Below are 57,671 nucleotides of genomic sequence, written 5' to 3'. Positions count from 1 at the left end.
TTTACCATTTTATTGGGTAATTCTTGGTATTGGTTTTACGGCGCGACTTATTTAACTCAAATTCCTCAAATGACTCAGCAAAATCTGCACGCCAATGAAAATGTGGTCAGCCTCCTCCTTACCTTTTTTTCTGTGGGTATTGGTGTAGGTTCATTGCTATGCCGAAAAATTGGTGGCTCAGAGGTCAATATTAAAATGGTGCCTATTGGTGCAGTAGGCTTAACCGTTTTCGCCTTCTATTTAGCAGGAAGTTTAGCCTTTGTTCCTGAAAGGACTGGCGATTTTATTGGCATATCAGACATGTTTAATTCTGGTATGATTTATTATCATGTGATGATTGCAGTTACTTTATTGGGGATCAGTGGTGGTTTTTATATTGTTCCGCTGTATGCCATGATGCAAGCCTATTCACCGTGTTCACATCGTGCTCGCGTAGTGGCTGCTAATAACATTATGAATGCAGTATTCATGGTGTCTTCTGCTATATTCTCCATTATTATTTTAAGTATCTTAAGTATTGATATTAAGATTCTATTCAGTATTACAGCAATATTGAGTGCTCTGTACACGATTTGGTTATTAACACGCTTAAAACCAATGTTAAAAAATGCTCAAATTGATTTAGAGGATTAAGGTTATGCGTCACTACACAGGTCTAGATAAATTTATCCATTCATTTGATCAAGCACTGCGTAGTTTGGTTCCAGGCACCACCACCTCTCAACGTGAAAATCCAGCAAGTCAAGCAGAGACTCATCTCGCAGTGAGTGAAGCAAGGCATGTTGCTGGACTCATGCGTGTTAATCACAGTGGTGAAGTCTGTGCTCAAGCGCTTTATCACGGTCAAGCATTGACAGCTAAGTTGCCTAATGTTCGTCGTGAAATGGAGCATGCCGCGATTGAAGAACAAGATCATTTAGCATGGTGTGAAGATCGTTTAAAAGAGTTAGATAGTCATACAAGTCTACTTAATCCTGTATGGTATGGTCTTTCTTTTGGTATGGGTGCGATTGCAGGTATTGCTGGTGACAAATACAGTTTAGGCTTCGTTGCAGAAACTGAACGTCAAGTGAGTCTGCATCTGCAACACCATCTCGATCAACTCCCACCACATGATGCCCGCTCTCGTCAAATTTTGACACAGATGAATCATGATGAACTTCAGCATCGAGATACTGCACTAAATGCAGGTGGTGTGGAATTACCAGCTGCGGTCAAAATCGCAATGACGGGTATATCCAAACTCATGACCAAAACAAGTTATTATATTTAAAAAAACGCGGCTCATGGGCCGCATTTTTTATAGATGATGGAATCGTCTAAACTTATTTAATTCACGCTCAGCATGATTAAAATTCAAATCTAACCGCAATTTATCCTGCTTTAAGGACTTTATTTTCTTAAGATACTCTTCCCGCTTTTCTTTGGTGATTTTGTCATCCAGCAAGTAGTCTCGATATGTTTCAATTTTTTTATCTTTAGCATCTTTGTCTTTCTTAGAACGATAGTACTGATCGGCCACATTATAAAAGGGTGCTAATTGGGCATGTAACTCTGATGGACAAACCCTATACCCACCTCTTCCATCCAAAGCTCCATCGAAAATAACTTCGGGTTGACAATATGAACGAAGCCCAATTTGGTAACCTTGTTCATATAACTTGTGATCAGGTTCAATATTCACTTTTGAACAGGCTTTTTGATGTTTAACAATGCGATTCGAATAACCACTGCTTCCATCTTTTTCACCTATTTCCGACCATTGAGCAGTTCGACACTCTTGAGGGGAAAGCGTTGAACAACCTGAGAGCAACGCCAAAATTGCGCTTAACACAATAATTTTATACATCTTCTTGATATGGAGCTTATTTATTTTGAAGTGCCGTATTATAAAAATTAGTCCATTCAAAAGAAGCCGATTATTGTTAAATCAGAGCCTATTTGCGTATCAAAGACATATTTGATCAATACTACCGATGGACTATTCGGCGAAACTCATCCTATTTTAGAAAATGAACCATCTAGTGACACTTGAGAAAAATGATGCGCTTCATGCTCAAATAATGGATTTTCCCAAATATCAAACATTGGAATTTTAACATCTAAGGCTAGTGGCATTTTTTTTGGATTAAATTGCATATTTTGGAGCGTATTTCCCCATGCAATGAGATCTACATCCAAAGAGATATCATGTGACGGACGGACTCGACCAGAAGCTTTTTCCAGCGCTTTTAAAAGATTGGTAATTTCATTGACTTGCTGCTTTGATTCTAATAAACATGCAGCATTCCAATAATCTTGTCCAACACCATCTCGACAAGGTATGACATAGATGGGAGAACGCGTAATACATCCCAATGACGCAATTTGTTTTAATGCATTCACCAGATGATTGTGCGGTTGGCTATTACTCGCCAATGCTAGCGCGTAAATCATTACGGTGTCTTTCAAGACGAATTCCTACTGAATTGGCTTGTGGAATAATGGCAGGCTTACGCACAGTAATTTGAATAGACTCAATTGCTGGATATTGATCAAACAAAGCTTCGAGAACAATTTTTGCAGCAAATTCAATTAATTCAGGTTGAGCTTTTTGAATTGTCTGAGTCGCGATTTCACAAATTTCAGCATAATTTAAAGTATCAGCGAGAAGATCTGAATTTGATGCCTGCTCTAAATCTGTCTCAATATGAAGATCAAGCAATAATGGTTGAATGATTTGCCGTTCCCAGTCAAAACATCCAATGACTGTTTCAACTTTCAATCCTTCAATTAATATGGAATCCATCTTCAATCATGACCTTTTCGTAAACTATCGAACAGTGATAGTACACTTGACGGGAGGCGATAAAAGCAAATCCTCTTCTATTGAGGATTTGCTTTTATATTTTAACACTTGTTTAAGATTTAATGTTTCAACAAAAGATTAGGATCGATTGTTTGTACCATTTGTAAGCGCTGATCTGCATAAATATCAGTGTACGGCGCAAGAATTCTCATAAAACGATCAAAATAAAGCATTTGTTTAAACAGCAATGCGAAATCCCGTGGGAAACGGATGCCATGACGCTCACCTACAGCCACCATATCCATCATGATGTCATTTAAGTCGGCTGGATTAGACGACAGAATTTGCTGAGGATCAGCGGTGAGCACGCCACTGAATAATCGTTCTAAATCGTTTGCCAAAACTGTTGTATCAATTTGCGTATTGGTCATGCCCATTTTCAGCATATTTTCTGCCATCAATGGATAATTGGTATTTTGCAATGCATCCATGAAAGCAATACATGCCGTCCATACTTCAGGCTTTAATTGTCCCACAATACCAAAATCAATGAATCCAATGCGACCATCATCCAAAAGCATGAGGTTGCCAGCATGTAAATCTGCGTGGAAACTTTCACACATCATCAAACTACCAAACCATGTGTTCATGGCAGTAATCAAAACCTGTGATGGGTCTTTAGAAACTTGACGAACCACATCGAAATCCGTCAACGGCACGCCATACAGACGCTGCATTGTCAGGACACGGCGTGTGGAATATTGATGATATACCTTTGGTGCAGTCGCTTTGGTATTTTGAGTAATGTGCAGATAATTAACAAAATCATCAATATTTTTTGCTTCTTCAATAAAATCAACTTCACGAACCATACGTGTTTTGATTTCTTCAACAATATCCGCAAGTGAAGCAAATTTTACTTTAGGAACTGCCTTCTCTAGAATCTTGGTCGCCCAATGTAGGACATTTAAATCCGTATAAAGAATGGTTTCAACACCAGGTTTTTGCACTTTGATCACGACATCTTCGCCGCTCACCAATTTAGCAGCATGAACTTGTGCGATCGAAGCAGAAGCTAATGGCGTTTCATCAATAGATGCGAAAATTTCACCTAAATTGCGACCTTCAAACTCAGCATTCAAGACACTTTCAATATAGCTAAATGGGAGTTTAGGTGTCTGATCTAAACACCCTTGAAATTCCTCAACATATTCACGTGGAAATAATGAAGGCGTGCTGGCAATAAACTGTCCCAACTTAATATACGTTGAACCAAGTGACTCGAAAGTTTCGCGCATTAATTTCGCATTACTCGGTTTTTCTGTCGCGTATTTAATCCCTGCTCGCGCAGCAATGACCGCAGTTTCACCTACACGGGCCACTGAGCGTAAACCATCTAACCAAATATTATTTTTCATAATGTCGATATTAAATTTCGATATGTTGAGTGTAGCAAATTAAATTGTCTTTGCGGATTGACTGCTGTGACAGATTTGACATTCTTTATCCTTGTCAAAATTCAAAATTCGCTGTTGCATGTTCAATCCATTCCATAGAAGGATCTTCTGTTTTAATGGTGTTAAATTTAACCCCAGATATAATAGCGCATGATGTGCTTGCATACTTGCCATCACGTTAGGAGTTGTTGATAAAACTCCTGAATCTGCACACCTCAAACTCTCATCTGCATGATCTTGTTTTGGAAAAAGACATTCATAACACGCTGATTCACCATCCACCATAAATAACTGACCCTGCAAACCAATCGCAGATGCACTAATGAGTGGAACATTTGCATCCTTACAGATTTGATTGACCAAATAACGGGTTTCAAAATTATCACAACCATCTAACACAAGATCTTGATGTGTAATCAGTGCGGCAGCATTATTAAAATCAATTTTTGAAGTGATGTATTCAATCTTAATATAAGGATTAATTTGAGAAATTTTCTTTGCTAACACTTCAGCTTTGTAAAAACCCACATCATGATGATCAAAGGCAATTTGTCGCTGTAAATTACTGATTTCTACAGTATCAGCATCGATGAGTGTCAATTTACCTACGCCTGCTCTCGCCAATAACTCTGCAGTCAAACACCCTATTCCACCACAACCAATAATAAGCACATTGGACAGCTTTAATCTTTCTTGTGCATCAATATCCCAATCCTCTAGTAATATTTGTCTTGCGTACAACTGTAGCTCAACATCACTCAGTTCAATGCTATCACTCACCTAAACACCCTGATTTCATGCTTGTATAAGCCTATGATACCGAATAAATAACCAGTCTATTCATATAATTCTGAAGATAATTTTTACCTTAGAAGATCCATACCTTATTGTTACAATTCGATTAGATATTTAATTTTTCTTATTTTATTTTTAATTATTTATAAACATAATCTCAATAATTGCTTCACTAGCAATTGATTTTAAAAATATCTAAATCCAATAAATGACAGTTATACTTATGAATAAAAAAATTTTAGCACTCGCTACATTATTAATGTCGAGTTTATTCCTGACGGCATGTAAAGATGAAAAGATCACCAACATTACATACGTCAATCAAGGTTCGGATACCCAACCAGAATATATAGAAAGCACGCTTTATGATCTGGACGAAGAGAACACTTCACCGAATCAAGACAATCGGCAAATGTTCTTGATTCTGCACTACACAGCAGTATCTAAAGACGAAACTCTAGCTTTGTTTAAAGATCCTAATTTCCCTGCCAGTAGTCACTATTTTGTACCCGAATTACCAACCAATGGTAAATTTACTGTGTACCGTCTTGTGCCTGATGATAAAAGAGCTTGGCATGCTGGCGCGAGTTCTTGGCAGACCAACAGTAGTTTGAATGCCTCAAGTATCGGCATTGAAATTGAAAATCTCGGTTTCCCTGCAGACGATGAACAACTCCCTTTGATGCAACGTCGATGGTATCCATTTTCATCAAAACAACAAATCGAAGTCCTTGCAGATATTATTTTAAAAATTACTAAAAAATACGAGATCAGACCCGACCGAATTTTGGGGCACAGTGATATTTCTCCAGGTCGTAAATTTGATCCAGGTCCGCTATTTCCTTGGAAACGTTTATATGAAGACTATAACATCGGTGCTTGGTACGATAACGACACTGTAAATTATTATCGTACCTATCATCCTTGGAAGAATGATATTGCTTCGTTACAAAGCAAATTGGCATTATACGGATATAACATTCCTGTCACTGGTCAATATGATCAAGTCACTCAAAATGTTGTATCCGCATTCCAAATGCATTTTTATCCTGAAAAATATGATGGTATGGCGGATATTGAAACCGTAGCCCGCCTTGATGCATTACTTGAGAAGTATCGAAATGTAGCTCGTCCGGCGATTTCACCATAAAACATCTGAGATCAGTTTAGTCGTCTATTTAAGTGAAGACTAAACTGATTTTCATATATTATTTTGGCGCCATACGAATTGCGCCATCCAATCGAATCACTTCACCATTTAAATATGAATTTTCAAAGATATGTCCAACCAGTTTCGCAAATTCTTCAGGTTTAGCTAAACGTGGTGGGAATGGAACCATCTTTCCCAATGCATCCTGCACATTTTGCGGAAGACCTTTGAGCATTGGGGTTTCCATGATTCCTGGCGCAATAGTCATAACACGGATCTTTTCACGTGCTAACTCACGCGCCAATGGTAAAGTCATACCAACAACAGCGCCCTTGGATGCAGAATATGCAGCCTGACCAATTTGACCGTCAAAAGCAGCAACTGAAGCCGCGTTCACAATGACACCGCGTTCTTCCTCTTCCCCCGAAAGCGTATACTGTGACATTAATTGCGCAGCATAGCGCAACATATTAAAGGTTCCACTGACGTTGATATTCAGCACTGTTTGGAACATATCTAAGGCATGCAGACCATCGCGACCAAGCACTTTAGCTGATGGTGCAATACCAGCACAGTTGATTAAACCATTTAATTGTCCATATTTTCCTTGTATGTGTGCAAAGAATAATTCAACTGCTTTTTCATCAGTTACATCTAGTTGAATAAACTCTGCACCAATTTCTTGACCCGTCTGCTCGCCCAAAGATGCATTCATATCAACAATTACCACACGAGCACCCTGCTGTTGGAGATAAGCTGCTGTCGCCGCACCTAACCCAGAAGCGCCACCTGTAATAACAATCACTTTTCCTTGAATATTCATAAATCTCATTATCCTTTTTTTAGTTTTAAGTTGGCTTTAGGGTAATCCTCCTCTAATACAGATTCAATTTATTCAGTGACCAATTGGTATAAAAATTCAAAATAGTTATAATTTAATATTTATTTTATATAAAAAAAATTAATCACACATTACAGTTAAGTTTGCTTTAGCGACATGATTTAAAAACCATACAGTCATCGTTATTCTTTTGAATTCGGCTAATATTTAGACTATTTTAATCTTATTCATTTCGGCAGTTTGCCATATCTCCTAAAGGTTCAATCATGTTTAAAATGATCGATGTCTTAGAGCAAAATTTTGCTCAAACTTTCCCCCATTCACTTAACCAAGATGCAGATCGAATTTCAGAGCAGCTTCAAATGAGCATTCTGAATGCATCTGAAATAGATTTAAAAAATGCAATCAATCATTTCCTAGACACTCAAGATGCAAGTGAAACTGCACTTGCGTTAGATATTTCAACTGAACGTCTTAATGAACTGAAATCTGGCATTGCGTTAAAAGATGCTTCGAAAATTTCGGACACTCTAAAAGTAGTGGCGCTATGCTTGGCTTTGGAGTCAGACTCATTAGACCTTCTTGAAGTGAGCGATATTTCAACTGAGTATTTTGTATAATTTGAGTGTTGAGATCAAACTCATAGGGTTTGGTCTCATTTTCTCTCTTAGTCTTATTATATTAAATTATGTGACCTTCATCTCATTGCACTAATTCATATAAAGTTCTGATAAATCACTATATTTTCACAAAACCACAATATTTATAAAATATTGATTTGATTTCAATGTGTTAACTCATAATTTTAACTTTATCAAAATTTATTCTTTTAATATCTCATTTTCTTTTTTGTCACAAATCATCTGAAAGGCTATTTATATCGAAAATTTAGCGAATTAAATCAGGTACTTTAGTGAAAAAATCAATATCTCTATTGAAATTAGGACTGTTGGGTTTAGTAATTAGTGTTGTTCATAGTGGAGCTATTGCTGCCCTCCCTAAGGAAATCAAACTGGATTATGCCTATTATGCTCCTACGAGCTTAGTGGTTAAAAATCAAAAGTTATTAGAAAAGGCTTTACCCAATACCAAAATCAAATGGGTATTTAGTCAAGGCAGTAATCGCTCCTTAGAATATCTCAATAGCGGCAGTGTTGATTTTGCTTCAACAGCTGGTCTTGCCGCTGTATTAAGTCGTGCCAATGGTAGCCCTGTTAAAACGATTTATATCCAAAGCCAACCTGAGTGGACAGCTTTGGTCGTGCCAAAAGATTCCCCGATTAAATCCCTAAAAGATCTAAAAGGTAAAAAAATTGCCGCGACAAAAGGAACTGACCCATTTTTATTTACGCTACAGGCTTTAGATACCGTTGAATTGAATAAAAAAGATGTACAGCTTGTTCATTTACAGCATCCAGATGGCAAAACGGCGTTAGAGCGTAAACAAGTGGATGCTTGGGCTGGCTTAGACCCTTTGATGGCATCAACTCAAGTCCAGTCAGGTGCAAAACTGCTTTATCGTAATGTAGGCTTTAATAGTTATAGCGTGCTAAGCGTCAAAGAGCCATTTACTCGATCTAGCCCAGAAGCAATTGAAGCCGTAATTAAAGCGTATGAGCAAGCACGTAAATGGGCAAAAGCCAATCCAGATAAACTGGCGCAGTTACTCGCCACTGAAGCTAAACTACCTTTAGAGGTTGCAAAACTTCAGCTTCAGCGTACTAACTTTAATCAAAATATTCCTAAAGCCCAACACATTAATGCACTACAAAAATCCGGCAAAATCTTGACTGAAGAAGACTTAGTTCGTAAAGGAACAAATGTAAATCAAGTTATTCAACAGTTATTTAATGCCTCATTCGCTCAAAAAGTGGTGACAAAATAATGGCGATCAGTGAAAAAGCGATTGAGCATCGGAATATCAATGTCCAATCACAACTGTCGACAAAAGGAAATAAATGGTTGAAAGGTATTTTCCTCCCTGTATTACTGGTACTGCTGTGTGAAATTTTGGTTCGAGGTGGTGTAGTTGAACCTTATCTGCTACCTGCACCAAGTAGCTTATTTGTTTCCCTGCAAGAATTTGCTCAGAATGATTTAGGTCAACATATTTGGGCAAGTACATGGCGAGTGTTTTTAGGGTTTGCTATTGGTAGTGGTTTAGCACTATTTTTTGCAGTTTTGGTTGGGCTCAATCGCCATGTAGAAGAGTTTATTGAACCGACCTTTTCTGCAATTAAGTCAATTCCTAGTCTTGCGTGGATTCCCCTCCTTTTGTTATGGCTTGGTATTGATGAATCCTCAAAAATCACCCTCATTGCGATTGGTGCTTTTTTTCCAACCTATACCAATACTGTGGCTGGTATTCATGGTGTCGACCGAAAATTGATTGAGTTGGCTCAAGTGTATAGACTGAATCGCTGGCAACAAATCTACCAAATCGTTTTACCCGCAGCTTCTCCATCTATCCTTACAGGCTTGCGCAATAGTTTGAGTTTAGCTTGGATGTTCATGATTGCCGCTGAACTCATTGCAGCAACGCAAGGTATTGGATATTTATTAAGCGATGGACGTGAAACATCGCGTCCAGATATTGTGATCATTGCTATTATTTTATTGGCAATATTGGGAAAAATCACGGATACCATAATGAAAGTATTTGAATCAAAATTATTGTTATGGCGTGATGTCATCAAAAGATGAATCAATAAAAAAGCGACCTAAAGTCGCTTTTTTATTTCTAATGAGGCCATTGTGCTAAAGTCACGCGATCGTTACCACCATAATCTTTAACGGTTCTCACTTTCTTATAACCTGCTTGACGAAATAGATGCTGAACAGCGTCTGCTTGATCATATCCATGTTCAAGTACCACCCAACCTTCAACAGTCAGATGCTTCTTGGCTTGTAAAATAATTTGCTCAAGATCCGCTAAACCTTTTTTATCAGAGATTAATGCACGTTGAGGCTCGGTCGCCAAATTGTGCATATGTTCATCTGCTGGATCAATATAAGGCGGATTAGACACAATGACATCAAAAAATTGACGCCCAAACGGTTTTAACCAACTGCCTAATACAAATTGAACCTGATCTAAGTCATGTTGCTCAGCATTAAATTTAGCGACTTCCAATGTAGGCTCATAAATATCGGTTGCTGTTAAAGACCAATTAGGACGTTCGGAAGCGAGTGACAATGCAATGGCGCCTGTTCCAGTTCCTAAATCTACAACGCGCGCATCCTCAGGCAACTCTAACTTTAAAACTGTCTCTACCAAAACTTCGGTGTCTGGTCTAGGCACCAAAGTATCGGACGTCACTTTTAAGTCCAATGTCCAAAAAGGTTGCAAACCTGTGACATAAGCTAAAGGCTCACCTGCTTCAATCCGAGCAATCGCCTCTCGATACGCCTGCTCTTGTTCTGCAGTGAGCTCTTTATCCTTCTTCATCACCAAATCGAATGAATCGATTTTAGTGATATGTTCGAGCAACCAAGCATTTTCTTGACGCTCATAACTTTCAGGCTCACCACGCAGTGCAAGCGCTTGTTGAATGTTCATTAACCACCATTCTGCTGTGCAAGCATTGCCAATTGATCCGCTTGATATTCACGATGTAAGCTATCTAAAAGCTCAGTTAAATCTCCCTCCATCACTGCATCCAACTTATATAAAGTTAAGTTAATACGATGATCAGTCATACGACCCTGAGGATAATTATAGGTACGAATACGTTCTGAACGATCACCTGAACCCACCAAATCACGGCGCATTTCAGATGTCGCAGCATCAGCTGCTGCACGTTTAGCATTCTCAAGACGAGATGCCAATAATGCCATTGCCTTTGCTTTGTTCTTATGTTGTGAACGCTCTTCCTGACATTCAACAACAGTACCTGTCGGAATATGGGTGATTCGCACAGCAGAATCCGTTTTATTAACGTGCTGACCACCCGCCCCAGATGCACGATAAGTATCAATACGCAAGTCTGAAGGGTTAATATCTACAGTCGTATCAACATCAATTTCAGGAAGAATTGCAACGGTACAAGCTGAAGTATGAACTCGCCCCTGTGATTCAGTTGCAGGAACGCGCTGAACTCGATGAGCACCGCTTTCAAATTTTAAGCGTCCGTAAACACCTTCACCATTAATTAAACAAATAATTTCTTTGTAACCGCCATGTTCACCTTCATTTTCAGAAAGGATTTCGACACGCCAACCCTGTGATTCAGCATATTTACTGTACATACGGAATAAATCACCAGAGAAAATCGCAGCTTCATCGCCACCTGTCCCTGCACGTACTTCCAGATATGCAGAGTTCGCATCATTTGGATCTTTCGGAATCATCAGAATATTCAATTCTGCCTCTAAAGATTCAATTAATGCTTTATTCTCTTTAATTTCTTCTTGTGCCATTTCCTTAAAGTCAGGATCTGACAACATTGCTTCAGCCGTTACAATATCTTCTTCCGCTTGGGTATATTTTTTCCAAACAGTGGTGATTTCTGTCAAATCATTGTGTTCACGTGACAAATTACGGAAACGCTTATTGTCGGAAATGACTTCAACATCAGCCAATAGCGCTTCTAATTCTTCATGACGATCACAAAGTTGGTCTAATCGTAAACGTAACGATTCTTTCATGTTAAATAAAATCTCTAATACTGGATTAACTTAAGGACTGCCTTAAATTAATATTTCTAAAATTGCGAGTAGTTTAACGACTCTGACATTCAATTAACATATTTATATAGAATGACTTTGCAAAACCATTTTTCGATCCTTGTCACACCCAATTAATGGATAATCAAAAATTAGCTCCATAACTGCCAAGTTTAAAAAATGTTTACTGAATCAACTCTCCATAGTTTCTTCTTAATCAGCCCAATAATGCATATTGAATGATCAGCTGTAATATAAAAACAACATTGTGCAACCAAAACGTAAAACTCTAGGTTAACTTCTACATATTTAGCGCTTCAATTCTTGTTACATTGTGCTCAACGAATTATTACTCGTCCACGAACAAGGACATGGAGTCACACATGAAATTGAATACCCTATTAATGTCAGCCACCTTAGCCACTGCATCAATGTTCACGGTATCTGCACATGCAGACAGTACAGCGCGTGTCGCTGCTGCGAGTGCTTTAGGTAGTGTAGCAGGTACAGCAATTGGTAAAAACATGGGTGGTACAACAGGTGCAACTTTAGGTGCAGCACTTGGTGGTGCTGGTGGTGCTGCTGTTGCTAGTAATAAACGTAACCGTACTGAATCTGCTATTGGTGGTGCATTAGGTGGCGGTGCGGGTTATACCGTAGGTAATAGTATGGGTGGAACCAATGGCGGTTATATCGGCTCTGCTTTAGGTGCTGCTGGTGGTGCTGCTCTTGGTAACAAAATTGCGAAAGACAAAGCATATGATTCACGTCAAGATCGTAAATGGAAAAAGAAAAAACATAGTCGTCGTTAATATAATCTGATCGATAGTTTCCCCTTTGAATACTCTGTATTCACCTCGATGCGCCTTAGGGCGCATTTTTTTATTAACAAATTAATTATGGATAAATTAGGGAGAGAAAAATACAAACCAGCAACTTGCTCTCCCAAATGATTACAGAAATTTGGATTAAATTAAAACCATCAAATATAAGACTTCGACAAGGAGTTCACCATGAAATTTAATTCAAAATTATTTGCTGCTGTGATCGCAACTGCGGCCTTGAGTACAACAACTGCTTATGCTGATAGTTCGTCTAGAGTTGCCCTCACATCTGCTTTAGGTGGAGTCGTTGGTGCTGCGATTGGTCAACAAATGGGTGGCTCGACTGGAGCAATGATCGGATCAGCGATTGGTGGTGCTGGTGGCGCAGCTGCATCAGCGAACAAAAAAGATCGTAATGCTGCTGCAATTGGTGCTGCATTAGGTGGTGCTGGTGGTTACACCGTTGGTAATAATATGGGCGGAACAAATGCTGGTTATGCTGGGGCTGCATTAGGTTCAGCTGGTGGTTCAGTTTTGGGAAAAAAAGTGGCTGAAGACCGTCGCGAAGATGACTATAGAGATCGTTATGATCGCCGTGAAAGCGGTTATCGCAATTCAAACTATCGTTATAATGACCGTAATTACAGAAGTGACAATGGTCGTCATTTAGGCTGGTATAAAAACGGTAAACGCTAATCCCAAACTCTTAGAATTCAAGCGCTCAACTTAGAGCGCTTTTTTATTTACACTTATATCGTTTTTTTTCAATATACAAATACTCAAGTTCGTATTAACATCTTTATGAGTGTTCAAAAGAGTAGAAAGTTATGCGAAGCTTAAAAGATATCGAGTTTTCAGTATTGGAACTCGCTCCTGTACGTGATGATAAAACGATTGCTTTTTCACTACAGCATGCTTTGGAGTTAGCACAAAAAATCGAACAATTGGGTTTTAAACGACTGTGGCTTGCAGAGCACCATAATATGGATGGTATCGCTAGCTCAGCTACAGCTGTGTTATTAGGCTATATCCTTGCTAACACCTCCTCTTTAAAAGTAGGTTCTGGCGGAATCATGTTGCCTAATCATGCACCACTTGTTGTAGCAGAACAATTTGGAACACTAGCAACGCTTTATCCTGATCGAGTTGAGCTCGGACTAGGACGCGCACCAGGTACAGATCAATTGACCATGCGTGCCTTACGCCGAGGTCGTCAAGAGACTGAAGATCAATTTCCACAAGACGTGCTCGAAATTTTGAGCTATTTGGGGGAACCATCGCCACATCAGAGAATCAAAGCGACACCAGGTCAAGGAACACATGTTCCCGTATGGCTGTTAGGTTCTAGCTTATTTAGCGCACAATTGGCAGCTAAACTTGGCTTACCTTATTCTTTTGCTTCTCACTTTGCCCCTCGTATGCTGGGTCAAGCGATTCAACTTTACAGAGAAAACTTCGAACCTTCTGAATATTTGGATCGTCCTTATGTATCTATGGGCGTTCCAACTGTTGTAGCTGATACTGATGAAGAAGCTGAATACTTGGCTACTAGCGCTTATCAACGTGTATTAGGCTTAATGCGTGGGCAAAGCTTAAAACTCAAACCTCCAGTTAAATCAATGGATGGAATTTGGTCTGCTCCAGAAAAGATGTCAGTTGACAATTTTTACGCAATGGCTCAAATCGGATCACCAGAAACAGTGAAACAAGGTCTTGAACAACTACTGGTGCCTTATGATGTAGATGAGTTTATTTTTACCTGTGATATCTACGATACAGACAAACGCATTCAAAACTTTGAGTATTTAATGCAAATTAAGCAAAATGCTTAGATCAAAAAAATCCTGAAATGATTGAGTAATGGTTTTGATTTCAAATCTATAATTAATTACTCTTTCATTTCTTGAGTTTGTCAAACAACTATTGGCAATAAATGACATCAAATGTCCCTAAAAGACTATTCCAATGAAACAATTCTTTTAACCAATAATATTAATTATTCACAATCAAATACTTAAAATTTGGCATTTTATATCAAACTAAAATAAGCACTTCTGCAAAACACATCACATTTTTAAGCGATAAAATTTCATGATTAAAAAATAAATACGGATGTATAACATGGCCTCTATCGACTTAGAAAAAATGTTGGATAAAGTAAAACATACTCAATGGACACTCTCGGATATTGACTGGGATGCTCCTGGCAAAGAATTAGTCACCGCAGAACAGTGGCCCAAGCTTAAAGATTTTATGGCTGATCTAATGTGGATCGAACATGTAGGTGCTCGTGCATTTTCTGCGATGTCAAAAAAAGCACCGACAGATACGCTTCGCGAAATGTATGCCATTTTCCACGCTGAGGAACAGCGTCACGCCAATGCCGAAATGGCACTGATGAAAAGATGGGGTATGCTTGAAGGCGATATTCCTAAACCCAATAAAAATTTAAGACTGATTATCGAATGGCTCGACACTTATGCTGATGAAATGCCCTTCTATATTCTAGGTGCTGTCATTCCGATGCTGGAAGTCGCTCTTGATGGTGCACTTTGTACATTCCTATTGGATACTGTAGAAGACCCAGTTTGCCATCAAGCTTTTAAACTGATTAATGGCGATGAAGCTCGTCATTTAGGTGTTGGATTTAGTGTCATGGAGGATCAAGGCTACAATAAAACCTTTATTGAGCTTTCTAAAATGGCTGCGCGAGTTGTAGATCCACGTTTATTACTTGGTATTCTTGCCTACTTACCACTCATTAATAAAATGCGTGATAATGTGATTAAACTAGGTCTGCCAGAAGAAAAGCTCTATGCAGCGATGCACAAATTTGCTCGAATAGGTGGACGTACTGCAGAAGGTCGTCGTAATCCTTGGTATCAAATTATTAACTTCCATGCACGAAGTGCCATGAACCGACGTAATAAATGGTTTCATATCCCTGTCGACACCATGGTAAAAATGACTGATAAGATTCCAGAAAAATCTTTACCTAAAATCCCTTCTTGGATATATGAATTAACTGCAGAACCAAAAGCAACCCACTAAAACAATAATTAGGTACAGAAATGAAAAAAAGGAATAAAGCCCACACGGATTCGTTCTTTCATAATGAAGCTGAGTATTTTTCCAACTTTAAAGGAAAAATTATCTCAGCTGAGGACCTCAAACAAACCGATTTTTCAGGATTAAAGGTCGCGATTATTGGTGCCAATCAAATGTCAGTTTCACATTTAGATGTGGTTTGTCAAAATGCGCTATTCGTCAAAGTATTTCAAATGACACCTCATTTCGTTTTGCCACACACTGAAAAAGGGATTCAAAAAATTATTGCTCATCCCCTCATCGCTAAAAATAAACGATTATTTAATCAGCGAATTAAGACGACTTTGGCAATACGATATTTAGATTCTCAGATTTCAGATACTTGGTTAAAAAGACAATTGATGCCAAATCCAGCTTCGTCGCAAAAAATATTTTTTAAATCCGATCATTATTACAACGCCTTACAGCGAGAAAACTGTAAATTGATCACATGGCCAGTCGTGAAAATTACTGAAAATGCCGTTCAAAGTATGGAAGGAATCGAACACTTAGTAGATATTATTATTACAACGTACGAATAGTGATCATCATTTTGTAGATAAATGCGAATCTAAATGACATTTTATGATGAAATTATAGACACTTGAATTATATAATTTTTGAATTTTATGAGTATTTATGACGATTAATCTCTTAATAAAAAAGAAGCACAGCTAGTGCTTCTTTTTTATTAAATTAGATTTACCAATTTAACCAATCCGGCGTTTCAAGCCTGTCATTTGCAATACTCGTGTTGAGATTTCTTCAATCGACATTTCTGAAACATTTAGATATTTAATCCCTTCAGAAATATAAATACCTTCGATTGCACGCAATTCCATCTGACATTGGCTAAAACTTGCATAACGACTGTTGGCTTTGCGTTCAGATCGAATTGCCACCAAACGATCAGCATCAATCATTAATCCAAACAATTTATGCTTATGTGGACGTAAAACTGCTGGCAAACGGTTGTCATCCAAATCTTCTTCAGTTAACGGATAGTTCGCAACTCGAATACCAAATTGTAATGACAAATAAATTGAGGTCGGTGTTTTACCAGAACGCGAAACTCCAATCAAAATTAAGTCTGCTTTATCATAGTGTCTTGTACGTGCACCATCATCATTATCCAGCGCGAAATGTACAGCATCAATACGTGCCTTATAAGACTCAGAATCAGTCACAGCATGCGTTTGTCCGACTAAAGTTGTAGGGGCTGTTCCAAGCACCTCAGATAGCTTACTAATTAACCCTTCAAACACATCTAAATTAACCGCATTTGCCGTATTGATGATATCCCGAACATAGGGATCCACAAGAGTATCAAAGACAAGAGGTTGTTGGCCATCAGACTCTGCGCGCGCGTTAATCTCTGCAACGACGTTCATTGCGGCTTCTTCTGTAGTGATATACGGAATGATATGAATATCAAAATCGACATGAGGAAATTGAGCCAATAAAGAATGCCCGAGTGTTTCAGCCGTAATGGCAGTACCATCGGAAATAAAAAAAACACTTCGTTTAATATCTTTACTTTCTGCCATTAAATTAATCCTCAAATATTTGTCTAAGTACTATATAATCTTTATAGTAAACCGATCTTACATGACTGTCGCTTAGTAATGAAAGTTTGCTAAGTTTTCACAGAAAAATATCATGCCAAGATAGTGATTAATACTGCAAAAGTGGAGTAACAACTTTGGAAGCACGCGTAATCGGTCTGGAAAAATTAGGTAAACACGACGTAGAAATCGTGGGCGGTAAAAACTCATCTCTAGGCGAAATGATCAGCCATTTAGCAAATGCTGGTGTATCAGTTCCAGGTGGTTTTGCAACAACTGCTGCAGCTTACCGTGAATTCCTTGAGCAAAGTGGTCTAAATGCCAAAATTTCAGCCGAGCTCAAACAACTCAATGTTGACGACGTAAATGCACTTGCTGAAACTGGTGCTAAAATCCGTCAATGGATCGTTGATACTCCGCTTACTCCAGCACTTGAAAAAGAAGTTCGTGATGCATTCGCAACTCTTTCTAACGGCAACCCTGAGATCGCGGTTGCCGTTCGTTCATCTGCGACTGCAGAAGATTTACCAGACGCATCTTTTGCAGGACAACAAGAGACTTTCCTAAACATCCGCGGGATTGATAACGTCTTAATCGCGATTAAAGAAGTTTTTGCTTCACTTTATAACGACCGCGCAATTGCTTACCGTGTACACCAAAACTTCGATCATGACATCGTTGCTCTTTCTGCTGGTGTGCAACGTATGGTTCGTTCAGAGACTGGTGCTGCTGGTGTAATGTTTACACTGGACACTGAATCTGGTTTCCGTGACGTTGTCTTCATTACTGCATCTTACGGTTTAGGCGAAATGGTCGTTCAAGGCGCTGTAAACCCTGATGAATTCTATTTATCTAAGCCACTTTTAAATGCCGGTAAACACGCAGTATTGCGTCGTAACCTCGGCTCTAAGCACCAAAAAATGATCTACGGTGAAGAAGGCTCTGCAGGTAAATCAGTTGTTGTTGTGGATGTTGAAAAAACTGAACGCCAACAATTTGCTTTAAATGATCAAGAATTACAAGAACTTGCTAAGCAAGCGTTAATCATTGAGCAACACTATGGTGCGCCAATGGATATCGAATGGGCGAAAGACGGTGATGACGGTCAAATTTACATCGTTCAAGCACGTCCTGAAACTGTGAAAAGCCGTGAGAATGTCGGCACAATGGAACGCTACCTATTAAAACAAAAAGGTACAGTTCTTTGTGAAGGTCGCTCAATCGGTCAACGTATCGGTTCTGGTAAAGTCCGTATTGTTAATTCAATCAAAGAGATGGACAAAGTCCAAGATGGCGACGTTCTTGTTTCTGACATGACCGATCCTGATTGGGAACCAGTTATGAAACGTGCTGCTGCGATCGTTACAAACCGTGGTGGTCGTACTTGTCATGCCGCGATTATTGCACGTGAACTCGGTGTTCCAGCGATTGTTGGATGTGGTAACGCAACAGAAGTACTTGTTGATGGTCAAGAAGTAACTGTTTCATGTGCTGAAGGCGATACAGGTTTCATTTACGAAGGCGCTTTAGATTTCGAAGTTCAACGTAACTCGATTGAATCTATGCCAACACTTCCGTTCAAAATCATGATGAACGTTGGTAACCCTGATCGTGCATTTGACTTCGCTCAAATTCCAAACGAAGGTATTGGTCTCGCACGTCTAGAGTTCATCATCAACCGTATGATTGGTGTTCACCCTAAAGCATTACTCAATATTGACAGCTTACCTCGCGAAACACGTGCAGCTGTGATGACCCGTACTGCAGGTTACTCTTCACCGATTGAATTCTACGTTGAAAAACTCGTTGAAGGTATTTCTACACTTGCTGCTGCATTTGCTGATAAACCTGTCATCGTACGTATGTCAGACTTCAAATCAAATGAATATGCGAACTTAATCGGTGGTAAGTTATACGAACCTGAAGAAGAAAACCCGATGTTGGGCTTCCGTGGTGCAAGCCGTTATGTTTCTGACAACTTCCGTGACTGCTTCGAATTAGAATGCCGTGCATTGAAGAAAGTTCGTGATGAAATGGGTCTAACTAACATTCAAATCATGATCCCATTCGTCCGCACAGTCGCTGAAGCAAAACGTGTTATTGAACTTCTTGCTGCAAATGGCTTAAAACGTGGCGAAAATGGTCTTAAAGTGATCATGATGTGTGAATTACCAACTAATGCTCTACTTGCTGAACAATTCTTAGAGCATTTTGATGGCTTCTCAATCGGTTCAAATGACTTAACTCAGTTAACGCTTGGTCTTGACCGTGACTCAGGCATCGTTTCTCATTTATTTGATGAACGCGATCCAGCAGTAAAAGCACTTCTTTCAATGGCGATTCATGCATGTCGTAAAGCAGGCAAATATGTGGGTATTTGTGGTCAAGGACCATCAGACCACCCAGATCTTGCTCGTTGGTTAATGGAACAAGGTATCGAATCTGTTTCACTCAACCCAGACTCAGTTTTAGATACATGGTTCTTCTTATCTGAAGAAAAGACTAAACAAGCTTAATAAACTATGTTAAAAAAAGACCCACTCATGGGTCTTTTTTTTACCCCATTATTTTTAGTAATTTTTGAGAAATTAGGTTTATGCAAATTTACTTGGCGAGAAATAATCAACAAGCTGGACCGTATACGGTAGAGCAGTTAAATCAAATGCTCTCGAGCCAACAAGTTTTACTCACAGACTTGGTCTGGCATCAAGGTATGACTGAATGGAAAGCTTTAGGTGAACTCACTCAAGGAAAATTATATTACCAACCTGAAGGCTATCAACCCACTCCACCAGCACAACAAAGCTATTCAAATCCTTCAATTTCGAGTGTCAATGTTCAAAAAAATACTGCACAGCAAGAACTTGCCTCAATTGGATCACGATTTTTAGCTAAACTCGTTGATCTGGCGCTGTGGTTGCCTGCCATGGTGATTCCATCATTCTTTATGCAGGAAGAACAAGTTGCTCAATTGACTGAACTTCAGCAAAAAATGCAGAATGCTAGCTCATCAGATCAAGCAATCAAATTACAGGAACAGTTATTTACATTGATTCCAATGGAAGCTTGGCAAGCAATGTTGGTTTACATTGTATTAATGCTAGCTGCTCAAGCATTTTTAATTGCGAAAAGTGGTCAGAGTTTAGGAAAAAAAGTAGCAAAAATTCAAATTGTTGATGCTGAAAATGGACAGCAAGTAAACTTAATGCGCGCATTCACATTGCGTAGTGTGATTTTTATTGTATTGAATTTACTCTTTATGCCATTCATTACCATCATTGATCATGCCTTCGGTCTAAGTCAAAAAAGACAAACTTTGCACGATAAATTAGCAAAAACTAAAGTCATAAAACGATAATTTTTATCTTAGGGGAGCAAATGCTCCCCTTTGTTTTGCCTCTGTTTTCATACCAAAAGTAATTAATTCTTCAACCAATTCCGACCAAACAAATTGGGTTTAATCCTTATATTTAAAGGCACTTTACATATAGCTTAGTTGGTCGTTATAGGGCATAATGCCCTACAACGTAGCGGTGTCATATGACTGAAATTCAGTAAATGTCATTTTCTGTTTTTCAATCATGTGACACTATAATCGCTATCCCATAATTTTATTAGGGAATGGGACTCTTCACCGAGGTTGTAAAATGAGACAAACAATTTTAGCTGTATTGTCTTTATCAACGCTTGCCGTGCTCTTAACAGGGTGTGGCGGTGATATGGTACTTCTAAACTCAAAAGGTCCAGTAGCACAAGGTCAATCTGATCTTATGATGACTGCGATCTACCTCATGCTATTGGTAGTAATTCCATCAGCATTGATGGCTTTATGGTTTAGTTGGAAATATCGTGCGTCAAATAAAGATGCAGACTATAAACCTACATGGGCACACTCTACTATTATTGAAATCGTAGTGTGGGGTATCCCGTGTATTATTATTGGTATTTTAGCGTATTTAACATGGTGGGGCTCACACAAGTATGACCCTTATCGTCCGCTAGAATCAGAGAAATCACATTTAACTATTCAAGTTATTGCTGAACAGTTTAAATGGGTTTTTGTTTACCCTGAACAAGAAATTGCAACAGTTAACGAAGTTCGTTTCCCAGAAAAAACTCCGATTAATTTCAATATCACCTCTAACTTCACAATGAACTCTTTCTTCATTCCTCAGTTAGCTGGTCAGATTTATGCAATGGCGGGTATGCAAACTCAACTTCACGTCCTTGCGGATAATGAAGGTGTATACCGTGGTTTCTCTTCGAACTATTCAGGCTATGGTTTCACACAAATGCGCTTCCAGGCTCATTCTGTTTCAGAAGCTAAGTTCGCTGAATGGGTGTCTGCAGTAAAAGCTGGTAACGGTACTTCAATTAACCCTGAAGCTGTTCAAAAAACAGTTTTAGACCAAGCTGAATTTGCAACCTTGCGTGATGGTAACCGTTCAGAGAAACAAATCGCTGCGATGGTTCGTAACGCTAAAACCGATCTAGAGAAGCAACAAGCTGAAATTGCTCAAAAAGAAGGTCCATATAAGGCACATCCTCATCCTGTGACTTACTACTCTTCTGTTGAAAAAGGCTTGTTTGAATCAATTATCAACAAATACATGGCAAACTACCACGGTGCAGATCACTCAGCTAAAGCTGAAAGTCATGCTGTAGTTGCTGATGTAAATGCTGAACCTGCTTCTTCAGTTGTAGGGGAATAAGACATGAGCTTCTTAGGTAAGTTAAGTGTAGATGCTATCCCGTACGATCCAATCGTACAGGTAACAGTGTTAATGATGATTTTAGGTGGTATTGCAGTATTTGCCGGTATCACTTATTTCAAAAAATGGGGCTACTTGTGGAACGAATGGTTCACATCTGTAGACCATAAAAAAATTGGTATTATGTACCTTATCGTTTCTGTGATCATGTTATTACGTGGTTTCGCGGATGCGATTATGATGCGTCTTCAATTGTTCCTTGCAAAAGGCGGCGGCGAAGGCTATCTACACCCTGAACACTACGACCAGATTTTCACCGCACACGGTGTAATCATGATTTTCTTCGTAGCGATGGGTCTTGTAGTGGGTATGATGAACATTTCTGTTCCACTACAAATTGGTGCGCGTGACGTAGCATTCCCATTATTAAACTCTTTAAGCTTCTGGTTATTCGCTGGTGCTGCAGGTTTGATGATGGTTTCTCTTGCGCTTGGTGAGTTTGCGGCAACTGGTTGGATGGCTTACCCTCCTCTTTCAGGTATCGAATACTCTCCTGGTGTTGGTGTTGACTACTATATCTGGGCACTTCAGATCTCTGGTCTTGGTACACTTCTTACTGGTGTTAACTTCTTCGTTACCATCATTAAAATGCGTGCTCCTGGCATGGGTCTTATGGATATGCCGATCTTTACGTGGACATCTTTATGTACTTCAGTATTGATCATCGCATCATTCCCAGTGTTAACTGCAACAATTGCAATGTTAACGCTTGACCGTTATTTCGGTTTCCACTTCTTTACAAATGACATGGGTGGTAGCCCAATGTTGTATGTAAACTTGATTTGGACATGGGGTCACCCAGAAGTTTATATCTTGATCCTACCTGCATTCGGTCTATTCTCTGAGATTACTTCTGTATTCTCTCGTAAGACATTGTTTGGTTACAAATCAATGGTATATGCAACGATCGCGATTACAGTTCTTGCATTCGTAGTATGGTTACACCACTTCTTTACAATGGGTTCAGGTGCCAACGTTAATGCGTTCTTCGGTATCATGACCATGATTATTGCGATTCCTACAGGTGTGAAAATCTTCTCTTGGTTATTCACAATGTATAAGGGTCGTATTACCTTCACATCACCAATGTACTGGACAGTTGGCTTCTTAGTGACTTTCGGTATCGGTGGTTTGACTGGTGTACTTATGGCGGTTCCACCTGCGGACTTCCTTGTACACAACTCACTATTCTTAATCGCTCACTTCCATAACGTAATTATTGGTGGTGTTGTATTTGGTATGTTTGCTGGTATTACTTTCTACTGGCCGAAAATGTTCGGTTGGCAGTTAAGTGAATTCTGGGGCAAAGCATGCTTCTGGTTCTGGTTCTTCGGTTTCTACTTCGCGTTCATGCCATTGTATATCCTAGGTTTCATGGGTATGACTCGTCGTCTAAACTCGTATGACAACCCAGACTGGGATCCATATGTTGGTATCGCATTATTCGGCGCTGTATTAATCGCAATTGGTATTGCTTGTTTCATCATGCAAATCATTGTTGGTTTCTTACAACGTGAACAAACTCGTGACGTTACAGGCGATCCATGGGATGCACGTACGCTTGAATGGGCGACTTCATCTCCAGCTCCATTCTATAACTTTGCAGTACTGCCTCAAGCGAACGGTATCGACCGCTTCTGGACTGACAAAGAAAATGGTGTAGCTTACGCACGTCCTGCTAAATATGAAGATGTTCATATGCCAACTAACCGTGCTGCGGGTGTACTTATTGCACTGATCATCACTGTTATGGGCTTTGCACTTATCTGGCACATTTGGTGGTTAGCGATTGTTTCTTTCGTTTCTGCAATCATTGGCTTTATCTGGAGCTCATTCACGAAGAAAGTGGATTACTATGTTCCAGCTGCTGAAGTAGAACGTATTGAAAACGAACGTTATGCGTTACTCGAAAAACACTTGAAGAAGGACTAAGGATATGGCTGAAGTACTTCATCACGAAAACCACGAGCATGATGAACATCATCACGATGATACAGACATCACGGTCTTTGGTTTTTGGACTTACTTGATGAGTGACTTGATTTTATTCGGTACACTCTTCATCGCGTTCGCTGTATTAAGCAGTCATATTCCACCTGGCACTCCAAGTGCAAAGGATCTTTTTGCAGATTCTTTAGGTTTCGTTTTAACTGAAACTTTCGCACTTTTGATTTCATCAGTGACATTTGGTTTTGCGGTACTTGCTTCTTACAAGAAAAATGTTGGTCAAGTTCTAACTTGGTTAGCAGTTACATTTGTATTCGGTGCAATCTTCATCGGCATGGAACTTTATGAATTTAATCATTTAGTTCATGCTGGTCATGGACCAAGCGTGAGTGCGTTCTTATCTGCGTTCTTTACTTTAGTTGGTACGCACGGTATTCACGTAACTTCTGGTTTGGTATGGATGATCGTGTTGATGATTCAAATCAAAAAATATGGTTTGACTACAATCAATACTCGTCGTCTTGCTTGCCTAAGCTTGTTCTGGCACTTCCTTGACATCGTATGGATCTGCGTATTCAGCGTAGTGTACTTAATGGGAGTATTATAATGAGTCATGATCATAATGCTGCTGGTGCATCACACGGTAACGTAAAGCAATACACAATCGGGTTTGTACTTTCTGTTTTATTGACTGTAGTTCCATTCTACATGGCAATGAATACTGATAGCTTCAGCCGTGGTGCAATTATTGCTGTTATCGGTATTACAGCTGTTGCTCAGGTACTTGTACAATTAGTTTACTTCTTGCACATGAACTCATCTTCAGAGCAACGTTGGAACGTGATTGCATTTATCTATACAATTCTAACTATTGCTGTTCTTTTAGTTGGTTCTGTATGGATCATGAACTACTTACATTCAAACATGATGATCTAAACTGATTGTCATGTTTAAAAAGTACTTATTCCTGACTAAGCCAGGAATTCTCTTTGGTAACTTTGTTACCACTTTGGGTGGCTACTTTGTAGCCACCCAAGGTTCAGTAGATTTCCTTCTCCTGCTTCTTACCCTCATTGGCACTACCCTCGTAGTTGCATCTGGATGTGTGGTCAATAACGTTATTGATCAAGACATCGACCAAAAAATGCAGCGCACACAAAATCGTGCGTTAGTTAAGAAAACCATTTCTGTTCAAATTGCATTAGCTTTTGCTTTGCTGTTAGGCATACTCGGTTTTGGCATTTTATGGTTTTGGGTAAATGCGTACGCTTTTTTATTCGCAGTTATTGGTTTTGTCGTATATGTTGGTTTTTACAGCTTATGGACAAAACGAACAACGATCCACCAAACTGTGGTCGGTAGTATTTCTGGTGCAGCTCCCCCTGTCATTGGATATACAGCGGTCGCGAATCAATTCGATTTAGGTGCGCTACTCATTTTCTTGGGTTATGCATTTTGGCAAATGCCTCACTCATGGGGAATTGCAATTTATCGTTTTGATGATTACAAAAATGCGGGTATTCCGATTCTTCCTGTTGCGCGCTCGATTGTTCGCACCAAGATCGAATCGCTGATTTACATTGTGCTATTTGCAATCTCAATGAACGCTTTATTTGTATTTGGCTATGCAAATTGGCTTTATTGTATAATTCTCAATGTATTGACTGTTTATTGGCTATATTTAAATATCATTGGATTTAAAGCTGAAAATGATCAATTATGGGCAAAGAAATATTTTTTATTCTCTGTTCTCCTAATTACGATTATTAGTATTTGCTTTAGTTTTACTGCTACTGCATCAATAAACAATCTTGTCATTTTTTAAAAGATAGAGAAGCCTCTATCTTTTTTTTATCTTCGCTTTAAGCAGTCTATAAATATCTATACTCAACACTACCTTCAAATACTTTCTAAAAGTAAGTTAATTTTCAAAATTAAATATTCCAATTTATTTTCTTCGTCGTTATATTTTGCTTTATTTTTCTTGTAATCCCCTGCCGACATCCTTACAATACAGCTTCGCATTTTTTGCGACACATTAAGTTTTTTTGAAACCAATAAAATTTATTTGTGACTCCTTGCTTCTAACAAATGCGTTAGGGGCTGCATAAAACCGTAAGGAGCTGACAATGCGTCACTACGAAATCGTAATTCTGGTACATCCAGACCAAAGCGATCAAGTGGTAGGTATGGTAGAACGCTATATCTCTCACATTAAAGATGCTGAAGGTCAAATTCACCGTCTTGAAGATTGGGGCCGTCGCCAATTGGCTTACCCAATTAACAAAATTCACAAAGCGCACTACATTTTAATGAACGTTGAATGTAACCAAACTACGCTTAATGAATTAGAAGAATTATTCCGTTACAACGATGCTATTCTTCGTAACGTTATTATTCGTCGTGAAAACGCAATCACTGAAGAGTCTTTATTGGCTAAGAGTGCTGAAGAAAAACGTGCGCGTAAAGCTCAACGTGAAGAAGCACAACAAGCTCAAGACTCTGCTGAAGCATAAGGAGAACATCAATGGCACGTTTCTACCGTCGTCGTAAGTTCTGCCGCTTTACAGCTGAGAACGTTACATATATCGACTATAAAGATATCGATACTTTAAAACAGTACATCACTGAAAACGGCAAGATTGTTCCTAGCCGTATTACAGGTACTAAAGCTCGTTACCAACGTCAATTAGCTCTTGCTATCAAACAAGCTCGCTACTTAGCGTTGATTCCTTACACTGACAATCATAAGTGAGGTTGAGCTGTGGATATTATCTTATTACAACGCATTAAGAACCTTGGCAAATTAGGTGATAAAGTTTCAGTTAAAGCTGGTTACGGCCGCAACTACTTAATCCCTCAAGGTAAAGCAGTTGCTGCTACTGAAGCTAACACTGCTGCATTTGAAGCTCGTCGTGCTGAACTTGAGAAGCAAGAAGCTGAAGTACTAGCTGCTGCTCAAGCACGTGCTGACCAATTGAACGAAGTAAATATCGTAATCACTGCGAAAGCTGGTGACGAAGGTAAACTATTTGGTTCTATCGGTACTCGTGACATCGCTGACGCGTTGACAAATGCTGGTCTTGAAGTTGACCGTGCTGAAGTTCGTTTACCGAACGGTGCACTTCGTCACACTGGCGAATTCAACATCGCAATCCAATTGCACCATGATGTTGTTGCTGAAGTTCTCGTTACTATCGTATCTGAGTAATTTTATGCAAAGAAAAAGAGCATGCATCTGCATGCTCTTTTTTTATCCCTAATAATTATAAAATTTTATTTAGCAAGCTGAAATTTGGACTTAGTTTTTCATTTGTTATCGATATTATTTGTTGCACTGTCTTGATTGTGCATTTTGCATTAAGATAAGTCTCCCCTATTCATTTTCGTAATTATTGTAAATCAAGGTTTTATATGTCTCAGGCGACTGCCAAAAAAAATACGAATAACACTGAGTTAGATTTGCTAAAGAGCGAATCTTCAGCACTCAAAGAGTTTCGTACGCCTCCGCACAATCTTGCTATTGAACAGGCTGTTCTTGCCGCACTCATGACAGTAGCTGAGTCATTCGAACAGGTCAGCGATATATTAACCGAGAATGATTTTTACGCGACTCGACATAAATATATTTTTAGAGCAATTGAAAAACTTTCTAAAGAAAGTTCACCTTATGATGCCGTATTGGTCAATGATTGGTTAATCAAACAGAACCTGCTTGATGCGATTGGTGGTGAAGAATATTTAATGCAATTGATGGCGGATTCTCCATCAAGCTTTTATAACCTTGAAACTTATGCCAATAAAATACGTGAATTTGCAACTTTGAGAAATATGATCAAAGTTGGTAATGAAATTCTACAAAATGCTTATGACACGAAAGGCCGAGAAGTCAGTGAAATTTTAGATTTAGCAGAGACCAGTATCTTTTCTTTGGCTGAACAACACAATAACAATGCTAAAGCTCAAGGACCAAAAGCAATTAATACCGTTGTCGCAGATGTATTCGATAAACTCAACGAATTATCACAACTTGATGGGAATATTACAGGTCTTACCACAGGATTTGTGGAGCTTGATAATAAAACATCAGGTATGCAAGCTGGAGATATGATCGTCGTTGCTGCCCGTCCATCAATGGGTAAAACAACTTTCGCAATGAATTTAGTCGAAAGTGTGCTATTCAATTGCAACCTTCCTGCTCTCGTATTCTCCATGGAGATGCCTGCTGACTCTATTGCCATGCGTTTAATTTCCTCGTTTGGTAAAGTGCATCAAGGACATTTGCGATCTGGCAAATTAGATGGCGAAGAATGGAACAAGGTCACAGGAACGATTCTTCAACTGCAAGAGAAGCATCTCTATATTGATGATTCTTCTGCCCTTCCACCGACTGAAATGCGCGCACGTGCAAGACGTATAGCCAAACAACACGGTGGTAAACTGGGTTGCATCATGGTCGATTACCTGCAGTTAATGAAAGTACCAGGTATGGGTGATAACCGTGTGGGTGAAATTGGTGAAATTTCTCGAAGCTTGAAAGCATTGGCGAAAGAGATGCATTGCCCTGTGATTGCACTTTCGCAGCTTAACCGCTCACTCGAAAACCGTCCAAATAAACGTCCTGTGATGTCAGACTTACGTGAATCAGGAGCAATTGAGCAGGATGCCGATTTGATCATGTTCATTTACCGTGATGAGGTATATAACAAAGAATCTAAAGAAGCAGGAACTGCCGAAATCATTATCGGTAAACAACGTAATGGTCCAATTGGTACCGTTCGACTCGCTTTTGAAGGTCAATATACGCGTTTCAGTAATCTATCACCTGAATATTATGCGCAAAACCAAGAAGAAGAGTAATTTTGCTTTGATAAATTCGTAGTTGAGAACCCACGAATTGATCTGACCACAATTATCTTTTTTTATTTTAAAAGATTTAACCTTTCCACATGCCTCTAGGAGTAAATTAGAGTGCGCCAAGCAACGGTTTGTATTGACACACACGCATTGCAATACAATTTAAATCGCGTGAAACAAATTGCACCAAACTCTAAAGTTGTAAGTATGGTGAAGGCAAATGCTTATGGTCATGGCGTTTCAGACTGTTTAGCCGCATTGAGCCAGTCTGATGCTTTTGGCGTTGCATGTTTAGAAGAAGCACTTGAAATACGTGAATTAGGTTTTAAACAATCTATCACATTAATTGAAGGTGTTTTTTCTGAAGATGAAATGCAAATTGCGATTGACCAACATATTGAAGTAATCGTTCATCATCATCAACAACTGCAGTGGTTGTTGCAAGTTAAAGATGCTTATATCGCCCGAAATCTAAAAGTATGGGTTAAACTAAATAGCGGAATGAACCGCTTAGGCTTCAAAATTGATGTAATCAAATCGATTATTCATCAATTAAAAAATGAAGGTTTTACCTGTGTACTTGCAATGCATTTTGCTAATGCAGATGTTGATCACCCTTTAAATGAACAACAAATATCTCAATTTCTTGAAGTAAAACAAGATTGTGCACCAATTTTAGCTTCGTGTTGTAATTCAGCAGCAATTTATAAATACCCTGAATTGCATTTTGACTATGTTCGTCCTGGTATTATGCTGTACGGCGCAACGCCATTTGCAGATCGTGGCGTCCACGCTCTAGATTTAAAACCTGTCATGACATTCAGTGCTGAGATTATTGCACTTAATGCCATTCAATCAGGTGAAGCTGTAGGTTATGGCTCAACCTTTGTTGCACAGCGACCTATGCAATTAGCAATTGTCTCGATCGGATATGGTGATGGGTATCCAAGAACTTTTATTCGTGAGAATTCGGTTTCACTAGATGGTCAATTAACCCCAGTGATTGGCAGAGTTGCCATGGATATGATTGCCATAGATGTCACTGATCTCAACGCGAAAATTGGTGATCCAGTAGAATTATGGGGTAAACATCGTTTAGTGGATGATGTTGCTGAAGCGAATGGTACGATTGGTTATGAGTTGTTATGTCGATTAAGCCAACGTCCGAAGCGTCTCAAAATGTAATGAGCAAATTAAATCAACGTAATGCTAAACAGCATTACGTTGTAGTTCATTAAAATCCGTATCCTGAGCGCGTGTCAAAAATCGAATTAAATAATCAGCTTGATCTTGTGTAAACTGTGTAGGCGTAAATTGACTAAATCCCATATCTATTAAAGCCTGCTTCACTGGACTTTGTCGTCCTACAAACTTCATAGACCATTCTTGAAATTGTTTTTTTTCAATATTTTTTCGCTGGAATAGGCGAATTTGATGATGGCGTTTATCCTTGTGAAGCTTTTGCAACAATATATCTAGTGTGGTTTCATCACCCTCTAGACATTGAAAATAGTGCCCATCTGCATAATATAGCGCTCCAGAAATTTTATGCTCAAAATTGAAATGACGGGCTTCATTCAAGATTTCACGAACATCAATCAATAAGCGACTTGCATCTGCAGTCGACACACTCGCATAACTGAACTGTTGCATTGCTTCCCCTAATTTTTATAGTAATGATTTAATATTCAATGCAACTCAATTTAATCTAAACTCAATCATAAAGCAAAATTATTGCCAATAGTCTTCTGTTGGCCGTGGCAAACCGTTCAATCCTTGACGCAAAGTATCTGACCAAAGTTTACTAATTGATGAGAAATATGGATCATCATCATGAATACGTTTAGACAATGGAATTGCAAAACTATCTTTTTTATAAATACATGCATCTAGTGGTAAGCCCACAGAAACATTAGATCTAAGGGTTGAATCAAATGAAATTAAACCGCATCTTAATGCTTCATCTAATTCAGTATTGTAATTTAATGCACGATCTAAAATTGGTTTACCGTATTTACTTTCCCCAATCTGAAAAAAGGGCGTATCTGACGTCGCATTGATAAAATTACCCTGAGGATAAATATTATATAACTGAATATCCTCCCCTTGAATTTGACCAGAAAGTAAAATCGTACAGTGATAATTACTTTGCTCTAGTTGATCAGTAGTCACATCCATAATGACACGCTTTAAAGTATGACCAACCAATTCAGCCATCTCGAACATGCTATTCACACTATACAAATTAGGTTCGTGTTTTAAATCTAGCTGATTCTGTAAATGTCCTATAACGGCTTGTGTCGTCGCCAAATTACCCGCAGTTTGTATACTGATAAAACGCTCACCCTCAACACCGAAAAGATAGAGTTTACGAAAGACAGAGATATGATCTACACCTGCATTTGTTCGCGTGTCACTGATACAAATTAAGCCATCACGTAAACGCATAGCACAACAATAGGTCATTGAAATCTCTCTTCTAAATTTTGTTCTAACACGGTAATACCTGAACGATGGTCGTCATACTCTCCACGCCACCAGCCTCTCGCACACCTCTGATAGGTGCAACGTCCCAATAATCACGCCCTAATGCAATATAAATGTGTGAACTTGGCGTATAGAGCTGATTGCTAACATCAAATGTATACCAAACTCCATCTATATAAGCTTCAGCCCAAGCATGGCTCGCCAAATGACTCATTTCTGGAACGTAAAGATATCCAGAAACATAACGCGCAGGAATATTTAACTCTCTACACATACCTACAAATACATGAGTATGATCCTGACATACCCCTTGTTGATGATGGAATGCATCTATTGCCGTAGTATTCACTTGAGTAGAATCTGAAATATATGGCATATGCTCAAGCAATGCATAACTTAAATGTTTTAATTCATCACGAGTCTTTTTACTCACATGCTGAGCTGCAAAAGCTTTCATTTCAGCATCACATTGAGTCGCTGGGGTAATTTGTAGAAAAATACCGACTGGCACTTCTGACTCAATAGCTTGTTCTGAAACTGTATCGATTTCAATAATGCCCTGCGCCATAATACTTAAATTTTGATATGCATAGCGTTGAGTCGAAGTGATCCAAATATTATTAAAGGCATCTTTTGCTTCGACCGTATGACCAGGAATACTCACTGACCAAGCATCTACTTTTTGGTGAGCATTACATTGAGGACACATTCGTATATATTGGATACTATTTTTTGCCGTTTCCGTATATTGATAATGGGTTTGATGATTAATCATCAATTTCATGCATCCACCTCAAATAAACATTGCACCTGATCATTCAATTGGTAAAAGCTATTAGCATTTGGATGCGCTAAAAGATGTTGCCAAGCCTCATCTAAGCTGTCCCATCCTTTAGACTTCAACAGTTCAATCACAACACTTAAAGAATTGATTGTAGAATTAACATCCTGATTCAATCTTATTTCACGATCAAGATTTTCGAAATATTGTCCTAGACTAAAAAACAGAAAAATGTCTTCATTTTCAGCTTCTAGAATATCGCTACACTCATCAACAACAGTACAAATTAATCCTGCATTTTGTGTCGCTGTATCCACCATCTGTTTTAATTCTGAATAAGCCTGAACTGACAATACACCACGTAAATCTTGAATATTATTTTTCACATATTCAAATTGTTGAAAAAAAGAAGCTGGCTGATCATTACTCAGAATCAGCTCATTGAGCGAACACGCATTAAAAGCAGGTAAGCAAAAAGCATGGGCATACTGCAATGCTTGAACATCATCTTGAAATGGAAACTGACCACATAAATGTTGAATACGAGATAAATAACGGCCAACCCAGTAAATATTTTGCGCATTGCTGTTTAATATAATCATGACAAGCTCCTGGTTGTATATTTATGAATGTAGCGGATCTATAACCCACGTATCTTTAATGCCACCACCCTGTGACGAATTTACAACTAATGACCCTTCTTGCATCGCAACTCGGGTTAAACCTCCCGGCACGATTTCTGTACGATACGGTGAACTTAAAATAAACGGTCTTAAATCAATATGGCGTTCAGCGATGCCGAATTCAGTTAAAGTGGGAGCGACTGAAAGCGCTAAAGTTGGTTGTGCAATGTAAGCATGCGGCTGTGCAATTAACTTTAATCTAAATTGTTCAATTTCTTGTTCGGTCGCTTTAGGACCAATTAACATGCCATAACCGCCTGAACCTTGCGCCTCTTTAACCACTAACTTTTCTAAATTACAAAGTACATAATCGAGTTCTTCACGTTCACGACATTGGTAAGTCGGTACGTTATTTAAAATTGGCTTCTGGTTTAGATAGTAATTAATCATTTTATCGACATAAGGATAGATTGATTTGTCATCTGCTACCCCCGTGCCAGGCGCATTCGCAATCACGACATTGTGTTGTAAGTAAGCAGACATTAGGCCAGGTACACCTAATGTACTGTCTGGCATAAAACACAATGGATCAAGAAATCCATCATCTAGGCGTCGGTAAATTATATCGACTTGTTTTTTACCCCAAACGGTTTTGGCATAGACCTTAGCATTTTCAACGAATAAATCCTGACCTGTAACTAGAGGAACATCCATCTCACGTGCGAGGAAACAATGCTCATAATATGCACTGTTATATCGGCCGGGTGTAAGCACCACGATAAATGGTTTATATACTTCAGCATTTTCCTCGAGTATTTGTCTTAAAAGTTGAGGATATTGCTCTACACCTTGTAAATTTGATGACTTACAAAGTTCGGGCATCATTTTTTCACTAATTTTTCGACTTTCCAACATATAAGACACGCCTGATGGTGTTCTTAAATTGTCTTCTAGTACGAAGAAGTCACCTTGCTGATCACGAATAATGTCGATTCCGCTAATTTGACTATAAACTTTACCTTTCAATGAATGTTTATACATCAATGGTTGGTATGCCTCATGAGTGAGCACTTGCAGCTCAGGCACTAAACCATCTTTTAAAATCGCCTGATTATGGTAAATATCATCTAAAAAAAAGTTCAATGCTTGCACCCTTTGTGCACAGCCTTGCTCTATTTTGTGCCATTGTTGTTTGGCAATTACACGTGGAATTAAGTCATAAGGAATAATACGATCTGTACCCTCAGCACCACCATAGACTGTAAATGTAATGCCCTGATAGAGGAAATGTTCCTTCGCTTGATGATTTAATGATTTCAGCTCATCCAAGCTTCTTTCACATAACCAATTTTCGATTTTGCTAGATGCCTCTAAGCCAATCGTTTTATCATCTAAAAGTTCATTATAAAATTCAGATTTAAGTTGATCGAACAAGTACGCAGTGCTGTTTTGTTTAACTTCGATCTGCATAGATTTTTCAAAAGCTTCGACGGTATGATCAGCCTTAAAATTTGCGAGAATTGAAGTGGTATCTTTTTCCTCTTTTAGCATACATACCTCTTAATTGTTATCAATTGTAAACAAAATTAAGCAATTTCAATGCCAAAAATTTACCTATTCATCTATTAATGCCCCATTTTTGAAGCATTCACAACGAAAAATGGCCTAAAGATGTATCGAAATATAGTCAATAGCTTCACTTTCCATGCTTGCTTATCTCTTAAAGATTTTTTATTGTGTGTTTGAAAAATATTTTCTCTTTATTCATTAGTTGATTATGTCCTCTCAAGAAAAAGAAACATCGAATAGCTTATATCGACAGTGGCAAATTCTTTCACGTTTAACCACTGGCAAATGGATGGGTACACGAGAGTTGCAAGAGACCCTGCAAAGAGAAGGTATTGAAATCAGTTTAAGAACCATTCAACGTGATTTAAATCAAATTTCTCAAAGATTTCCTATTGAGAGTAATAAAACTGTACCACAAGGTTGGCGTTGGCGATCAGATGCCCCAATTCAAAGCTTGCCGCATATGACCAGCTCACAAGCGGTCACCTTTATGATGGTTGAAGAGCATTTGAAGCATTTGCTTCCTCCAAGTTTAATTGAGGAGATGAACCCTTGGTTCGAGCTTGCAAAACGCAGCTTATCTACACAAAACAACGTACGTCAGTGGATTAACCGTGTCCGTATTGTCCCTGCAAGCCAGCCCTTGATCCCTCCTGTTGTAGAGAAACATGCGCAGCAAGCCATTTATGAAGGTCTATTACAAGATAAACAGATCGAATGCATATATCGTGCGCGTGGACCTGAAAGTGAAGAACGTGGTTATACCTTAAACCCGCTCGCATTGGTTCAAAAGGGTTCAATCATTTATTTGATTTGTACTCGACATGACAAATCAGAAGTTCAAACCTTTGCTTTACATCGCTTTAAATCTGCAAAAGTTCTAGAACAACGCGCCTTACACCCTGTTGACTTTGATATTGATGCTTACATTGAATCTGGTGCGCTCGGCTTTAGAGTTGATTTCAATAAACCCACTGAGCTCGTTCCACTCGAACTCTTTATGAATAAAGCTGATGCACTTTACTTTTCCGAAAGCCAACTCAGTAAAGATCAATCCATTACACAAGTATCCGATGATCTCTTTAAAGTGGTGGCTAATGTGCCATTTACTTCACAATTGGTTTGGTGGCTCAGAAGCTTCGGCAAAAAAATCATTCGTATAGAACCGCTCGATGTATTTAACGCCGTTCATGAAATTGAAAATTAAAAAAGAGCCAAATTGGCTCTGAAGATTTTTTATTATCATATTTTCAGTATTGCGCTGATTTCTTATTGTGTTGAGTTTAAATACGTGAACTAAACTCCCCTTTAGCCCACGTACACTTTTCAATGTCGTTGGATTATGATTTACATCGTGCAGCATGCAATTTCATAACCATTATAACGAATACGCTTCATCGTCATGGCCTTTCCTCTTTGTTGTGAACGTAGAATCAATATAACGACATCAACTTGGATTGAGAAATAATCATAATTTCTTTATTAATCTCTATTCTTGTTAAACGTAAATAATAAATTATTTATCTTATTTATGAATAAATCGTTATATGAGGATCAAAAAAACCCGCATCAAGCGGGTTTTTTGGACTGCAACAGGCTTAAGCAGATTTTTTAGTTTGTGCATTCTTACGAATCGTAATCATCACCAATTGAACAGCAGCAGGTGTAACGCCCGGAATACGACTTGCTTGAGCGAGAGTTTCAGGGCGAACTTCTTTGAGTTTCAAAGTAATTTCACGAGATAAACCAGATACCACGTCATAATTAAAATCAGCTGGAATCTTAGTCTCTTCTAAGCGCTTCATTTGCGCAACATCCTGATGCTGACGGTTGATATAACCTTCGTATTTCACCGCAATCTCAATTTGGTCACCCACTTGAGCAGAAACATCAGAACCAGTAAGTTCCGCAATTTGAGCAAAAGTAATGTTTGGACGTTTCAATAAATCAATTGCTGAACATTCTTTAGAAAGATCCGCACCTGTCATTTCAACGAATTTTTTACCCATTGGATTGTTTGGTGCAGCCCAAAGATGTTGCAAACGACCTGTTTCACGCTCAACCGCTTCCATTTTTTCACAATATGCTGCCCAACGCTCGTCATCCACAAGACCCATTTCACGACCGATTGGCGTCAAACGTTGGTCTGCGTTATCTTCACGAAGCATCAAACGGTATTCCGCACGTGAGGTAAACATACGGTACGGTTCTTTCGTACCTAAAGTGATTAAGTCATCAACCAATACACCCATGTACGCTTCATCACGCTTCGGTGTCCATTGCTCTTGATCCCACGCACGGCGTGCAGCGTTCAGGCCTGCAAGTAATCCTTGTGCACCTGCTTCTTCATAACCAGTCGTACCGTTGATTTGACCAGCGAAGTACAAGTTATTAATCGCTTTAGTTTCTAAAGTAAATTTCAACGCTTGTGGATTGAAATAATCATACTCAATGGCATAACCCGGACGAAGAATGTGCGCATTTTCCATACCACGGATTGAGCGTACTAACTCGAACTGCACATCAAACGGTAAAGATGTAGAAATACCATTTGGATAAAGTTCATGTGTATCTAGGCCTTCAGGCTCTAAGAATACTTGATGAGAATCTTTATCGGCAAATTTATGAATTTTATCTTCGATTGACGGACAGTAACGTGGACCTACACCTTCAATCACACCAGTATACATCGGTGAACGGTCTAGGCCGCCACGGATAATCTCATGTGTTTTGTCGTTGGTATGCGTGATATAGCAGTTGACTTGCTCTGGGTGCATAGATGCATCACCCATAAATGACATCGTTGGTGATGGGAAATCACCCGGCTGTGGTGTCATCACAGAGAAATCTACAGAACGTGCATCAATACGTGGTGGCGTACCTGTTTTTAAACGACCTACTGGCAATTGAAGCTCACGTAAACGGTGCGCTAAAGAAATTGAAGGTGGATCACCTGCACGACCGCCGCTTGATTTCTCAAGACCAACATGAATCACGCCACCCAAGAATGTACCAGCGGTTAACACGACTGTTTTCGCATCAAAGCGAATCCCCATTTGTGTTACCACACCTTTAACGGTATCGCCGTCAACAATGAGATCATCTGCTGCTTGTTGGAAAATATCAAGATTGGCTTGGTTTTCTAATGTTTCGCGAATAGCCGCTTTATAACGTACACGGTCAGCCTGCGCACGCGTTGCACGAACTGCAGCACCTTTACGTGAGTTCAGAATACGGAACTGAATACCACCCTTGTCTGCAGCGAGTGCCATCGCACCACCTAAGGCATCAATTTCGCGAACAAGGTGTGATTTACCAATACCACCAATCGCTGGGTTACAGCTCATCTGCCCTAAAGTCTCAATATTATGAGTTAAGAGTAAAGTCTGTCGACCCATACGTGCCGCAGCAAGCGCTGCTTCTGTACCAGCGTGTCCGCCACCGATAACAATGACATCGTAAACTTTAGGATAATGCATAGTGGTATATGAGGAGATAAAAATAATGACAGAAAATTATAGCAAATTTTGTTTGCCTTGAGACAATCGAGAACAATTTAATTCTAATTTTTTTGAAGTCCAATAATATAAACCATATTGATATTAAAATTTATAAATTTTGCAGATTTAAGTGATTTTTTAACAATTTAGAAAATTTATTTACAGCATTGCCCTTCCATTGATTTGACTATTTTTTCAACATATTCCTGTCATATTTTTTAACAAGAGTATACGAACATGAAAGTCCAGTTATTTACGATGTCAATGTTATGTTGTTTGGGTCTAAGCGTAAGTAGTATGAGTATTGCGAATGACAAAGTTGATAATGCCTATAATGCCAAACAATTCCAAAGCGTATGTAAGGGTAAAAGCGAAGGCGATGCTGTCAGCTTCCCGTATAAAGGAATCATTTGGAATGGTACTTGCCAAACTCAATTTTTCCCTACCCAAAGTAAAGATTTGAAAGGCAATGAAGAGCAGCTTAATTCAGCTTGTAAGTCTGATGCAGCGAGTGTTTCCGTGAATATTGAAGGTCAAGAATATAAAGGCAAATGTGCACTCGGATATGCGCCACCGATGCCAAAAGCGTCTTAACCTATTTTTTTAAATTCGACCGTTTATGCAACCAATTGAAAAATTTGTTGCTTTTATTTATTGATAACGATAAAACCAAATTAAAAATAACGATCTATTTATAAATAGCACAACAAAATTCAGGATGAATTTATGGACACAGGGATCCTTACGATTTTTTTACCTTTAGCACTTGCAATTGTGATGGCGGGTTTAGGACTTGAACTCACTGTTCAAGATTTTCTACGCGTTCGTAAACACCCTAAAGCAGTGCTCATCGCATTATTTTCCCAACTCGTCATTTTGGTTGGCGTTGCATTTATTATATGTAAAATACTCAATCTATCGCCTTACTTGGCTGTCGGCTTAGTGTTGCTTGCTGCCTCACCTGGGGGGGCGACAGCCAATCTGTTTAGCTATTTATATAAAGGTGATGTTGCCCTCAACATCACCTTGACTGCGATTAATGCCATTATTGCTGCAGTGACCTTGCCGCTGATCGTGAATTTTGCAATCACACATTTCATTCAGGATTCAACTCAAATTGGTCTGCAATTTAGTAAAATTTTACAAGTGTTCGCCATTATTCTTATTCCAGTTGCCCTCGGTATGTTTGTGCGCTACAAATTTCCAAATGTTGCAACCAAACTAGAAAAACCAGTGCGTATTTTTGCCGTTGTATTCTTAGTGTTAATTATTGTCGGTGCAGTACTTTCTGAACGTGCCAACATTATGAATTATCTTGCTCAAATTGGTTTGGCAACAGCGTTATTTTGTATCGCAAGTCTTAGCGTTGGTTATTTTCTACCACGCTTCTTTGGTGTACCGAGTTTTCAAGCAAGAGCGTGTGCTTTTGAAATTGGTATCCATAACAGTACTTTGGCCATGGCGATTGCAATCACGATAATGAATAGCAGCGAAATTGCGATGCCAGCAGCTGTTTATTCAATCTTTATGTATATCTTCGCTGCTATTTTCGGCATGTTGCTGAATCGTTTTGCACCATTAGACCATCCGGCTGAGTTAACTCGAAACCACTCACAAATTAACTGATATTAATTGAGTTAACCAACTCATCTTAAAGGCACTGTAATCGTGCCTTTATTTATGCTTCAGGTTTTATCTGCATTCTTAAAGCGAATACAGTACAATGCTAACTCTCGTATTGCATATTTAGGTTTTTTTACTGTGAAGTGGTTACAAATCCATATTACTGTCGATCAAGCACAAGTTGATTTTACTGAAACATTATTATTATCTCTTGGTGCAGTCAGTGTGACGCTAGATGATGCAGAAGATCAAGCGTTATTAGAACCACTTCCAGGTGAGACTCCGCTTTGGAACAAAGTCATCGTAACGGGTATTTACGCTCAAGAAGATGATGAAGAAATCGATGTCGTCGCACTAGAAACTTTCATTAAAGACCAGATGCCTGAAGCGCCTTTACGTTATGAGTTTATCGAAGATCAAGAGTGGGAACGCACTTGGATGGATGCATATGAGCCAATTCAAATTGGTGAAAAATATTGGATCGTGCCTGAGTGGATGGAAGCACCTGAAGCGGATGCGGTCAATATTAAATTAGATCCAGGCCTAGCTTTTGGTACAGGTAATCATGCTTCAACATTCCTCTGCCTACAATGGTTAGGTAAAACCGATGTAAAAGACAAAATCGTCATCGATTACGGCTGTGGTTCTGGCATTCTAGGTGTTGCTGCCCTATTGCTTGGTGCAAAAAAAGTATATGCGACAGATATTGATCCTCAAGCTGTACTCGCTACACAACAAAATGCTGAATTAAATGGCGTGCTCGAAAATTTATATGTCGGCTTACCTGAAGAATTTAATCAAACACTTGGTGAGCAAAAGGCAGATGTATTTGTCGCAAATATTCTTGCTGGCCCACTGATGGCGCTTGCTGAGGAGTTTTCAACACTCATTCAACCTGAGGGTGAATTCGCACTAGCCGGTATTATTGAAGAGCAAGTTGATGATGTTTCTCGTGTTTATGCTGAATTTTTTGATATATTAGACAAAGAAAAGCGTGATGAAAATTGGTACCGTCTTTCTGGGAAACGCCATAAATAAGTAGAGCTTAATTTAAGATATGAGTGATAAACAAACCCGCTGCCCAAATTGCTCCACAATTTACAAGGTATCAGTCACCCAGTTAACTGTTGCCGAGGGTATGGTTTGTTGTCCTAAATGTTCTGCTGAGTTTAATGCGCTTCTACATCTATTCAATCCTCAACCGAAAGTGATTGAACCTTTAATCACAGAAGCACAAGACAGTACCGCACCATCTGAAGATGTAATTGAACCCAAACAAGAACAACACCTATTGGATATTTTCGATCGTAAAGTTGCAAATTCAAACATAACCTTGCGTACGTATTTAAATAACTTAAATACGTTCAATCATGATCCGATTACCAACTACCCTTCTTTAAATCTTTCATCATCAATCCATGCCAATAGCCAATCGAAACCAAGAACTAGGCTTTATATTGCGACATGGGCGATCGTAAATACAATTTTAGCGTTATTACTGGTTTTTCAATTTTTATGGTTTAACCCAAATGTATTGCAACGCTCACCTGCGCTAAATCAGGCATTTATATCAGCATGTAACTTATTTAATTGTGACACGCTTGATGAACGCTATACCCATATAAAAGTACAAGACCTCAATATTGAGTCAACATCAGCGATCTCCACTGTTTTTTCAGGTCACTTGGTGAACGAATATAGCAAAGGGCTAAAACTGCCTCTCTTGAAAATAAGCATTTTTCAACAAGGTAAATTGATTTCATCCTCTATTAAAGCACCCAATGAATATTTAGTAGAAAGTTTGCATGGAATTACACGAATTCCTCAAGACAGTCCATTTGGTTTCAAATTTAGTATAAATTTTTCTCAATCTGAGTTTGACAATTATAAATTGGAAGTTATACGACCATAAGATCAAAAAAAACGATAAAAAAATTAAAAAAAATGTAGTTTTCTTGCTCACTTTTTCATAGACAATGGTATGATACGCGCCACGAAAGCTTTGTACCGCAAACTCCTCGCAATTTCTCAAAATAAATACAGTTCTGTTCATGTGCTTAATTTTTTTATTCAGCGCATCAGGGATGTTTTTTGTTTTATGTGGAACCGTAACAAATATTAAACTATTGTTACGCTTATTTTTCACTCAATTGCTCTAGTTGTGGCAAGCTAATTGTTCTTGTTTTAGAGTCGACCGTTTTAGGACCTAAAACGGAGCTCGTTTTTTTTATTTTGACCACAAAATCACTTTTACCCTAAGTGATTATTGATTCTCGGATTAACTCGCATGAATAGCAAATCTCCTATTTTTACTGCACAATCTGATGTCGCTCTTCGTATTCACGTAGATCGCGCAGTTCGCCATTATTTTGCACAATTGCAAGGCGAGCAACCATCTCAAGTTTATGACATGGTTTTAGCAGAAATGGAGAAACCTCTTTTATCTGTAGTGTTAGAATATACACGTGGCAACCAGACTCGCGCTGCTGAGATTCTAGGCCTTAACCGTGGTACTTTACGTAAAAAGTTGAAAGCTCACGGTTTAATGAGTGAATAAATGATAAAATGCTTGCGGCTTCCGCGGGCATTTTTTTTACCTGCTATTTAGCTTTTTTGTTTTAATTCTTGATAACTGTGACTAAATCATGACTATTAAACGCGCATTAATCTCTGTTTCTGATAAAACAGGCATTGTTGAATTTGCCCAAGACCTTGTTGCTCTAGGGGTAGAAATTTTATCTACTGGCGGTACTTATAAGTTGTTACGTGACAACAATATTGCTGTAGTCGAAGTTTCAGAGCACACTGGTTTCCCAGAGATGATGGACGGACGTGTAAAAACACTTCATCCGAAAATCCACGGTGGTATCTTGGCTCGTCGTGGTCTAGATGAAGCTGTGATGGCTGAACACAACATCGATGCGATCGATTTAGTTGTGGTAAACCTTTATCCATTTGCTGCAACTGTTGCAAAACCTAACTGCTCACTTGCTGATGCAATCGAAAATATCGACATCGGTGGTCCAACGATGGTTCGTGCTGCTGCGAAAAACCATGCAGCTGTTGGTATCGTTGTAAATGCATCTGACTATGCGACTGTAGTTGCTGAGCTTAAAGCTGAAGGCTTACTTTCTTATGCAACTCGTTTTGACTTAGCAGTTAAAGCATTTGAACATACTGCTCAGTACGACGGTATGATCGCATCTTACTTAGGCGCTCGCGTTGGTAAAGAAGAAGGTCAAGCTGATCAATTTGCACGTACATTCAATACGCAATTAAATAAAGCACAAGATTTACGTTACGGTGAAAACCCACACCAATCTGCTGCATTCTATGTTGACCCTGCTGCAACTGAAGCATCTGTTTCTACTGCTAAACAGTTACAAGGTAAAGAACTCTCTTATAACAACATCGCGGACACTGACGCAGCTTTAGAGTGTGTTAAATCATTCGCTAAACCTGCATGTGTAATCGTAAAACACGCAAACCCATGTGGCGTTGCAGTCTCTTTAGAAGGCATTAAAGCTGCATATGATTTAGCTTATGCAACTGACCCAGAATCTGCATTCGGTGGCATCATTGCATTCAACCGTGAATTAGACGTTGCAACTGCACAAGCTATTGTTGATCGTCAATTTGTTGAAGTGATCATTGCACCAAGCGTTGCTGAAGGCGTATTAGAAGTTACTGGTGCGAAGAAAAACGTACGTGTACTTGTATGTGGCGAATTACCAGCAATTGACGAACGTGCTGCACAGCTTGACTACAAACGTGTAAATGGCGGTCTATTGGTTCAAGACCAAGACTTAGGCATGATCACTAAAGATGACTTAAAGGTTGTGACTAAACGTGCACCAACTGAACAAGAAATCGATGACATGATCTTTGCTTGGAAAGTTGCGAAATACGTTAAATCAAACGCGATTGTTTATGCTAAAAACCGTCAAACGATTGGTGTGGGCGCAGGTCAAATGAGCCGCGTAAACTCTGCTCGTATTGCTGCGATCAAAGCTGAACATGCTGGTTTAGTCGTTGAAGGTGCAGTAATGGCATCTGACGCATTCTTCCCATTCCGTGATGGTATTGATAACGCCGCTAAAGCAGGTATCAAATGTATTATCCAACCGGGTGGTTCAATGCGTGATGAAGAAACGATTGCTGCTGCTGACGAAGCAGGTATTGCAATGGTGTTCACTGGCATGCGTCATTTCCGTCATTAATTAATGGTTCGTGTCATGATGACTTCTCATAAGTCACCTATAACACTGCTAAGAGATTTTTAATCTTGCCTAAAGTCCTCTTCTATTCATTTAGTTGAGGACTTTATGTCATTTTCGATTCATGGAGTATGAACCGATGAATATTTTAGTTTTGGGTAATGGCGGTCGTGAACATGCGTTAGCATGGAAAATCGCTCAAGATGAAAAAGTAGCTAAAGTTTTTGTTGCACCGGGTAATGCGGGCACAGCAACTGAACCAAAATGTGAAAATGTAGCACTTAACATTTTAGAGAACCCTGCCATTATCGACTTTGCAAAAAATAATGCCGTGGATCTGATTGTTGTCGGTCCTGAAGCACCGCTAGTAAATGGTGTAGTCGATGCTTGTCGCGCGGCAGGTGTGAAAATATGGGGTCCTACCCAATTTGCAGCGCAATTAGAAGGCTCTAAAGCATTTGCCAAGCACTTCTTGAAACGTCACAACATCCCAACGGCTTTCTATGACGTGTTCACGGAAGTCGATGCTGCTAAGGCATTTGTTGAGAAAAATGGTGCGCCGATCGTAATCAAGGCAGATGGTCTTGCTGCGGGTAAAGGCGTAATTGTTGCCATGACCAATCAAGAAGCATTTGATGCGATTGATGACATGCTTGCAGGCAACAAATTTGGTGATGCAGGTTCACGCGTTGTCATCGAAGAGTTCTTGGCAGGTGAAGAAGCATCTTTCATTTGTATGATTGATGGCGACAACATTTTACCTATGGCAACTTCACAAGATCATAAACGTATCTTTGAAGGTGACCAAGGTCCTAATACTGGTGGTATGGGTGCTTACTCTCCTGCTCCTGTTGTAACGGCTGAAGTTTTTGAAAAAACCATGAATGAAGTGATGCGTCCTACCGTTGAAGGTATGAAAAAAGACGGGCACGTTTATACAGGTTTCTTATACGCAGGTTTGATGATTGATGAACAAGGTCAGCCTAAAGTAATCGAGTTCAACTGTCGTTTTGGTGACCCTGAAACTCAACCGATCATGATGCGTTTAAAATCATCTTTAGTTGATTTAGTTGAAGCAGGTATTGAAGGTAAACTTCCTGCAGAAGCTGAATGGGATGAGCGTAAAACGGTTGGTATCGTACTTGCGTCACGTGGCTACCCTGAAACGTCTAGCAATGGCGACGTGATTTCTGGTTTAGATACTGAAATGGCAGATGCGAAAGTGTTCCATGCAGGTACAAAAGCCAATGAGAATGGTGACATCGTAACTGCTGGTGGTCGTGTCCTTTGCGTGACTGCACTTGGCAATACCATTGGTGAAGCACAAGCAAAAGCTTTAGAGCTTTGCCAAAAAGTAACGTTTGACGGCGTTCAATACCGTAAAGATATTGGTTACCGCGCGATTGCTCGTGAAAATGCTTAATACAGATTAAGTATTAAAAACCCCGCTTTGTGCGGGGTTTTTAATTAATTTCTTAAAGTTCAATTGATGTTTTATCATCTAATTCATCAAGATAATGATTGACTGATTTTCTAAAATCTAATGGTTTAGCAATATATGGAATTGGGGCATTAGAACCACCAGTTCCTCTAACAATAATTGAACCAAAATTAAATATGCGACCTAGGATACCTTGATCTACACCAAGACTCTCTACACGATTGATTTTAAGTTCAATTGTATTACGGCGAATTAACCCAGTTTTAGCAATAATCCTTCTATTCGTTATAGCTAGCTCTGTGGTCCATACGTTAATAATAGCTACTAAAATAAAAATTAGACCAATTCCAGCCATAGGTAACAATAATACCCCTATAATAATATAGCCAATTTGAGACATCCAAGACACATGTGCCCTTTCTAATATTTTTTCGTCTCTAGCTAGATTAGACTCAATGTAACTACCCATCACTACCTCATAATTATAAATTGTGCTTAATATTAGGATTTATTGAAAATATTTATATTGCTTGCAACAATATCTAACATTCCAATTCATTTCAACAAATACACAATAATTAATAAATAGTTAAATCATAATCTAAAGTAGTCCTTAAACCCTTAGAAACAGCTTTTCCTTATTCCTGATTTACTTTAGGATGCAGCTTTACCATCATCTTAGAATACCCACGAACAAAATTAGATTGAACAATCTCAGGTTCTTCAAGCACTTCAATTCTGTCATAACGCTGCATAATTTCCTCCCACAGGATGGTCAATTGCATCTCAGCCAAACGACTACCCATACAGCGATGAATTCCATAACCAAATGATAGATGTTTTTTCACATTTTCACGATCAATGAGAAATTCATCCGCATTCTCAAACACAGTTTCATCACGGTTAGCAGACGCATACCACATAACAACTTTGTCACCTTTGCGGATATACTGACCTTTATACATCAGATCTTGAGTCGCAACACGGCGCATATACGCCAACGGTGTCTGCCAACGAATAATCTCACTAACCATATTAGGCAACAGATCAGGATTATTCTTCAGCTTGTCTAATTCTTGAGGGAACAAATGCATTGCATAAATCCCGCCCGACATCGAGTTACGAGTCGTATCATTCCCGCCTACGATTAATAATGCCAAATTCCCCAGAAACTCTAATGGTCGCTGAATCAGATCTTTTGTCTCATCACTCCGAATAAGCATACTCATCAAGTCAAAACTTGAAGCTTCACCTGCTTTTATACGCGCAGCCTTATCATGCCAGAGTTGTGACAAATCTCTCACCATCTCTTTTAAACCATCAAAAGTATTTTCAATGGTCATCGTACCGCCTGTCGTACCTGGCGATGAGGATGCAATTTCAGACCAATAGACCAATTTACGGCGTTCTTCGTAAGGAAAATCTAACAATGTCGCCAACATTCTTGAGGTCAGTTCAATTGAAACTCGATCTACAAAGTCGAAAGCTTCATTTAAAGGCAAGTGATCAAGTACGTCTTGGGTCCGTGTCCGAATCAAGCTTTCCATGTCTTTCAAGTTTTTTGGTACGAAAACCCCCTGCACAGCTTTACGCTGAATATCATGTTTCGGTGGATCCATCGCAATAAACATTTCAAGCTCTAAACCTTGCGGTTGCTCACCCAACATAATGATCGGTTCTGAAGAGAAGAGCTGATGATTTTTATCAACGTACATGACATCTTCGTACTGTGTCATCGACCAAAAAGGACCAAATAAACTGTTTGATTGATAATGTATCGGCGCATCTTTACGTAGTCGCTTAAAAGTATCCTTCCATACACCTTGCTTGTATAAAAAAGGGCTACTGACATCAAGCTCTTGTAAGGTGCAAACATTTGGATCTGGAAGTTGAGTTTCTTCAATTTGATCAAAATCAGGATTTTTAAAAAAGCTACTTTTTAATTTATGGTATACATGAGCAGCTTTGATGTGATTTTCTAAGGGAATATAGCGAGCGCTAAAATTCACCAAATCTACTCGAACAGCATTCATTTTTTTGACTAAATTATTCATGACAATGTGTCCTATGTGATCTCATCATTAAATTTATATTCAGCCTTTATTCCATTAAGCTGATGATCTGTGTTTGAGCATAGAATTTTAAAAATACACAATCAGGTCATTTTTTGACATTAATAAGTCATTTTTTGACATTCTTTTTATCCAAATTAGCAGCTCTAATGAGGCTAGATTTAAGAAAGATCAATATCACGCTATCTGGACTTGAGTATGATTTCTAAAGGAATAGAACATAGCAATCAGGACGATAATGCAATTCGGGCATTGATTCCCTGCGCCTATGTCAGAATTATTGCGCAACAATTGGGAGGTGGGCTGCGTGTATTCCCAACTTTATTGAATGGCACATCACTGACTGCTGAATTTATTCAACAAGAAGATTCTCGGATTTCAGCATCTGATTTTATTCGTATATTTGACAATGCATTGAACATGACAGATGTTCCCGATTTCGGTTTAGAACTTGGGCATCGCCTTAAACCCACGACTCATGGCGCAATGGGCTTTTTGATGCACAGTTGCCCGAACCTTTATGCTGCACTTGATGCGATTCAACATTATCTACCTACTCGAATTGGATTTGCAGAGGTCATTCTCGAAAAGCGTGATCAGCAGATGAATTGTAAAATTCAATTTAATATCGATTGCTCCACCCTTGTATATCAAAGCATGATCGAGTCTTGCATGGTGGTATTTAAAGAGTGTGCTGAATTTATTTTAGGTAAGCCATTAACTGAGGCGAAGTTGCTTTTTAGCTATCCTAAACCTGCTTACCATGCTGCTTATACAGAAATTTTTCAATGTGATTTCGCATTTTCACAATCTTTTGATGGCATTCAGATACCTTTATCTGTGTGTAAAATCCCGAATGCTTCAGCAAGTCAGGAGAACTATCTGATTGCAAAAAAACAATGTGAAAATGTACTTAAGGATCTTCTTACACCCCAAAATACTTATCAATTTCGTGTCAAAAAAATACTGATTGAGCATTTATCAGATCCCAAAAATGAATCCGAGATTGCCGCTTCATTATTCATGAGCAAACGAACCTTAGCTCGTCATTTAGAAAAAGACGGTTTAACCTTTAAAGAGGTCAAAGATCAGGTACTTGCACAACAAAGTGCTTATTTTCTTGAGCATACGCAACTCACGATTGAAACAATTGGTATGCTTCTTAATTATCACGATGCCTCAAATTTCAGACGAGCATTCAAGCGTTGGTTTGGTATGCCACCTAGCCAATATCGGCAGAAATACAATAATGATCTTACCAAGCAAATTTCTAAATTAAATTAAATCCATATTTTTCATATTGATATATTAAATCATTATAAGGTGTTCGGCTGATAACGGGTCTTTCTAATTTTAAACACTCAAATTATAAGTATGATATTTAAAGTTTATTTATACATTCTCATAAATTGTATATGACGCTTTATGCTAAGCTAGTTCATTAACATCACTATATTGAATAAAAAAAAATTGTTATCATCAACCAACTTTTTTGTTATCAATGCTTAAATAATTGATAGCTAAATACTGAATTATCTCTAACAGATGAATAGCTTGAAGTGCTCTTGAAACAAGGACAGTTCATTTCACTATTCACCTCACTGCATATGTAAGTTGAAGATCGTTTCAACATACTCAGGAAATATCATGAAGAAAATTCTTGGTTTAGTTTTGGGCCTATCAGTGGGTATCGCTGGATGCTCAAAACAAGATGCTCCAAAAACCGCTGCAAACAAAACGAATAAAGATTCAGTTCAAACCATTACAATCGCTTCTACAGGTTCTGATGCAGATATCTGGAAGTTCATCGCAAAATTGCCAGAAACTGAAGCTGCAGGTTTAAAGTTAGATGTTAAAAACTTTACTGATTATGTTTCAATGAACACTGCGGTAGCCAATAAAGAGATTGATATCAATGCCTTCCAATCATATGCATATATGGTTGCATACAATGATGCCAATACTCAAAAAATTGCGCCATTATCTACGACTTATCTTGAGCCAATGGGGATTTACTCAAGCAAAGTTAAAAATCTAAATGATTTCAAAACAGGTTCGACCATTGCAATTCCAAACGATGGTGCTAATGAATCACGTGCCCTTTTATTATTGCAATCTGCTGGTTTAGTAAAGTTAAAACCTCAATTTGACAATGTCAAAGGCACTACTTCTGATGTAACTGAGAATCCTAAACAAATCACGATCAAACCGATTCAAATGGCAACTGCGGTACGTGTGAAAGATGAAGTGGATGCCATTGTATTAGGCAACACCTTAGCAATGGAAGGTGGTTTGAACGTATTAAAAGATGCGATCTACTACGAGCCAATCGATCAAAGTACAAAAATGAATGTGAATGTATTGGCTGTAGCTGAAGGCCGTCAGAATGATCCTGTATTGCAAAAGGTAGGTCAGCTATATCATACAGATGCAGTTAAGCAATATGTTAAAGAAAACTTTGGTGGCACTAAGGTTAATGTTGATAAACCAACAACATATCTCACAGAAGCTCAATAATTCTAGACTTCTGTATTTTTAACAGGCAAATTTAATTTGCCTGTTTTTCATTTTTAATAGTTCTTGACGTTATGATTGAATTTAAAAATATTAGTAAACATTATCAGCTTAAAGGCCAAACTATTCACGCCTTAGACAATATTAATCTGACGATTCCAGATGGAAGTATCTTCGGAATTATAGGCTATAGTGGTGCAGGTAAAAGTACACTGATCCGTTTGATCAATTTACTAGAAAGACCCAATCAAGGTCAAATGATCATCCACGGTCAAGATTTCACTGCTTTGAGCGCTTCAAAATTACGTCAAGAACGCGCCAATATTGGTATGATTTTCCAACATTTCAATTTATTGCAAACCAAAACCGTTGCAGCCAATATTGAAATGCCAATGAAACTCCTTGGCTGGAGTAAAGCTGAGCGTCTAAAACGCTTAGATGAGCTACTTGAGTTTATCGATTTAAAACATAAACGCGATGCTTTTCCAGATGAGCTTTCTGGTGGTCAAAAACAGCGTGTAGGTATCGCTCGGGCACTTGCCAATCATCCAAAAATTCTACTCTGTGACGAAGCAACATCAGCGCTTGATCCTCAAACGACAAAGTCTGTACTTGCCCTTTTGAAAAAAATCAATCAAGAGCAAGGAATCACCATTGTTATGGTTACGCATGAAATGGATGTTATTGAGTCGATTTGCGACTTTGTTGCAGTTATGGAACAAGGCAAAGTGATTGAACACGGCAGTACTCTCGATATCTTTAGTCAACCTCAACACCCGACGACCAAAACATTTATTCAAACTGTTTTACAGCAGCAATTACCTATCAATATTTTAAATAACTTAGAAAATCAAAATCACCACAGTATTTATAGCTTGCAGTTCTTAGGTACTTCGGCCCAAGAAACTGTTGTGCAAGCTGCCATTAAACGATTTGATATTAGTCTCAATATTTTATTTGCCAACATGACCGAAATTAATGGCGCTGTGATTGGGCAAATGTTTGTGCAATTACTGGGTGATCCAGACATTATTCAAGAAACCATCAGCTTTTTCCAACAACATGGCGTTAAAGTTGAGCAATCAGGAGTACGTGCATGAGAGATATGATTGTTCAATGGCTAACAGAAATTACTGAACCTTTTTGGAAAAGCTCGCTTTCAATTGATCAATTTGTGACAGCCCTACAAGAAACCTTCCATATGGTTTTCTTTGCAATGCTATTCGGTACGATTTGGGGTTTAATTCAAGGAATAACCCTACTTGTTACACGACCAAACGGGATTTTAGCCAATCGTGTGATTTACTATGGATTAAACCCTATTGTGAATGCATTACGTTCCCTCCCGTTTATTATCCTCCTGATCGCGGTTATTCCACTGACAAAAATGATTGTGGGTACTTCTATTGGGACATGGGCAGCTATTGTTCCTTTAACCATTTATGTAGGACCTTATATTGGTCGTTTGGTTGAAACTTCACTCCTTGAAGTTAACGAAGGTATCGTGGAGTCAGCGCAAGCTATGGGCGCAACACCCCTACAAATTATTTTCAAGTTTATTCTGCCTGAGGCACGTAGCTCCCTCATTCTCAATTTAACTACAGCTGCAATCAGCTTAATTGGTGCAACAGCCATGGCTGGCGCGGTCGGTGCAGGCGGCATTGGTGATCTTGCGATCTCCTATGGTTATCAACGCTTTGATACCAGTGTCGTTATACTCACCGTCATTGTGCTTTTAGTACTGGTACAATTGGTGCAAATGACAGGCGAAAAGCTCGCCAAAATGCGATAGTAAATTAAAAAAAAGATCTCAACTGAGATCTTTTTTAATATCAATCCATCCAAAGTGAAGCGATTTTTTCCATTAATTGCGCACGTAACGGCGCAGTCGGATTGCATGGATTACGCTTTGCTTCATGCGTATAAAACGCTTGCCATTCGCGTATCATTTCCAAACTAACACCTTGAGCTTTAAACTGATGGATGTCTTGCTTAGATACACTTTCTAAGCGTGCTTGAGCACCTTCTGGACCTGTTGCCCAACCGATAACCCCTTGCCCAAAACTCGGAAGGCTCATTTGGTTAGGTGTTTGAGGAACCGCTTTACGTTCAATTGTCTCATTGACCTTACAGCTGCTTGGACGCTCGTGTAATTGAGACTTTTGCAGTTGACCAACTTGAGAGTTTTGCATACAACCAACAAGAACAATCGAACTCATCACTGCGCTGATGCAAAAACGCAATCTCACTTTTATCTTCATTTACTTTTTACTCGAAATTTATTGATCAGATCAAATAATCTTAAGCTAACAACATTGCACCTCATCAAATTCGAAATCAATATTTACAATACATCGCTGTTTAAAATTTGGGTGAATTTTACAATTTGATAAGCTTGATCTAGGATGAGATCAAATAAGTCACATGTTTTAGGATCGTTTAGGATGCGTTATCAAGTTCGCGTAATTGATGTTAACAATGCGCTACAAAACTATATATGGATTATTGAAGATACTGAAACCCAAGAAATTGCAGTGGTAGACCCTACAGAAGCCAATTTGGTGGTCAACTATTGTGACTCGAATGGTTTAACACTTAAGCAAATATGGCTTACCCACTGGCATAAAGACCATATTGGTGGTGTTCCAGAGTTAATCGCGGAAAAAAATATTGAAGTTTATGGTCCACGCGAAGAATTATCTAAAATTCCATTTATCAGTTGTCCACTCAATCATGATGATGAATTTTATTTTAATGACTTAAAACTTGACGTCATCGCTGTTCCTGGCCATACCTTAGGTCATATCGCAATATTTGCAGATGAAATCGACAGTTTATTCTGTGGAGATACCTTATTTGCAATGGGATGTGGACGCCTTTTTGAAGGAACGGCTGAACAAATGTATCAATCACTTAACCGACTGTCAGCGCTCCCTCCAAGAACTCAAGTCTACTGTACCCATGAATACACGCTCTCAAATGCACAATTCGCTTTACAAGTAGAACCTGAGAATAAGGCATTGCAAGAACGATTTGAGCAAGTTCAGAAACTTCGAGATCAAAATCAAATAACCTTACCTTCCACCATTGAAATTGAACTTGAGACCAATCCTTTCTTGCGCGTCAACAGTGCTGAAGAATTTAAACGTATTCGGGAAATGAAAGATAATTTCTAAATTTAGCATTATCTGTTCAAATTACAGGTGTTTATTACTGAGCGATATTCGCTCAGTTTTTAAACCCTTCAGACAATACATTCTCTTCTTTATCTTAAAGCTTTAACAACATGATCAAATTCTGTCTTTTAATTGCATGAAATATATACATTTCTATAGAATTAAAATATATTTACATTAATTTAGGTTCAAACCCTTTAAAAACAACATCATTAACCTTATTAATATTTCATTAGTCAAAGGAGTTGTCTCATGAAGAAAGTGGTCAAAGCAAAAAATTTAATTGCATTCAGAATTTGGTTAGAAAAATTAGGTTATTCCGTTCGAAATTTAAAGGATAACCAAGGCTTCACTTTCAGTTTTAAAAAAGAATATGGTTTAGTGACATGTGACTTATCTGGAAATACGTTGGCAATGCAATTAGGTGAAGAATTCGAGGATCACTTGAAGGCTTAATTTCAGCTTAATTCAAAGGAATGAATACTGAATAGATCATTTAAATATTAATATCGCCTCTTTGTAGGCGATTTTTTTTATGTTTAGATATTTCAGCCTGTATTTATATAAAAATATAGGCAATAAAAAAGCAAGGTATCAAACCTTGCCTTAATATGGTGGGGACGGAGAGACTCGAACTCTCACACCTTGCGGCGCTGGAACCTAAATCCAGTGCGTCTACCAATTTCGCCACGTCCCCTTTGAATACTCAATTATATTACTGAGCTTCATAAAACTTGGCAGAGGATCAAGGATTCGAACCTTGACGAACGGTTTTGGAGACCGTCATGCTACCATTACACCAATCCTCTATTTCACTTACTTCGGTCACTCCACCTAGTAAATTACTTGGTGGGGACGGAGAGACTCGAACTCTCACACCTTGCGGCGCTGGAACCTAAATCCAGTGCGTCTACCAATTTCGCCACGTCCCCGATGGCTGTGTATATTATAGAGATCATTATCTCATGACAAGCCCTTTTTTTGAAAAACCTTATTGTTTGACTAAATATAAAACAATTATCCATTTTACTGGTTTTTCTTTAAACAAATTCGCTTAATAACTGTTTTAATTGATAAATATTGTTCAATCTTTGTGATTTATTTTTCATCAACATCTGCTGGAGTACTGGTGTTAAGTCAGAAAAAGGCCTTATAATTTCAACTTTTAATTGCTGACAATGCCATTTTGCCCAATCTATATAGCTTTTTTTACGGATTGAGTACTGATTTAACCATTCTAACCAAATAATACCGAGTGCATATATATCTGATGCTTGTGATTTTGACTCACCATGAAACAACTCAGGCGCCATATACCTTGGTGTTCCATGCGTAGAAACTTGAGGATGGCACTCAAAGTGAAACATCTGTTCAAAATCAATTAATTTGGGTTGACCATTGAATATTCTAAAATGTTCTCTTTTGAGATCTGCATGGACCAATCCTTGATCATGAATCGATAGTAATGCATCTAGACTATGTAATAATAAATTGACCACATTTGAAAACTCATTGTGTGGGAAGGTCTGCATTTGAATATAGACAGAATTTTCTACTTCAAATAACGGCGCCGCATTTTCTATCAGAATCAATGATGAAGAATCATGCTTTGATATACGTGTATTGAATCTACTGTTTTCGTCATACACGATCTCAAACGGCACTAAGATCTTTGAAGAGCGAGTACTGAGTGATTGGTAGTGTTTTATCTCATTGTCGAACCACTGCTCATGCTGTGAACTGATACCCTGCTGTTGTCGCTTAACCCAATAAGTTTGGTCATCTATTTCGATACAATAAATTAGACGACCATACTGCTGACTTTGTTGAGAATTAACTGGTTGCCTGAGCAGAGGCTGAATGGTTTGCCACTGTAGATTGTTTTTCAAGAGATTCATTTTGCTGTTTCAGTTGCGTCAGCATATCCAAACAATGTTCAATGGTTTTTCCTATACGCGCATGTGTTTCAATACTGGACAGTTTTGACCAAGTTGCCCGTTCCCCTTCTCTTTGAAGGACTTTAAACAAATGAGGTCGCGGATTTTGTAACATATAATGATAATGTCGCAGACTATAATTACCTACAATATTTAAATCCCCATAATAACGCTGATCAACAATACCATAACCGTGATCCAATAGTCGTCTAATCGTCGGCACACTGCCCATTCGGTCACGAGTGAAATTCATGACATCCATCGCAATCGTTTTACCATGTTTACGCACTAAACGTTGCGGCCAGCTGAGCAGATCTGTTCTAAAACGTTCCGCATCACTTTGCATGAATGGCACAATATGTGGATTCACCTGACTGGCAATGGTGTAATTAATATTGTAAAGACGAGCCATTTTCTCTTGTGGAAAATCACTTCTCACACTGCCATCCACCCAACGAATACTTGCCAAGTATGGTGTATGCACTCCATCATAACGCTTACTGGTCAGTCGAACTGGAGGAAATAAGATGGGAACGGCACATGATGCCAAAACTGCACTCCACACCAGTAAATCTGGTGCAGTATATTTGTTCATGATACGAGCATCTTCCTGAGCGACATCATAAGGTGCGACACTGATATTGATATCAAGCCCAGACTTTTCATACGCTTCTTGAAACGTTAAGTCCCCTAAATTTTCCACTAAAAATTTCTTAAGATATCGCACATCTGCAATACCACCATTTCCTCTAAGCAACTCTTTGAAACTTCTGAAATGGAATGCTTCACTATAAAAGCTCTCTCCTGTCAGCAGCTGATCAATATCTTTTTGATCAGAAACGCCTAACATCGCCGTCATCAACGCACCAGCACTCGAACCTGATAAAACTTTCGGCATCAAATCTTGTTCCATCAGCGCCTTACACACGCCTGTATGAAACAATCCTAATGAGGCCCCACCAGAAAACATCATTGCTGGTTGACCATAGGTCAGTTGACAATTTTTAAAAAAATCAAATTTTTCTTGATGCGTCAAACCCGAACATTCATCTGAAGCGATATAAATTAAACTCTGTGAAACCTCTTCAATATAGTCCTCAATAAGTTTTTTAGTGCCAATATATGTTTGTGTGAACAGCATAGGATGACCAATATTAGCGACATCATGACTCAGGCCTTCTCGCAAAATATAGATAAGATCAATTACACGATGATTCAGCTTGTAACGGCGTAAGAGATTTAAACGATGCGATATAATTTCAGCATCAAAATAGGGTGAAGTATTATCAAACTTCCATTCCTGAGCGCCCGTCTCCTCATCCAGCTTTAAGGCAATGTCTTTCCACTCTTCATAGCTCTCCGCACGTTCAAGCTCATGTTGCATTTTTTTAATTCGATACGCTTGATGCGGATTAATTTGACTACGAGTGCCTAAAATCATTGAGCTAGTCCTTTGATTTTTATTAGTTCAATTAGTTTTGTTCAGTTTTTAAACTATGCAAAAAAAGCACAAAATAATCAACTTAATAAAATTTATTTCTTGTATCGACCAGTCATCATAGATTTATCCCTTAGATCAGTTCACATCGCTGTCGTCATCATGTAGATTAAACTTGATTTTATTGAATTGTATTTCACGAATACCTATGGCGACTCTAGAACTACCAGATCAACTGTTAACAAAAATTTCTCAACTTATTGACCAACTTAATCGCACATTATCTGAACCGAGTCAGGAAATTGATTTCTCAGCACTAGGATACAAATGGCAAAATAAACGGCTGATCCCCATTCAAAAACCTAAAATAATTCATCTTGATGATTTAAAAGGTATCGAAAAACAAAAAGAAAAAATACTGCAAAACACTGAACAATTTTTACAAGGCTTACCTGCAAACGATATTTTATTGACAGGATCTCGTGGAACCGGAAAATCATCTATTGTGAGATCTTTACTGTCTAAATATGCTGACCGTGGTTTACGCATCATTGAAATTGAGCGTGATGATCTGTCAGACCTACCAGAAATACAAAAAATTATTGAAGGTCGTTCTGAAAAATTTATCGTCTATTGCGATGACTTAGCCTTTAATGCTGAAGACGAAAATTATCGTAGCTTAAAAAGTGTGTTAGATGGTTCACTAGAGTCAGGTTCTGGCAACTTTATTATTTATGCGACCAGTAACCGCCGCCACCTACTCCCAGAATTTATGCATGAAAACACCCCGATCACTAAAGTGGACGTGCCTCAATATACTGAATTACATCCGCAAGAAGCGATCGAAGAAAAAATCTCATTGTCTGATCGTTTTGGTCTTTGGCTTTCATTCTACCCGATGGATCAAAATCTTTATTTAGAGATTGTAGAGCACTACTTAAAAAAATCTGATATTGAAATGACACCTGAAGTACGTGCTGAAGCGCTACGTTGGTGCCAAGCCAGAGGTCAACGCTCAGGTCGTTCTGCATTCCAATTTTCAAAACATTGGATCGGCTCTACTCAATTAAAGCGTGATTAAGCATTTACATCAGCTTCTGCAATAAGAAACTAAGATGGAATGACGTCTTAGTTTCTCGACTTTCACTCTTTAAGCTAAGTTATTAGCTTTTATTACGATAAAAGTTAATAAATTATTCATGAATAATTATAAAGATAAAATTAACAATTTAACTCATTGCTCTCTATCGATATTAAAAAAATTTTAAATAAAAAAATCTCAAATATTACTTTAAGCTATTAATTTAAATAAAATTTATTAACTAAATAAGAATTAAAAAAATAATTTAAATTTAAAACAATATAACATAACAACCATTTTTTGTTTTTCGAAAAAATTAATGTAACCCAAACTTAACAATTCAAAAATAGTATGAGGGACGCAAATAATTATAGAAAAAGGCTGCATCCATGCTTCAAATTAAAAAATATAGTAACCAACATACACAATTCCCAGAAGTGCAAAATATATTAAAAACGCTTCAT

Annotated in this window: 58 protein-coding genes, 3 tRNA genes and 1 pseudogene (2 of these 62 running past the window's edge); 39 read left to right on the top strand and 23 right to left on the bottom strand. The window is 38.6% G+C overall.

All coding sequences use genetic code 11. The features are described from left to right. Positions 1-633 carry the final stretch of an MFS transporter gene (locus AC1M84_RS01910; RefSeq protein WP_179998246.1) on the top strand. 687 nt of this gene lie to the left of the window's left edge, so the window shows 633 of its 1,320 coding nt (coding positions 688-1,320); its start codon lies beyond the left edge, outside the window; the stop codon is at positions 631-633. A gap of 4 nt (positions 634-637) precedes the next feature. After that, entirely contained in the window at positions 638-1,273 is a 636-nt protein-coding gene (gene coq7 / locus AC1M84_RS01905; RefSeq protein WP_035267094.1) for a 2-polyprenyl-3-methyl-6-methoxy-1,4-benzoquinone monooxygenase, read from the top strand. Between the two features lie 27 nt (positions 1,274-1,300). On the opposite strand, the gene AC1M84_RS01900 is transcribed toward coq7, so the two are convergent. From AC1M84_RS01900 to AC1M84_RS01880, 5 genes are all read right to left on the bottom strand, one after another. Next, complete coding sequence (locus tag AC1M84_RS01900) at positions 1,301-1,849, bottom strand: DUF2799 domain-containing protein (RefSeq protein ID WP_481594312.1); 549 nt, start codon at positions 1,847-1,849, stop codon at positions 1,301-1,303. A 146-nt stretch (positions 1,850-1,995) separates the two neighbouring features. After that, on the bottom strand, positions 1,996-2,451 hold the full coding sequence (locus AC1M84_RS01895) for a 2-amino-4-hydroxy-6-hydroxymethyldihydropteridine diphosphokinase (protein ID WP_481594311.1): 456 nt from the start codon (positions 2,449-2,451) through the stop codon (positions 1,996-1,998). Next, complete coding sequence (gene folB, locus AC1M84_RS01890) at positions 2,408-2,788, bottom strand: dihydroneopterin aldolase (protein WP_481588379.1); 381 nt, start codon at positions 2,786-2,788, stop codon at positions 2,408-2,410. Before folB ends, AC1M84_RS01895 begins: the two co-directional genes overlap by 44 nt. A 119-nt stretch (positions 2,789-2,907) precedes the next feature. Continuing rightward, positions 2,908-4,206 (bottom strand): ABC1 kinase family protein, encoded by a 1,299-nt coding sequence (locus AC1M84_RS01885; RefSeq protein ID WP_481594310.1) that lies wholly within the window; start codon positions 4,204-4,206, stop codon positions 2,908-2,910. Positions 4,207-4,245: 39 nt separating this feature from the next. After that, on the bottom strand, positions 4,246-5,025 hold the full coding sequence (locus tag AC1M84_RS01880) for a HesA/MoeB/ThiF family protein (protein ID WP_481594309.1): 780 nt from the start codon (positions 5,023-5,025) through the stop codon (positions 4,246-4,248). Between the two features lie 238 nt (positions 5,026-5,263). Here AC1M84_RS01880 and AC1M84_RS01875 point away from each other — a divergent pair, with 238 nt between their 5' ends. Beyond that, the gene (locus AC1M84_RS01875) at positions 5,264-6,190 is read left to right on the top strand and encodes an N-acetylmuramoyl-L-alanine amidase (protein ID WP_481594308.1); all 927 of its coding nucleotides are present in this window, start codon (positions 5,264-5,266) and stop codon (positions 6,188-6,190) included. Positions 6,191-6,248: 58 nt separating this feature from the next. Here the strand turns inward: AC1M84_RS01875 and AC1M84_RS01870 are convergent, their stop codons facing one another. Beyond that, positions 6,249-7,013, bottom strand: a complete 765-nt coding sequence (locus tag AC1M84_RS01870; RefSeq protein WP_481594307.1) for a 3-hydroxyacyl-CoA dehydrogenase — start codon at positions 7,011-7,013, stop codon at positions 6,249-6,251. A 284-nt stretch (positions 7,014-7,297) separates the two neighbouring features. Here AC1M84_RS01870 and AC1M84_RS01865 point away from each other — a divergent pair, with 284 nt between their 5' ends. The 3 genes and pseudogenes from AC1M84_RS01865 to AC1M84_RS01855 form a co-directional block, all read left to right on the top strand. Further along, positions 7,298-7,651 (top strand): hypothetical protein, encoded by a 354-nt coding sequence (locus tag AC1M84_RS01865; RefSeq protein WP_481588384.1) that lies wholly within the window; start codon positions 7,298-7,300, stop codon positions 7,649-7,651. Between the two features lie 293 nt (positions 7,652-7,944). Continuing rightward, entirely contained in the window at positions 7,945-8,916 is a 972-nt protein-coding gene (locus AC1M84_RS01860) for an aliphatic sulfonate ABC transporter substrate-binding protein (RefSeq protein WP_481594306.1), read from the top strand. Positions 8,917-9,032: 116 nt separating this feature from the next. After that, positions 9,033-9,734: pseudogene (locus AC1M84_RS01855) on the top strand (ABC transporter permease); the annotation flags it as partial. Between the two features lie 37 nt (positions 9,735-9,771). On the opposite strand, the gene prmC reads toward AC1M84_RS01855, so the two are convergent. Further along, a complete protein-coding gene (gene prmC / locus AC1M84_RS01850) occupies positions 9,772-10,590 on the bottom strand; it encodes a peptide chain release factor N(5)-glutamine methyltransferase (RefSeq protein ID WP_481594305.1) in 819 nt (272 codons plus the stop codon). Continuing rightward, a complete protein-coding gene (gene prfA, locus AC1M84_RS01845) occupies positions 10,590-11,678 on the bottom strand; it encodes a peptide chain release factor 1 (RefSeq protein ID WP_035267080.1) in 1,089 nt (362 codons plus the stop codon). Before prfA ends, prmC begins: the two co-directional genes overlap by 1 nt. Before the next feature lie 401 nt (positions 11,679-12,079). Between prfA and AC1M84_RS01840 the strand changes: the two genes are divergently transcribed. From AC1M84_RS01840 to AC1M84_RS01820, 5 genes are all read left to right on the top strand, one after another. Beyond that, positions 12,080-12,508 (top strand): glycine zipper domain-containing protein, encoded by a 429-nt coding sequence (locus tag AC1M84_RS01840; protein WP_092766183.1) that lies wholly within the window; start codon positions 12,080-12,082, stop codon positions 12,506-12,508. A 201-nt stretch (positions 12,509-12,709) separates the two neighbouring features. Next, a complete protein-coding gene (locus tag AC1M84_RS01835) occupies positions 12,710-13,216 on the top strand; it encodes a hypothetical protein (RefSeq protein WP_481594304.1) in 507 nt (168 codons plus the stop codon). 131 nt (positions 13,217-13,347) lie between these two features. Further along, positions 13,348-14,352, top strand: a complete 1,005-nt coding sequence (locus AC1M84_RS01830) for an LLM class flavin-dependent oxidoreductase (protein ID WP_481586991.1) — start codon at positions 13,348-13,350, stop codon at positions 14,350-14,352. Positions 14,353-14,641: 289 nt separating this feature from the next. Then, positions 14,642-15,571, top strand: coding sequence for a ferritin-like domain-containing protein (locus tag AC1M84_RS01825; protein WP_180027641.1), 930 nt, complete (start codon positions 14,642-14,644; stop codon positions 15,569-15,571). A 20-nt stretch (positions 15,572-15,591) separates the two neighbouring features. Further along, complete coding sequence (locus AC1M84_RS01820; RefSeq protein ID WP_481594303.1) at positions 15,592-16,149, top strand: NAD(P)/FAD-dependent oxidoreductase; 558 nt, start codon at positions 15,592-15,594, stop codon at positions 16,147-16,149. 168 nt (positions 16,150-16,317) lie between these two features. Here AC1M84_RS01820 and ppsR read toward each other — a convergent pair whose 3' ends face one another. Next, complete coding sequence (gene ppsR / locus AC1M84_RS01815; protein ID WP_035267069.1) at positions 16,318-17,154, bottom strand: posphoenolpyruvate synthetase regulatory kinase/phosphorylase PpsR; 837 nt, start codon at positions 17,152-17,154, stop codon at positions 16,318-16,320. A gap of 155 nt (positions 17,155-17,309) precedes the next feature. Here ppsR and ppsA point away from each other — a divergent pair, with 155 nt between their 5' ends. From ppsA to alr, 12 genes are all read left to right on the top strand, one after another. Further along, positions 17,310-19,688, top strand: coding sequence for a phosphoenolpyruvate synthase (gene ppsA / locus AC1M84_RS01810; protein ID WP_035267067.1), 2,379 nt, complete (start codon positions 17,310-17,312; stop codon positions 19,686-19,688). Between the two features lie 80 nt (positions 19,689-19,768). Continuing rightward, the gene (locus tag AC1M84_RS01805; RefSeq protein ID WP_092766178.1) at positions 19,769-20,530 is read left to right on the top strand and encodes an RDD family protein; all 762 of its coding nucleotides are present in this window, start codon (positions 19,769-19,771) and stop codon (positions 20,528-20,530) included. Between the two features lie 289 nt (positions 20,531-20,819). Next, a complete protein-coding gene (cyoA, locus tag AC1M84_RS01800; protein ID WP_481594302.1) occupies positions 20,820-21,884 on the top strand; it encodes a ubiquinol oxidase subunit II in 1,065 nt (354 codons plus the stop codon). Between the two features lie 3 nt (positions 21,885-21,887). Then, positions 21,888-23,876, top strand: coding sequence for a cytochrome o ubiquinol oxidase subunit I (cyoB, locus tag AC1M84_RS01795; protein ID WP_180027639.1), 1,989 nt, complete (start codon positions 21,888-21,890; stop codon positions 23,874-23,876). A 4-nt stretch (positions 23,877-23,880) separates the two neighbouring features. Then, positions 23,881-24,498, top strand: coding sequence for a cytochrome o ubiquinol oxidase subunit III (gene cyoC, locus AC1M84_RS01790; protein WP_180027638.1), 618 nt, complete (start codon positions 23,881-23,883; stop codon positions 24,496-24,498). Further along, positions 24,495-24,827 carry a cytochrome o ubiquinol oxidase subunit IV gene (gene cyoD, locus AC1M84_RS01785; RefSeq protein WP_171076771.1) on the top strand — a complete coding sequence of 111 codons (333 nt, stop codon included), beginning with the start codon at positions 24,495-24,497 and terminating at the stop codon, positions 24,825-24,827. The genes cyoC and cyoD overlap by 4 nt, the downstream gene beginning before the upstream one ends. Positions 24,828-24,837: 10 nt before the next feature. After that, the gene (gene cyoE / locus AC1M84_RS01780) at positions 24,838-25,716 is read left to right on the top strand and encodes a heme o synthase (protein ID WP_481594301.1); all 879 of its coding nucleotides are present in this window, start codon (positions 24,838-24,840) and stop codon (positions 25,714-25,716) included. Positions 25,717-26,020: 304 nt separating this feature from the next. Then, on the top strand, positions 26,021-26,407 hold the full coding sequence (gene rpsF, locus AC1M84_RS01775) for a 30S ribosomal protein S6 (RefSeq protein WP_035267614.1): 387 nt from the start codon (positions 26,021-26,023) through the stop codon (positions 26,405-26,407). An 11-nt stretch (positions 26,408-26,418) separates the two neighbouring features. Then, the gene (rpsR, locus tag AC1M84_RS01770; RefSeq protein WP_004719336.1) at positions 26,419-26,646 is read left to right on the top strand and encodes a 30S ribosomal protein S18; all 228 of its coding nucleotides are present in this window, start codon (positions 26,419-26,421) and stop codon (positions 26,644-26,646) included. 9 nt (positions 26,647-26,655) lie between these two features. Then, entirely contained in the window at positions 26,656-27,102 is a 447-nt protein-coding gene (gene rplI, locus AC1M84_RS01765; protein WP_035267617.1) for a 50S ribosomal protein L9, read from the top strand. A gap of 203 nt (positions 27,103-27,305) precedes the next feature. Continuing rightward, a complete protein-coding gene (dnaB, locus tag AC1M84_RS01760) occupies positions 27,306-28,751 on the top strand; it encodes a replicative DNA helicase (protein ID WP_035267619.1) in 1,446 nt (481 codons plus the stop codon). A gap of 111 nt (positions 28,752-28,862) precedes the next feature. Then, a complete protein-coding gene (gene alr / locus AC1M84_RS01755; RefSeq protein ID WP_481592978.1) occupies positions 28,863-29,933 on the top strand; it encodes an alanine racemase in 1,071 nt (356 codons plus the stop codon). A 24-nt stretch (positions 29,934-29,957) separates the two neighbouring features. Here alr and AC1M84_RS01750 read toward each other — a convergent pair whose 3' ends face one another. The 5 genes from AC1M84_RS01750 to AC1M84_RS01730 all read right to left on the bottom strand — a co-directional run bounded on the left by AC1M84_RS01750 (position 29,958) and on the right by AC1M84_RS01730 (position 34,190). Beyond that, positions 29,958-30,401, bottom strand: a complete 444-nt coding sequence (locus tag AC1M84_RS01750) for a BLUF domain-containing protein (RefSeq protein WP_092766172.1) — start codon at positions 30,399-30,401, stop codon at positions 29,958-29,960. A 78-nt stretch (positions 30,402-30,479) separates the two neighbouring features. Next, a complete protein-coding gene (locus AC1M84_RS01745; protein ID WP_035267625.1) occupies positions 30,480-31,214 on the bottom strand; it encodes a proteasome-type protease in 735 nt (244 codons plus the stop codon). A 25-nt stretch (positions 31,215-31,239) separates the two neighbouring features. Beyond that, on the bottom strand, positions 31,240-32,019 hold the full coding sequence (locus AC1M84_RS01740) for a transglutaminase family protein (protein ID WP_092766171.1): 780 nt from the start codon (positions 32,017-32,019) through the stop codon (positions 31,240-31,242). After that, complete coding sequence (locus AC1M84_RS01735; protein WP_092766170.1) at positions 32,016-32,618, bottom strand: alpha-E domain-containing protein; 603 nt, start codon at positions 32,616-32,618, stop codon at positions 32,016-32,018. The genes AC1M84_RS01740 and AC1M84_RS01735 overlap by 4 nt, the downstream gene beginning before the upstream one ends. A gap of 21 nt (positions 32,619-32,639) precedes the next feature. Then, on the bottom strand, positions 32,640-34,190 hold the full coding sequence (locus tag AC1M84_RS01730) for a circularly permuted type 2 ATP-grasp protein (RefSeq protein WP_481594300.1): 1,551 nt from the start codon (positions 34,188-34,190) through the stop codon (positions 32,640-32,642). A 226-nt stretch (positions 34,191-34,416) separates the two neighbouring features. Between AC1M84_RS01730 and AC1M84_RS01725 the strand changes: the two genes are divergently transcribed. Further along, positions 34,417-35,415: a helix-turn-helix transcriptional regulator gene (locus AC1M84_RS01725; RefSeq protein WP_481592976.1), complete on the top strand. Its 999-nt coding sequence runs from the start codon at positions 34,417-34,419 to the stop codon at positions 35,413-35,415. 391 nt (positions 35,416-35,806) lie between these two features. Here the strand turns inward: AC1M84_RS01725 and mnmG are convergent, their stop codons facing one another. After that, a complete protein-coding gene (mnmG, locus tag AC1M84_RS01720; RefSeq protein WP_481594299.1) occupies positions 35,807-37,687 on the bottom strand; it encodes a tRNA uridine-5-carboxymethylaminomethyl(34) synthesis enzyme MnmG in 1,881 nt (626 codons plus the stop codon). A 258-nt stretch (positions 37,688-37,945) separates the two neighbouring features. Here mnmG and AC1M84_RS01715 point away from each other — a divergent pair, with 258 nt between their 5' ends. From AC1M84_RS01715 to purD, 7 genes are all read left to right on the top strand, one after another. Continuing rightward, positions 37,946-38,302: a hypothetical protein gene (locus AC1M84_RS01715; RefSeq protein WP_035267631.1), complete on the top strand. Its 357-nt coding sequence runs from the start codon at positions 37,946-37,948 to the stop codon at positions 38,300-38,302. A 132-nt stretch (positions 38,303-38,434) separates the two neighbouring features. Next, positions 38,435-39,334, top strand: coding sequence for a bile acid:sodium symporter family protein (locus AC1M84_RS01710; protein ID WP_035267632.1), 900 nt, complete (start codon positions 38,435-38,437; stop codon positions 39,332-39,334). Between the two features lie 135 nt (positions 39,335-39,469). Further along, entirely contained in the window at positions 39,470-40,369 is a 900-nt protein-coding gene (gene prmA, locus AC1M84_RS01705) for a 50S ribosomal protein L11 methyltransferase (RefSeq protein ID WP_180027873.1), read from the top strand. A 19-nt stretch (positions 40,370-40,388) separates the two neighbouring features. Next, entirely contained in the window at positions 40,389-41,243 is an 855-nt protein-coding gene (locus AC1M84_RS01700; RefSeq protein ID WP_481594298.1) for a DUF3426 domain-containing protein, read from the top strand. Between the two features lie 375 nt (positions 41,244-41,618). Further along, complete coding sequence (gene fis, locus AC1M84_RS01695) at positions 41,619-41,888, top strand: DNA-binding transcriptional regulator Fis (RefSeq protein ID WP_001086304.1); 270 nt, start codon at positions 41,619-41,621, stop codon at positions 41,886-41,888. 88 nt (positions 41,889-41,976) lie between these two features. Beyond that, on the top strand, positions 41,977-43,551 hold the full coding sequence (purH, locus tag AC1M84_RS01690) for a bifunctional phosphoribosylaminoimidazolecarboxamide formyltransferase/IMP cyclohydrolase (RefSeq protein WP_481594297.1): 1,575 nt from the start codon (positions 41,977-41,979) through the stop codon (positions 43,549-43,551). 136 nt (positions 43,552-43,687) lie between these two features. Continuing rightward, a complete protein-coding gene (gene purD / locus AC1M84_RS01685; protein ID WP_481594296.1) occupies positions 43,688-44,971 on the top strand; it encodes a phosphoribosylamine--glycine ligase in 1,284 nt (427 codons plus the stop codon). A gap of 52 nt (positions 44,972-45,023) precedes the next feature. Here purD and AC1M84_RS01680 read toward each other — a convergent pair whose 3' ends face one another. Together AC1M84_RS01680 and AC1M84_RS01675 are read right to left on the bottom strand one after the other, a co-directional pair. Next, positions 45,024-45,458 (bottom strand): PH domain-containing protein, encoded by a 435-nt coding sequence (locus AC1M84_RS01680; protein ID WP_092766163.1) that lies wholly within the window; start codon positions 45,456-45,458, stop codon positions 45,024-45,026. A 169-nt stretch (positions 45,459-45,627) separates the two neighbouring features. Then, on the bottom strand, positions 45,628-47,043 hold the full coding sequence (locus AC1M84_RS01675; protein WP_481594295.1) for a cytochrome P450: 1,416 nt from the start codon (positions 47,041-47,043) through the stop codon (positions 45,628-45,630). Between the two features lie 216 nt (positions 47,044-47,259). Here AC1M84_RS01675 and AC1M84_RS01670 point away from each other — a divergent pair, with 216 nt between their 5' ends. The 4 genes from AC1M84_RS01670 to AC1M84_RS01655 all read left to right on the top strand — a co-directional run bounded on the left by AC1M84_RS01670 (position 47,260) and on the right by AC1M84_RS01655 (position 51,367). Beyond that, positions 47,260-48,345: an AraC family transcriptional regulator gene (locus AC1M84_RS01670; RefSeq protein WP_481594294.1), complete on the top strand. Its 1,086-nt coding sequence runs from the start codon at positions 47,260-47,262 to the stop codon at positions 48,343-48,345. 363 nt (positions 48,346-48,708) lie between these two features. Beyond that, entirely contained in the window at positions 48,709-49,578 is an 870-nt protein-coding gene (locus AC1M84_RS01665; RefSeq protein ID WP_481594293.1) for a MetQ/NlpA family ABC transporter substrate-binding protein, read from the top strand. A 71-nt stretch (positions 49,579-49,649) separates the two neighbouring features. Further along, positions 49,650-50,675, top strand: coding sequence for a methionine ABC transporter ATP-binding protein (locus AC1M84_RS01660; RefSeq protein WP_179998301.1), 1,026 nt, complete (start codon positions 49,650-49,652; stop codon positions 50,673-50,675). Next, on the top strand, positions 50,672-51,367 hold the full coding sequence (locus tag AC1M84_RS01655; RefSeq protein WP_035267644.1) for a methionine ABC transporter permease: 696 nt from the start codon (positions 50,672-50,674) through the stop codon (positions 51,365-51,367). The genes AC1M84_RS01660 and AC1M84_RS01655 overlap by 4 nt, the downstream gene beginning before the upstream one ends. 40 nt (positions 51,368-51,407) lie before the next feature. Here AC1M84_RS01655 and AC1M84_RS01650 read toward each other — a convergent pair whose 3' ends face one another. Continuing rightward, on the bottom strand, positions 51,408-51,794 hold the full coding sequence (locus AC1M84_RS01650) for a DUF4951 domain-containing protein (RefSeq protein ID WP_481594292.1): 387 nt from the start codon (positions 51,792-51,794) through the stop codon (positions 51,408-51,410). Positions 51,795-52,019: 225 nt separating this feature from the next. Here AC1M84_RS01650 and gloB point away from each other — a divergent pair, with 225 nt between their 5' ends. Together gloB and AC1M84_RS01640 are read left to right on the top strand one after the other, a co-directional pair. Next, positions 52,020-52,751, top strand: a complete 732-nt coding sequence (gene gloB, locus AC1M84_RS01645; RefSeq protein WP_481591199.1) for a hydroxyacylglutathione hydrolase — start codon at positions 52,020-52,022, stop codon at positions 52,749-52,751. 252 nt (positions 52,752-53,003) lie between these two features. Beyond that, positions 53,004-53,207 (top strand): hypothetical protein, encoded by a 204-nt coding sequence (locus AC1M84_RS01640; protein WP_035267651.1) that lies wholly within the window; start codon positions 53,004-53,006, stop codon positions 53,205-53,207. Positions 53,208-53,363: 156 nt separating this feature from the next. Here AC1M84_RS01640 and AC1M84_RS01635 read toward each other — a convergent pair. The 5 genes from AC1M84_RS01635 to AC1M84_RS01615 form a co-directional block, all read right to left on the bottom strand. Beyond that, a tRNA-Leu gene (locus AC1M84_RS01635) sits at positions 53,364-53,448 on the bottom strand. 38 nt (positions 53,449-53,486) lie between these two features. Beyond that, positions 53,487-53,560 (bottom strand) — tRNA-Trp (locus AC1M84_RS01630). Positions 53,561-53,598: 38 nt separating this feature from the next. Continuing rightward, positions 53,599-53,683: transfer RNA gene (locus tag AC1M84_RS01625), tRNA-Leu, on the bottom strand. Between the two features lie 108 nt (positions 53,684-53,791). Further along, complete coding sequence (locus tag AC1M84_RS01620) at positions 53,792-54,640, bottom strand: protein kinase domain-containing protein (protein WP_481594291.1); 849 nt, start codon at positions 54,638-54,640, stop codon at positions 53,792-53,794. Then, a complete protein-coding gene (locus tag AC1M84_RS01615; RefSeq protein ID WP_481586970.1) occupies positions 54,585-56,129 on the bottom strand; it encodes a DUF3336 domain-containing protein in 1,545 nt (514 codons plus the stop codon). Before AC1M84_RS01615 ends, AC1M84_RS01620 begins: the two co-directional genes overlap by 56 nt. Before the next feature lie 205 nt (positions 56,130-56,334). On the opposite strand from AC1M84_RS01615, the gene AC1M84_RS01610 reads away from it, so the two are divergent. Next, positions 56,335-57,207 carry an ATP-binding protein gene (locus AC1M84_RS01610; RefSeq protein WP_481592966.1) on the top strand — a complete coding sequence of 291 codons (873 nt, stop codon included), beginning with the start codon at positions 56,335-56,337 and terminating at the stop codon, positions 57,205-57,207. A gap of 389 nt (positions 57,208-57,596) precedes the next feature. Further along, positions 57,597-57,671, top strand: partial view of a hypothetical protein gene (locus tag AC1M84_RS01605; protein ID WP_481594290.1) — the 5' portion only. It continues 687 nt past the right edge of the window; the window shows 75 of its 762 coding nt (coding positions 1-75); the start codon lies at positions 57,597-57,599; its stop codon lies beyond the right edge, outside the window.

This window comes from Acinetobacter sp. 24-47-66 (genome assembly GCF_056779755.1).
This window is presented reverse-complemented; position numbering and strand designations above follow the sequence as displayed.

Bases quoted from the DNA above. Each gene is read 5' to 3' on its own strand.
- coq7 (WP_035267094.1), top strand. From the start codon at position 638: ATGCGTCACTACACAGGTCTAGATAAATTTATCCATTCATTTGATCAA.
- gloB (WP_481591199.1), top strand. From the start codon at position 52,020: ATGCGTTATCAAGTTCGCGTAATTGATGTTAACAATGCGCTACAAAAC.
- cyoA (WP_481594302.1), top strand. From the start codon at position 20,820: ATGAGACAAACAATTTTAGCTGTATTGTCTTTATCAACGCTTGCCGTG.
- AC1M84_RS01735 (WP_092766170.1), bottom strand. From the start codon at position 32,618: ATGATTATATTAAACAGCAATGCGCAAAATATTTACTGGGTTGGCCGT.
- mnmG (WP_481594299.1), bottom strand. From the start codon at position 37,687: ATGCATTATCCTAAAGTTTACGATGTCATTGTTATCGGTGGCGGACAC.
- folB (WP_481588379.1), bottom strand. From the start codon at position 2,788: ATGGATTCCATATTAATTGAAGGATTGAAAGTTGAAACAGTCATTGGA.
- AC1M84_RS01715 (WP_035267631.1), top strand. From the start codon at position 37,946: ATGAAAGTCCAGTTATTTACGATGTCAATGTTATGTTGTTTGGGTCTA.
- AC1M84_RS01670 (WP_481594294.1), top strand. From the start codon at position 47,260: ATGATTTCTAAAGGAATAGAACATAGCAATCAGGACGATAATGCAATT.
- AC1M84_RS01865 (WP_481588384.1), top strand. From the start codon at position 7,298: ATGTTTAAAATGATCGATGTCTTAGAGCAAAATTTTGCTCAAACTTTC.
- AC1M84_RS01820 (WP_481594303.1), top strand. From the start codon at position 15,592: ATGAAAAAAAGGAATAAAGCCCACACGGATTCGTTCTTTCATAATGAA.
- AC1M84_RS01615 (WP_481586970.1), bottom strand. From the start codon at position 56,129: ATGATTTTAGGCACTCGTAGTCAAATTAATCCGCATCAAGCGTATCGA.
- AC1M84_RS01730 (WP_481594300.1), bottom strand. From the start codon at position 34,190: ATGCTAAAAGAGGAAAAAGATACCACTTCAATTCTCGCAAATTTTAAG.
- prmC (WP_481594305.1), bottom strand. From the start codon at position 10,590: ATGAACATTCAACAAGCGCTTGCACTGCGTGGTGAGCCTGAAAGTTAT.
- AC1M84_RS01740 (WP_092766171.1), bottom strand. From the start codon at position 32,019: ATGAAATTGATGATTAATCATCAAACCCATTATCAATATACGGAAACG.
- ppsR (WP_035267069.1), bottom strand. From the start codon at position 17,154: ATGGCAGAAAGTAAAGATATTAAACGAAGTGTTTTTTTTATTTCCGAT.
- AC1M84_RS01885 (WP_481594310.1), bottom strand. From the start codon at position 4,206: ATGAAAAATAATATTTGGTTAGATGGTTTACGCTCAGTGGCCCGTGTA.
- AC1M84_RS01835 (WP_481594304.1), top strand. From the start codon at position 12,710: ATGAAATTTAATTCAAAATTATTTGCTGCTGTGATCGCAACTGCGGCC.
- AC1M84_RS01750 (WP_092766172.1), bottom strand. From the start codon at position 30,401: ATGCAACAGTTCAGTTATGCGAGTGTGTCGACTGCAGATGCAAGTCGC.
- AC1M84_RS01665 (WP_481594293.1), top strand. From the start codon at position 48,709: ATGAAGAAAATTCTTGGTTTAGTTTTGGGCCTATCAGTGGGTATCGCT.
- cyoB (WP_180027639.1), top strand. From the start codon at position 21,888: ATGAGCTTCTTAGGTAAGTTAAGTGTAGATGCTATCCCGTACGATCCA.
- AC1M84_RS01610 (WP_481592966.1), top strand. From the start codon at position 56,335: ATGGCGACTCTAGAACTACCAGATCAACTGTTAACAAAAATTTCTCAA.
- dnaB (WP_035267619.1), top strand. From the start codon at position 27,306: ATGTCTCAGGCGACTGCCAAAAAAAATACGAATAACACTGAGTTAGAT.
- AC1M84_RS01680 (WP_092766163.1), bottom strand. From the start codon at position 45,458: ATGGGTAGTTACATTGAGTCTAATCTAGCTAGAGACGAAAAAATATTA.
- AC1M84_RS01655 (WP_035267644.1), top strand. From the start codon at position 50,672: ATGAGAGATATGATTGTTCAATGGCTAACAGAAATTACTGAACCTTTT.
- AC1M84_RS01675 (WP_481594295.1), bottom strand. From the start codon at position 47,043: ATGAATAATTTAGTCAAAAAAATGAATGCTGTTCGAGTAGATTTGGTG.
- AC1M84_RS01830 (WP_481586991.1), top strand. From the start codon at position 13,348: ATGCGAAGCTTAAAAGATATCGAGTTTTCAGTATTGGAACTCGCTCCT.
- AC1M84_RS01710 (WP_035267632.1), top strand. From the start codon at position 38,435: ATGGACACAGGGATCCTTACGATTTTTTTACCTTTAGCACTTGCAATT.
- AC1M84_RS01700 (WP_481594298.1), top strand. From the start codon at position 40,389: ATGAGTGATAAACAAACCCGCTGCCCAAATTGCTCCACAATTTACAAG.
- prfA (WP_035267080.1), bottom strand. From the start codon at position 11,678: ATGAAAGAATCGTTACGTTTACGATTAGACCAACTTTGTGATCGTCAT.
- cyoE (WP_481594301.1), top strand. From the start codon at position 24,838: ATGTTTAAAAAGTACTTATTCCTGACTAAGCCAGGAATTCTCTTTGGT.
- rpsF (WP_035267614.1), top strand. From the start codon at position 26,021: ATGCGTCACTACGAAATCGTAATTCTGGTACATCCAGACCAAAGCGAT.
- purD (WP_481594296.1), top strand. From the start codon at position 43,688: ATGAATATTTTAGTTTTGGGTAATGGCGGTCGTGAACATGCGTTAGCA.
- AC1M84_RS01660 (WP_179998301.1), top strand. From the start codon at position 49,650: ATGATTGAATTTAAAAATATTAGTAAACATTATCAGCTTAAAGGCCAA.
- AC1M84_RS01745 (WP_035267625.1), bottom strand. From the start codon at position 31,214: ATGACCTATTGTTGTGCTATGCGTTTACGTGATGGCTTAATTTGTATC.
- AC1M84_RS01825 (WP_180027641.1), top strand. From the start codon at position 14,642: ATGGCCTCTATCGACTTAGAAAAAATGTTGGATAAAGTAAAACATACT.
- purH (WP_481594297.1), top strand. From the start codon at position 41,977: ATGACTATTAAACGCGCATTAATCTCTGTTTCTGATAAAACAGGCATT.
- AC1M84_RS01870 (WP_481594307.1), bottom strand. From the start codon at position 7,013: ATGAATATTCAAGGAAAAGTGATTGTTATTACAGGTGGCGCTTCTGGG.
- AC1M84_RS01805 (WP_092766178.1), top strand. From the start codon at position 19,769: ATGCAAATTTACTTGGCGAGAAATAATCAACAAGCTGGACCGTATACG.
- AC1M84_RS01900 (WP_481594312.1), bottom strand. From the start codon at position 1,849: ATGTATAAAATTATTGTGTTAAGCGCAATTTTGGCGTTGCTCTCAGGT.
- AC1M84_RS01840 (WP_092766183.1), top strand. From the start codon at position 12,080: ATGAAATTGAATACCCTATTAATGTCAGCCACCTTAGCCACTGCATCA.
- AC1M84_RS01640 (WP_035267651.1), top strand. From the start codon at position 53,004: ATGAAGAAAGTGGTCAAAGCAAAAAATTTAATTGCATTCAGAATTTGG.
- cyoC (WP_180027638.1), top strand. From the start codon at position 23,881: ATGGCTGAAGTACTTCATCACGAAAACCACGAGCATGATGAACATCAT.
- rpsR (WP_004719336.1), top strand. From the start codon at position 26,419: ATGGCACGTTTCTACCGTCGTCGTAAGTTCTGCCGCTTTACAGCTGAG.
- fis (WP_001086304.1), top strand. From the start codon at position 41,619: ATGAATAGCAAATCTCCTATTTTTACTGCACAATCTGATGTCGCTCTT.
- AC1M84_RS01875 (WP_481594308.1), top strand. From the start codon at position 5,264: ATGAATAAAAAAATTTTAGCACTCGCTACATTATTAATGTCGAGTTTA.
- AC1M84_RS01725 (WP_481592976.1), top strand. From the start codon at position 34,417: ATGTCCTCTCAAGAAAAAGAAACATCGAATAGCTTATATCGACAGTGG.
- AC1M84_RS01650 (WP_481594292.1), bottom strand. From the start codon at position 51,794: ATGAGTTCGATTGTTCTTGTTGGTTGTATGCAAAACTCTCAAGTTGGT.